The sequence below is a fragment of the bacterium genome (assembly GCA_026708015.1).
GTDB lineage: Bacteria > Actinomycetota > Acidimicrobiia > Acidimicrobiales > Bin134 > Poriferisocius.
This window is the reverse complement of the sequence record JAPOVT010000061.1, coordinates 1-57,671: the sequence shown is the minus strand read 5'-3', so window position 1 is coordinate 57,671 and position 57,671 is coordinate 1. Positions and strand designations below refer to the sequence as shown.

At 64.0% G+C, this 57,671-nt stretch carries 54 protein-coding genes (1 of these 54 running past the window's edge); 22 read left to right on the top strand and 32 right to left on the bottom strand.

What is annotated here, in order from left to right; genetic code table 11:
* Nucleotides 1–860 carry the 3' portion of a TIGR03564 family F420-dependent LLM class oxidoreductase gene (locus OXG30_15995; GenBank protein MCY4136392.1) on the top strand. It extends 94 nt beyond the left edge of the window, so 860 of the gene's 954 nt are visible here — the last part of the coding sequence; the start codon falls outside the window, past its left edge; the stop codon is at nt 858–860.
* A 12-nt stretch (nt 861–872) separates the two neighbouring features.
* Here the strand turns inward: OXG30_15995 and OXG30_15990 are convergent, their stop codons facing one another.
* The 3 genes from OXG30_15990 to OXG30_15980 form a co-directional block, all read right to left on the bottom strand.
* Nucleotides 873–2,162, bottom strand: coding sequence for an amidohydrolase family protein (locus OXG30_15990; GenBank protein ID MCY4136391.1), 1,290 nt, complete (start codon nt 2,160–2,162; stop codon nt 873–875).
* Between the two features lie 77 nt (nt 2,163–2,239).
* The gene (locus OXG30_15985) at nt 2,240–2,653 is read right to left on the bottom strand and encodes a PIN domain-containing protein (protein MCY4136390.1); all 414 of its coding nucleotides are present in this window, start codon (nt 2,651–2,653) and stop codon (nt 2,240–2,242) included.
* The gene (locus OXG30_15980) at nt 2,644–2,838 is read right to left on the bottom strand and encodes a hypothetical protein (GenBank protein ID MCY4136389.1); all 195 of its coding nucleotides are present in this window, start codon (nt 2,836–2,838) and stop codon (nt 2,644–2,646) included. The genes OXG30_15985 and OXG30_15980 overlap by 10 nt, the downstream gene beginning before the upstream one ends.
* A 248-nt stretch (nt 2,839–3,086) precedes the next feature.
* On the opposite strand from OXG30_15980, the gene OXG30_15975 reads away from it, so the two are divergent.
* The 3 genes from OXG30_15975 (at nt 3,087) to OXG30_15965 (ending at nt 5,630) form a co-directional block, all read left to right on the top strand.
* Complete coding sequence (locus tag OXG30_15975; protein ID MCY4136388.1) at nt 3,087–3,797, top strand: hypothetical protein; 711 nt, start codon at nt 3,087–3,089, stop codon at nt 3,795–3,797.
* A 128-nt stretch (nt 3,798–3,925) separates the two neighbouring features.
* A complete protein-coding gene (locus OXG30_15970; protein MCY4136387.1) occupies nt 3,926–4,630 on the top strand; it encodes a hypothetical protein in 705 nt (234 codons plus the stop codon).
* A 388-nt stretch (nt 4,631–5,018) separates the two neighbouring features.
* Nucleotides 5,019–5,630 (top strand): hypothetical protein, encoded by a 612-nt coding sequence (locus OXG30_15965; GenBank protein MCY4136386.1) that lies wholly within the window; start codon nt 5,019–5,021, stop codon nt 5,628–5,630.
* 307 nt (nt 5,631–5,937) lie between these two features.
* Here the strand turns inward: OXG30_15965 and OXG30_15960 are convergent, their stop codons facing one another.
* Genes OXG30_15960 through OXG30_15950 form a run of 3 tightly spaced genes read right to left on the bottom strand, consistent with a single transcriptional unit; the run spans nt 5,938 to nt 9,392 of the window.
* Nucleotides 5,938–6,927 carry an oxidoreductase gene (locus tag OXG30_15960; protein MCY4136385.1) on the bottom strand — a complete coding sequence of 330 codons (990 nt, stop codon included), beginning with the start codon at nt 6,925–6,927 and terminating at the stop codon, nt 5,938–5,940.
* 33 nt (nt 6,928–6,960) lie between these two features.
* Nucleotides 6,961–8,178 carry a CoA transferase gene (locus OXG30_15955; GenBank protein MCY4136384.1) on the bottom strand — a complete coding sequence of 406 codons (1,218 nt, stop codon included), beginning with the start codon at nt 8,176–8,178 and terminating at the stop codon, nt 6,961–6,963.
* Complete coding sequence (locus tag OXG30_15950) at nt 8,175–9,392, bottom strand: ATP-binding protein (protein ID MCY4136383.1); 1,218 nt, start codon at nt 9,390–9,392, stop codon at nt 8,175–8,177. Before OXG30_15950 ends, OXG30_15955 begins: the two co-directional genes overlap by 4 nt.
* A gap of 283 nt (nt 9,393–9,675) precedes the next feature.
* Between OXG30_15950 and OXG30_15945 the strand changes: the two genes are divergently transcribed.
* Complete coding sequence (locus OXG30_15945; protein ID MCY4136382.1) at nt 9,676–10,842, top strand: thiolase family protein; 1,167 nt, start codon at nt 9,676–9,678, stop codon at nt 10,840–10,842.
* Complete coding sequence (locus OXG30_15940) at nt 10,839–11,261, top strand: OB-fold domain-containing protein (protein MCY4136381.1); 423 nt, start codon at nt 10,839–10,841, stop codon at nt 11,259–11,261. Before OXG30_15945 ends, OXG30_15940 begins: the two co-directional genes overlap by 4 nt.
* Here OXG30_15940 and OXG30_15935 read toward each other — a convergent pair.
* On the bottom strand, nt 11,258–12,160 hold the full coding sequence (locus tag OXG30_15935; protein ID MCY4136380.1) for a cation diffusion facilitator family transporter: 903 nt from the start codon (nt 12,158–12,160) through the stop codon (nt 11,258–11,260). The two genes, OXG30_15940 and OXG30_15935, sit on opposite strands and share 4 nt — an antisense overlap.
* Before the next feature lie 41 nt (nt 12,161–12,201).
* Between OXG30_15935 and OXG30_15930 the strand changes: the two genes are divergently transcribed.
* The 5 genes from OXG30_15930 (at nt 12,202) to OXG30_15910 (ending at nt 17,229) form a co-directional block, all read left to right on the top strand.
* Complete coding sequence (locus OXG30_15930) at nt 12,202–12,975, top strand: enoyl-CoA hydratase (protein ID MCY4136379.1); 774 nt, start codon at nt 12,202–12,204, stop codon at nt 12,973–12,975.
* A 10-nt stretch (nt 12,976–12,985) separates the two neighbouring features.
* A complete protein-coding gene (locus tag OXG30_15925; protein ID MCY4136378.1) occupies nt 12,986–13,444 on the top strand; it encodes a MaoC family dehydratase in 459 nt (152 codons plus the stop codon).
* 89 nt (nt 13,445–13,533) lie between these two features.
* Entirely contained in the window at nt 13,534–15,090 is a 1,557-nt protein-coding gene (locus tag OXG30_15920; protein ID MCY4136377.1) for an Eco57I restriction-modification methylase domain-containing protein, read from the top strand.
* Nucleotides 15,091–15,810: 720 nt separating this feature from the next.
* On the top strand, nt 15,811–16,752 hold the full coding sequence (map, locus tag OXG30_15915; protein MCY4136376.1) for a type I methionyl aminopeptidase: 942 nt from the start codon (nt 15,811–15,813) through the stop codon (nt 16,750–16,752).
* A 48-nt stretch (nt 16,753–16,800) separates the two neighbouring features.
* Nucleotides 16,801–17,229: a nuclear transport factor 2 family protein gene (locus OXG30_15910; GenBank protein ID MCY4136375.1), complete on the top strand. Its 429-nt coding sequence runs from the start codon at nt 16,801–16,803 to the stop codon at nt 17,227–17,229.
* On the opposite strand, the gene OXG30_15905 is transcribed toward OXG30_15910, so the two are convergent.
* From OXG30_15905 to OXG30_15895, 3 genes are read right to left on the bottom strand one after another with little or no spacing between them, the layout of a single operon-like run.
* Entirely contained in the window at nt 17,230–18,054 is an 825-nt protein-coding gene (locus OXG30_15905) for a DegV family EDD domain-containing protein (GenBank protein ID MCY4136374.1), read from the bottom strand. It lies immediately after the preceding gene.
* Nucleotides 18,051–19,313 (bottom strand): MFS transporter, encoded by a 1,263-nt coding sequence (locus tag OXG30_15900; GenBank protein ID MCY4136373.1) that lies wholly within the window; start codon nt 19,311–19,313, stop codon nt 18,051–18,053. The genes OXG30_15905 and OXG30_15900 overlap by 4 nt, the downstream gene beginning before the upstream one ends.
* A gap of 37 nt (nt 19,314–19,350) precedes the next feature.
* Nucleotides 19,351–19,977, bottom strand: a complete 627-nt coding sequence (locus tag OXG30_15895; protein ID MCY4136372.1) for a glycerol-3-phosphate acyltransferase — start codon at nt 19,975–19,977, stop codon at nt 19,351–19,353.
* Nucleotides 19,978–20,081: 104 nt separating this feature from the next.
* Between OXG30_15895 and OXG30_15890 the strand changes: the two genes are divergently transcribed.
* Complete coding sequence (locus tag OXG30_15890) at nt 20,082–20,744, top strand: histidine phosphatase family protein (GenBank protein MCY4136371.1); 663 nt, start codon at nt 20,082–20,084, stop codon at nt 20,742–20,744.
* A 36-nt stretch (nt 20,745–20,780) separates the two neighbouring features.
* On the opposite strand, the gene selD is transcribed toward OXG30_15890, so the two are convergent.
* The gene (gene selD / locus OXG30_15885) at nt 20,781–21,842 is read right to left on the bottom strand and encodes a selenide, water dikinase SelD (GenBank protein ID MCY4136370.1); all 1,062 of its coding nucleotides are present in this window, start codon (nt 21,840–21,842) and stop codon (nt 20,781–20,783) included.
* 51 nt (nt 21,843–21,893) lie between these two features.
* Between selD and OXG30_15880 the strand changes: the two genes are divergently transcribed.
* Nucleotides 21,894–22,391, top strand: coding sequence for a nuclear transport factor 2 family protein (locus OXG30_15880; GenBank protein ID MCY4136369.1), 498 nt, complete (start codon nt 21,894–21,896; stop codon nt 22,389–22,391).
* The gene (locus OXG30_15875; protein ID MCY4136368.1) at nt 22,388–22,951 is read left to right on the top strand and encodes a hypothetical protein; all 564 of its coding nucleotides are present in this window, start codon (nt 22,388–22,390) and stop codon (nt 22,949–22,951) included. Before OXG30_15880 ends, OXG30_15875 begins: the two co-directional genes overlap by 4 nt.
* A 10-nt stretch (nt 22,952–22,961) precedes the next feature.
* Here the strand turns inward: OXG30_15875 and OXG30_15870 are convergent, their stop codons facing one another.
* The 11 genes from OXG30_15870 to OXG30_15820 form a co-directional block, all read right to left on the bottom strand.
* A complete protein-coding gene (locus tag OXG30_15870) occupies nt 22,962–25,187 on the bottom strand; it encodes an ATP-binding protein (protein ID MCY4136367.1) in 2,226 nt (741 codons plus the stop codon).
* Entirely contained in the window at nt 25,184–26,473 is a 1,290-nt protein-coding gene (locus OXG30_15865; GenBank protein ID MCY4136366.1) for an ABC transporter substrate-binding protein, read from the bottom strand. Before OXG30_15865 ends, OXG30_15870 begins: the two co-directional genes overlap by 4 nt.
* Complete coding sequence (locus OXG30_15860; protein MCY4136365.1) at nt 26,470–26,838, bottom strand: ATP-binding protein; 369 nt, start codon at nt 26,836–26,838, stop codon at nt 26,470–26,472. Before OXG30_15860 ends, OXG30_15865 begins: the two co-directional genes overlap by 4 nt.
* Nucleotides 26,839–26,943: 105 nt before the next feature.
* Entirely contained in the window at nt 26,944–28,098 is a 1,155-nt protein-coding gene (locus tag OXG30_15855; GenBank protein ID MCY4136364.1) for a SpoIIE family protein phosphatase, read from the bottom strand.
* Nucleotides 28,099–28,102: 4 nt separating this feature from the next.
* Nucleotides 28,103–28,432, bottom strand: coding sequence for an STAS domain-containing protein (locus tag OXG30_15850; GenBank protein MCY4136363.1), 330 nt, complete (start codon nt 28,430–28,432; stop codon nt 28,103–28,105).
* Nucleotides 28,433–28,565: 133 nt separating this feature from the next.
* On the bottom strand, nt 28,566–29,744 hold the full coding sequence (locus OXG30_15845) for a lipid-transfer protein (GenBank protein ID MCY4136362.1): 1,179 nt from the start codon (nt 29,742–29,744) through the stop codon (nt 28,566–28,568).
* A gap of 9 nt (nt 29,745–29,753) precedes the next feature.
* Complete coding sequence (locus tag OXG30_15840; GenBank protein ID MCY4136361.1) at nt 29,754–31,163, bottom strand: OB-fold domain-containing protein; 1,410 nt, start codon at nt 31,161–31,163, stop codon at nt 29,754–29,756.
* Between the two features lie 27 nt (nt 31,164–31,190).
* The gene (mutM, locus tag OXG30_15835) at nt 31,191–31,991 is read right to left on the bottom strand and encodes a bifunctional DNA-formamidopyrimidine glycosylase/DNA-(apurinic or apyrimidinic site) lyase (protein ID MCY4136360.1); all 801 of its coding nucleotides are present in this window, start codon (nt 31,989–31,991) and stop codon (nt 31,191–31,193) included.
* Between the two features lie 4 nt (nt 31,992–31,995).
* On the bottom strand, nt 31,996–32,799 hold the full coding sequence (locus OXG30_15830) for an NTP transferase domain-containing protein (protein MCY4136359.1): 804 nt from the start codon (nt 32,797–32,799) through the stop codon (nt 31,996–31,998).
* A 14-nt stretch (nt 32,800–32,813) separates the two neighbouring features.
* Entirely contained in the window at nt 32,814–36,191 is a 3,378-nt protein-coding gene (locus OXG30_15825; protein MCY4136358.1) for a UvrD-helicase domain-containing protein, read from the bottom strand.
* 2 nt (nt 36,192–36,193) lie between these two features.
* Nucleotides 36,194–39,388: a PD-(D/E)XK nuclease family protein gene (locus tag OXG30_15820; protein MCY4136357.1), complete on the bottom strand. Its 3,195-nt coding sequence runs from the start codon at nt 39,386–39,388 to the stop codon at nt 36,194–36,196.
* A 196-nt stretch (nt 39,389–39,584) separates the two neighbouring features.
* On the opposite strand from OXG30_15820, the gene OXG30_15815 reads away from it, so the two are divergent.
* The gene (locus OXG30_15815) at nt 39,585–40,106 is read left to right on the top strand and encodes a hypothetical protein (protein ID MCY4136356.1); all 522 of its coding nucleotides are present in this window, start codon (nt 39,585–39,587) and stop codon (nt 40,104–40,106) included.
* A gap of 120 nt (nt 40,107–40,226) precedes the next feature.
* Here OXG30_15815 and OXG30_15810 read toward each other — a convergent pair whose 3' ends face one another.
* Entirely contained in the window at nt 40,227–40,751 is a 525-nt protein-coding gene (locus tag OXG30_15810) for a methyltransferase domain-containing protein (protein ID MCY4136355.1), read from the bottom strand.
* 60 nt (nt 40,752–40,811) lie between these two features.
* On the opposite strand from OXG30_15810, the gene OXG30_15805 reads away from it, so the two are divergent.
* Complete coding sequence (locus OXG30_15805; GenBank protein MCY4136354.1) at nt 40,812–42,026, top strand: phosphotransferase family protein; 1,215 nt, start codon at nt 40,812–40,814, stop codon at nt 42,024–42,026.
* Here OXG30_15805 and OXG30_15800 read toward each other — a convergent pair.
* From OXG30_15800 to OXG30_15780, 5 genes are all read right to left on the bottom strand, one after another.
* Complete coding sequence (locus OXG30_15800; GenBank protein ID MCY4136353.1) at nt 42,023–42,934, bottom strand: PD-(D/E)XK nuclease family protein; 912 nt, start codon at nt 42,932–42,934, stop codon at nt 42,023–42,025. The two genes, OXG30_15805 and OXG30_15800, sit on opposite strands and share 4 nt — an antisense overlap.
* A gap of 29 nt (nt 42,935–42,963) precedes the next feature.
* A complete protein-coding gene (locus OXG30_15795) occupies nt 42,964–45,057 on the bottom strand; it encodes an ATP-binding protein (GenBank protein ID MCY4136352.1) in 2,094 nt (697 codons plus the stop codon).
* Entirely contained in the window at nt 45,051–47,438 is a 2,388-nt protein-coding gene (locus OXG30_15790) for a DNA topoisomerase 4 subunit A (protein MCY4136351.1), read from the bottom strand. Before OXG30_15790 ends, OXG30_15795 begins: the two co-directional genes overlap by 7 nt.
* A 134-nt stretch (nt 47,439–47,572) precedes the next feature.
* On the bottom strand, nt 47,573–48,343 hold the full coding sequence (locus tag OXG30_15785) for a glycosyltransferase family 2 protein (protein ID MCY4136350.1): 771 nt from the start codon (nt 48,341–48,343) through the stop codon (nt 47,573–47,575).
* On the bottom strand, nt 48,340–49,272 hold the full coding sequence (locus OXG30_15780) for an SDR family NAD(P)-dependent oxidoreductase (GenBank protein MCY4136349.1): 933 nt from the start codon (nt 49,270–49,272) through the stop codon (nt 48,340–48,342). The genes OXG30_15785 and OXG30_15780 overlap by 4 nt, the downstream gene beginning before the upstream one ends.
* 92 nt (nt 49,273–49,364) lie before the next feature.
* Here OXG30_15780 and OXG30_15775 point away from each other — a divergent pair, with 92 nt between their 5' ends.
* Nucleotides 49,365–49,598: an antitoxin gene (locus OXG30_15775; GenBank protein MCY4136348.1), complete on the top strand. Its 234-nt coding sequence runs from the start codon at nt 49,365–49,367 to the stop codon at nt 49,596–49,598.
* Nucleotides 49,595–50,011 carry a type II toxin-antitoxin system VapC family toxin gene (locus OXG30_15770; GenBank protein MCY4136347.1) on the top strand — a complete coding sequence of 139 codons (417 nt, stop codon included), beginning with the start codon at nt 49,595–49,597 and terminating at the stop codon, nt 50,009–50,011. The genes OXG30_15775 and OXG30_15770 overlap by 4 nt, the downstream gene beginning before the upstream one ends.
* Before the next feature lie 89 nt (nt 50,012–50,100).
* Here OXG30_15770 and OXG30_15765 read toward each other — a convergent pair whose 3' ends face one another.
* The 3 genes from OXG30_15765 to OXG30_15755 all read right to left on the bottom strand — a co-directional run bounded on the left by OXG30_15765 (nt 50,101) and on the right by OXG30_15755 (nt 51,341).
* Entirely contained in the window at nt 50,101–50,520 is a 420-nt protein-coding gene (locus OXG30_15765; GenBank protein MCY4136346.1) for a PIN domain-containing protein, read from the bottom strand.
* A gap of 3 nt (nt 50,521–50,523) precedes the next feature.
* A complete protein-coding gene (locus tag OXG30_15760) occupies nt 50,524–50,772 on the bottom strand; it encodes a hypothetical protein (GenBank protein ID MCY4136345.1) in 249 nt (82 codons plus the stop codon).
* Between the two features lie 80 nt (nt 50,773–50,852).
* Nucleotides 50,853–51,341 carry a nuclear transport factor 2 family protein gene (locus OXG30_15755; GenBank protein ID MCY4136344.1) on the bottom strand — a complete coding sequence of 163 codons (489 nt, stop codon included), beginning with the start codon at nt 51,339–51,341 and terminating at the stop codon, nt 50,853–50,855.
* Nucleotides 51,342–51,395: 54 nt separating this feature from the next.
* On the opposite strand from OXG30_15755, the gene OXG30_15750 reads away from it, so the two are divergent.
* Nucleotides 51,396–52,964, top strand: coding sequence for a long-chain-fatty-acid--CoA ligase (locus tag OXG30_15750; GenBank protein MCY4136343.1), 1,569 nt, complete (start codon nt 51,396–51,398; stop codon nt 52,962–52,964).
* Nucleotides 52,965–53,028: 64 nt separating this feature from the next.
* Nucleotides 53,029–53,712 carry a TIGR00266 family protein gene (locus OXG30_15745; protein ID MCY4136342.1) on the top strand — a complete coding sequence of 228 codons (684 nt, stop codon included), beginning with the start codon at nt 53,029–53,031 and terminating at the stop codon, nt 53,710–53,712.
* A 44-nt stretch (nt 53,713–53,756) separates the two neighbouring features.
* Here OXG30_15745 and OXG30_15740 read toward each other — a convergent pair whose 3' ends face one another.
* On the bottom strand, nt 53,757–54,698 hold the full coding sequence (locus OXG30_15740; GenBank protein MCY4136341.1) for a ferrochelatase: 942 nt from the start codon (nt 54,696–54,698) through the stop codon (nt 53,757–53,759).
* 178 nt (nt 54,699–54,876) lie between these two features.
* Here OXG30_15740 and OXG30_15735 point away from each other — a divergent pair, with 178 nt between their 5' ends.
* Nucleotides 54,877–55,734 (top strand): transglycosylase family protein, encoded by an 858-nt coding sequence (locus tag OXG30_15735; GenBank protein ID MCY4136340.1) that lies wholly within the window; start codon nt 54,877–54,879, stop codon nt 55,732–55,734.
* Nucleotides 55,735–55,937: 203 nt separating this feature from the next.
* On the top strand, nt 55,938–57,671 hold a 1,734-nt coding region (locus OXG30_15730; GenBank protein MCY4136339.1), incomplete at its 3' end, for a hypothetical protein.

The window sequence follows — 57,671 nt, the reverse complement described above, 5'->3', positions numbered from 1 at the left end:
GGTTCGCGTCGGTGTGGATTCCGCAGATACCCGACGAGTTCGACGCCATGACGGCGGCTGCGTTGATCGGGTCGGCCACCTCGACGGTGGAAGTGGGAACTGCGGTGGTGGTGGCCCAAACCCGTCACCCCATCGCGCTGTGCCAGCAGGTGCTCTCGGTGCAGCTGGCTTGTGAGGGCCGATTCGTTTTGGGATTGGGCCCGTCGCACCACTGGATCGTGGAGGACATGCTGGGGTTGTCCTATGACCGGCCGGCGGCGCAGATCCGGTCGTATCTCGACGTGTTGGACCAAGCGCTGGGCGGCCCCGGCCCTGTTCGGGTGCAAAACGAGCACTTCCAGATCGACAACCCACTCGATATCACCGACCAGCCCGCCACCCCTATCTTGCTAGCTGCGCTGGGACCGGTCATGCTGCGGCTGGCCGGCACCCGCGCCGACGGCACCACGCTGTGGCTGGCCGACGAGCGGGCCATCGGCGAGTTCATCGCCCCCCGTATCAACCAGGCTGCGGCCGAGGCCGGTCGACCACCCCCTCGGATTGTGGCCGGGGTGCCGGTGTGCTTGTGCGGCCTGGGAGAGGTGGACGCGGCCAAAGACCGGGCCGAGCGACTGCTGGCCGAGGCCGAGGTGTCCCCCAACTATCAGCGGCTGTTGGATCGGGGCGACGCCGAGGGGGTGTCGGACATCATGGCTGTCGGCGACGAAGCCGCGGTTCTGACCCGGTTGCGCTCTTTCGCCGACGCCGGGGTCACCGACCTGTCGGTACGGGTTCTGCCGGTAGGAGATGGCCGCGACGAGCTCATCGCCTCCAGCCAGCGCACCCGGGAGTTCCTGGCCTCGTTGGCCCCGGGGATCTAGCGGTAACTCAGGTTAAGCCGCGGGCTGGATCTGGTTGAGGGGGTTCATGCCCGGGCAGCCCTTGGCCCGCTCCGGTATGTCGGAGTAGTCGATGGGAGTGGCCACCTCGGCCTTGGTGGGGCAGAACTGCTCGGCCAGCGGGGCCAGCGCCTCCAAGTCGAACCCGTACACCTCAGCAGCGTTGGTGGTGAGGATTTGAGTGGTTTCCTCCTCTGTGAGGTTGGCGAAGGTGAGCCGCAGGTGCTCTTGGGTATGGGGATGCGACCCCTCGATATGGGGGTAGTCGGAACCCCACATGACCCGGTCGGTGCCGACGGTTCGTGTTAGCAGAGCCTCCGACGGCCGCAGGAACGACGCCCCGATGTAGCACTGGCGGGCGAAGTACTCGTTGGGGGTGAGCGACATATCGGCCACTGCCTGGCTGCCGAACACGGTCTCCGATCCGTACTTGGAATAGCGCATCCGGTGGAAGAAGCTCTCCAGCTTCTCCAGTGTGTCGGGTACCCACGCGGTTCCGGTTTCGGTGGTCACGTACTTCAGCGTGGGATAGCGCTCGAACACGCCTGAGAACATGAGGTGCCACAATGCCCGCTGAGTCCACCAGGTGGCCTCCAGCACGAACATGGCCAGCGACGAGGGGAAATGGTTGCCGTAGTTGGGCGACCCGCCGCCGGCGTGATGGTTCAGCGGTAGGCCAGCGGCCGCGGTGGCAGCCCAGATGGGCTCGTATGACTTGGAGTACAGCGGCTCAAACGGCGAGTCGGGGGGAGCGCCAGGGATCAGCACGCCGCCCTGCAACCCATTCTCGGCAGCCCACTCGATCTCTTTGACCGATCCTTCTACGTCGCCCAAGAACACCTGGGCGATTCCCGCCCGGCGCTCGGGGGCCTGGCTCACGAAATCGGCCACCCACCGGTTGTGGGCCCGCAGCCCGGCCCAGCGGTGCTCGAAGTTGTCGGAGTAGGGCGGGGCTTCGAATGCGGTGGCGGCGGGCGGGGCAAACGGGGGCTGAGTGTTGGGGAACAGAACCTCGGCGATGAAGCCGTCGGCCTCCTGCTCGGCCAGGCGATCAGATGACGACCAGTTGCGATGGCCCCACACTTCGGGATCGCCGTCCACTCCAACCTCCATGGGCGAGCGCTCCATGTCGGCGAACATGGCCTTGCGCCGCTCGTTGTGCCCGTCCATGAAGCCAGCCCACTCGTCGAACTCCGCGTGATAGCGCGACTCCAGATACGGCCGGTAGCCCCTCAAGTCGGCCCCGCAATGCGTGTCGGCACTAATGACAATGTGATGTTCCATCGGCCTCCCCCGTTATGGAGCGATCCAGTTGATGCCAGTCATCTTAGGTTTGGGCGGGCGATCCCTTCCTAGCACAACTAGTCCACCGACCCCCGCGGGACCACCCATTCGCACCTTTGGCCGGTTGCGGTAGCAATGAAGTCTAAATCGGAGTCGTAGTGAAGCAGGGTGAGTTGCTCTAGTTCGGCAGCGGCCGCGATGAGTAGGTCGGGAACCTTGCGCCCCCGTAAGCCTTCCTCGGCCAATAGGCGCTGGGTCTGGCGTGCTCGACGCATATGCTCGGCGGTCGTCTCCACGAGCCGCAATTCTGAGAGGCTGCTGGCGAGCCGGTCCCACTCGTCGGCGTTTCGGGCGGAGAATCCGATTTCCAGATCAGTTATGCCAGACCGGGCCGCATGACCGGCAACAGCCAGCGGTTCTACTACCTCTCGGATAGAGGGTTGAGACAGTCGTGTCAGAACGCTGGTATCGAAAAGGTGGGTCAGCGCCACGCGTGCTCACGGTCCTCAAGTTTGGAATCAGCAAGCGTGTCGAGTGCTTTGGCGACTCGCGGGGCGCGGGGAAAGGCTGCGGCCTCTAGTGCAGCATTGACTGTTGCCTTGATGGTGTCGGTTCCCAACTCTGCACGAGCCGCGGAGAGAGCCTTCTCGTCAATATCGATCAAGTGTTTTCCCACGAAGAGCAGTATATACAAATTCATAAGCGTATATACCACTGCCTCAATGGATGACGTGTCCGCTCATTCAAACAAGGGGGGTGCGATGGGCGTAGGTCACCGCTGGCTAACGGTTGACGTCGATGACGACTCGACCGCGGATTTCGCCAGCCTAGGATGGTTCTGTTAGCGGCTCCCTTGTCGAGCAGTGAATGCGGAAGATCAGCCATGATGGCCGAGGTGACTTACACATCTCCTACATTGGACTAGTGGATTCCAGCAATACGGCGTGGGGGTCGATCAGGTCTTTCGCTGTGCGGACTGCCCATCTCTTGGAGTGCGTGTCAGAAGCCCACAGCTTGGGCCACGGGCCGGGCCGGTTTCGAAAGCCCTGGAGGATCGAGTTTCAGCGCAAGGCCCGTACCGTCTACGCGGAGAGCCTGAGCTCCGGCTATTTGAGGGGAGTTGCCGATGCCAGCAGGCATTGTGCTGGGCTGATGGACAACACGGCGCCAGGTGAAGAGTTGACTGACGACTGGAAGATCTTCGCCGAATTCTTGAGGACGACAGGCGAAGCACTGCATGAGGTGCCCCAGGTGGCATCTGTTGCTTCTACGACTGGGATAGAGCAGATCAGTTCGGTGCCTCCTGCTGTGTTGCGGTATGAGCTCTTTGCCGAGTTACTGCATCCAGCGGGGGTCGATCGGCTACGTAGGGCAGTGGATGCGGTGGCACGTGGCTGCGAGTTGTACTTGGATGGGGTACCGACTTCCATAGAAATCGAGTGGATCATCTCGGTGGCCTTCCAGGAACCGATTTCGGAACTCGCTAATCGCAACCAGACGTCAGTAAGGGGTATGTACCGGCTCTTGGAAGCCTTGTGGGCCCGCCTTGGTGTTCGCAACCAGATCCAGGGGGTCGCGTTGGCGGTGCAGCAGGGTTGGATCACTCCGTCGAAGTTCTTCGGCGAAGAGCATTAGGAAGCCAACTCAAACTGGCAGCAAACGAAAACGACCATTGCCGATGCCCTGGAGCTTGTTGGTCCTGCTGGGACAAGCGTCGCCACGACCCTTTCATGTGTTTAGTCCCTAGAGCGTAGGCTCCAAGCGTGGATGTCAGCGACAGTCAGTTGCGGGTGGTTCTCAGGCACGCCAATCCAATTGAGCAATATGCACGTAGGATCGCCGAGGCTCACACCTTGGGCTATGGCCCCGGTGAGCATGTCGACATCTGGGGTGTTGAGTTTCAGTGTATGGCTCTAGAAGTGTGGAAGGAGACCCTGCCGCCGCTGTTCCTGCGGCAAGTGGCATCCTCCTACAAACACTGTGCTTGGTTGATGGAATCTGCTTTGCCCGATGACTGGGTGGCTGAGGATTGGGAAGCAACCCTAAGGCATCTGAGTACGGTCGCAGCCGCGGTGGACACAGACCCAGACTGCATAGGGCGGGAAGTGCCTCTTGATGCTTCCGACATCGGACACATACCCGAAGTGATCCGCTACGACAGACTTGCTGAGCTGATGCACCCCAGTGCGGTGGACAGGTTGCGTTCCGCGGCAGCAGCAGTGGTTCGATTTTGCCGGTTCAACTCGTCGATAGCGCCGAACGAGACGGAGTTGGCCTGCTTGCAGGGCTTGGCCAATGGTGAGAAGCGCTCCGACATGGCCAAGCGCCTCGGATACTCCGAGCGCCAACTCAGGCGCATACTCGCCAATCTGTGGGCAAAGCTAGGTGTAGCCAATGACATGCAGGGCTTGGCCATTTCCGTCGTCCACGGTTGGGTGACCCTGCCGAGCAACAAGGCCACTCGATAGCGCTAGATGTGTGTCTTGGCCCTTTGGCGCACCCTCTGAACAGACCGTGCTCCCAGCGACTGGGTTCGGTTCGCTACCAAGGCACCCCATCTGAACGACTCGGGTTCCGAAGTCGGCGTGGCGAGCGGGCGGACTGCTTGTGACGCCAGCTTGGACATTTGCGCTTCTGACCATTCGTGGAACTCGCCGAGCCATCTTCAGTGATGTCAAAAGAGGACATTAACTTGTCCGGTATTGACATTGAATTTCATGGCAGGCGGGTAGGAATGCACGTATGCTCATGTTCAGACAGGTCAACCAAATTGATGTGTCCGAACAAATGACCAATTGTAAATTCATGAAAGGAGAGATTCTAAACCAGTGATTCTAGACAGAATGAGGTAGAATAATGAAACTCCAGAACCTAATCCATTTGCTGTTCGCAGCACTAATTTCTGTGGTGGTTGTCGCTGCTGGCAATGCGTCTGCTCAGGAACATCCGCCAGAAGCGGCTCAAATTCAAACTGCTGGCCCTGGCGATGACGAGATCATTGTTGAGACTTATGGCGGCAATGGTGAATTGGTTTCTACTGAGACTCACCTGATCAGTTATGATGGGTCCGTAGCGTTTGCTCAGGGAAACGGAGGTTCATCATCGGCTAGCGGTTGTCGAAAGGTAACCGTCCGAAACGAAAAAGAAACTCTGTTTGGGTTTACAGCATATTGGTTCAATACGTGGACTCAATGGTGCTGGAATCGAGCGAATCGAACAATCGACAATGTCAGGACTGGCTGGTATTTGGAAGATGTTGATCAATTTCAGGTGTGGCAGGGATTGATTGTTGACTCAAGATATTACTTTTACTGGCAATCTGGATATTCTACCAGCGGCTACTACCACGAGAAGCAAGGTCACTTCAAGAATTGCTTCACTGATACCTACTGTATTGCGGATAGCTACCCCAGAAATCAACTTTGGTCACACTCCGATGGTACATGGCGTTGGCGCACAAGCGACTGACTGAAAATGATTTTCGATTCCTACCTCCGATTTGTAGTCGTCGCAATTGTTACCGCTTTCCTGGTAGCGCTTCTGGCGGCAATAGTGGCAATAGTCGTGGTCAAAGATGATTACGATTGCCCACCCGATGTTTCTCGAGGGCCTTCGGCAGCAATCATCGTTGATTATCAATTAACGCCGAGATAGCGGATTACCAAAGGGAGGGCCAGATCCATCGGTGGAGTTCGTCCACTGATGGATCTGGCGCAGTTTTGCGATACGAGTTTCTCACGTCTATAGGGAGCGACCATACCCGGGAACCTGACAGTTAGCTGTTCACGTCGATGACGACTCGGCCGCGGATTTCGCCGGCGAGGATCTGGGCGGCGGCGGCGGGGACGTCGGACAGGCCGATGGTGTCGGTCATGGCGTCGAGCTTGGCGGTGTCGAGGTCTTGGGCCAGGCGGTTCCAAGCCTGGGCTCGGCGCTCGGCGGGCTCGTAGACACAGTTGACGCCGGCCAGGGTCACGGCCCGGAGGATGAACGGGGCTACCGAGCTGGGGAAGTCCATGCCCTGGGCCAGGCCGCAGGCGGCCACGCATCCGTGGGGCTGGGTCTGGGAGACGATGTTGGCCAGAGTATGGCTGCCCACCGTGTCGATGCCCCCGGCGAAGCGGGTCTTTCCCAGGGGCCGGGCCGGACCAGAGAGCTCGTCGCGGTGAATGAGCTCGGACGCTCCCAGTTCGCGCAGGTAGTCGCCCTCGGTTTCGATGCGACCGCTGGAGGCCACCACCTGGTAGCCCAGCTTGGCCAGCACGGCCACCGCCACGCTGCCCACCCCTCCGGCGGCGCCGGTCACGATCACCGGTCCCATATCAGGGGTGATGTCGTGCTCCTCGAGGGCCAGCACGCACAGCATGGCGGTGTAGCCCGCGGTGCCCAGCGCCATGGCCTGATGGGGGGTGTAGGCATCGGGCAGGGGAGTGAGCCAGCCGCCGTCCATGGCCGCCTTGGTGGCCATGCCTCCCCAATGCGATTCCCCGACGTCCCAGCCGTTCACGATCACCTTGTCGCCCGGCGACCATGCCGGGTCGTCGCTGCGGGACACCGTGCCAGCCAGGTCGATGCCGGGGATCATGGGCCAGGTGCGCACGATGGGGGCACCGTTGACGATGGCCAGGCCGTCCTTGTAGTTGAGGGTGGAGTAGTCCACGTCCACGATCACCGGTCGCTCGGGCAGGTCGGCTTCGTCCAGCTCGGTAATGGAGTGGGAATGATTGCCGTCGTCGTCTTGGCTGAGCAGGAGGGCTCTGAACATCCCGCCAGCCTGCCTCAGGGGTCGCTGCCCCGCCTACCCGAGGACTCCCATCGCATTGAGGCGGTCTATCTCATCCTCCGAGAATCCGGCGATGTCTTGGAGGACGGAACGGGTGCTGGTGCCGAGGGTTTCGGCGGGGGTTTGACCGGTGTTGGCTCGGGAGAACTTCACCGGGAACGCGGGGGCCAGCCAGCGGGAGGGCTCGTCAGCGTGGGGATGTTGCAGGGGGACCAGCGCATGGCGGTGTTTGATTTGGGGGTCCTCTGCGGCGGCGTAGGCGGATGCCACCGCGCCGGCGGGTACTCGGATTTTGTGCAGTCGGGCCATCAGTTCCTCGGTCGATTGCTGCGCCATCCACTGGGCCACTTCCTCGCAGATCTCGGCCCGGTTGGCCGCCCTTACGGGGATGTCGGGGCCAAGCTCCCATAGGTCGGGGCGGCCCATCTCCTCAGTGAGACGCTTGAATTGGGCGTCGGACGTGATGGCCAGAGTTATCCAGCCGTCCTGAGATTCAAAGGTGTCCAGGATGCCCCTCGGGTCGCCGTTGCCTATGCGGTCGGGCATGCCCCGTTCGCGGTAGAGGTCCAGAGGCTCGTCCCAGATCATGGTGACCAGGCTGTCGAGCATGGCCACGTCGATGTACTGACCCCGGCCGTCGATGTCACGTTGGCGAAGCGCAGCCACCACCCCGAGGGCGCAGAGGGCGGCCGGGAATTGGTCTCCGACGGTGGCGCCGGCCTTGGTGGGTGGGCCATCGGGGAAGCCCGACTTGGCCATCAGCCCCGATCGGCCCTGGATGATGAGGTCCATGGAGGCCAGATCGGCATCCGGACCATCTGGCCCATAGCCGGTGATGGAGGCATGGATCAGCCGAGGGTTCAGCTCGGCCAGCGTCTCGTAGTCCAGCCCCAGCGAAGCCATGACCCCCGGCCGAAAGTTGTCCACCAACACGTCAACATTGGCCGCCAGCCGCCGAAAGGCGTCCGCCCCCTCAGGCCGACCTAGGTCGAGAACCACGCTGCGCTTACCCCGCCCTTTGCGCAGATAGCTGATCCCGATGTCGTCGGGCCCCATAACGTCCGACTGCTCGCCATCAGCCCCCACCCACGGCGGAATTCGCCAAGTCACGTCCCCACCCGGCGGATCCACCCGAATGACCTCCGCCCCCAGCGAAGCCAAGAACCAAGTGCAAACCGGCCCCGAAACCACCCTGGTTAGGTCTACGACCCGAATGCCATCCAACGGCTTCATTTCTCTTCACCTACGGTCTGCCACAAGCGATCCACCGGAATGGTCATCAGACGGTCATCTGGCCGCGATGGGTATTTGCCCAAGTGGAGCAAGACACCGGCAATGAGGCGATCTCCGAGTGCATCCCGAAGTGTTCGCAGCCCGCGCAGATGCCTACTGCTGGCGGGGCCGGCCTTGACTTCGAAGGCAACCACCATGCCGTCTCGGCGCTCGACCACGAGATCCACCTCCACGCCGTCATGGGTACGCCAGTGGCCGATCTCGGCTATACCGTCCATCCACGATGCTTGTTTGATGATCTCACCCACCACAAAGGTTTCCAGAAGGTGGCCGAACTGCTCCTGTGAGGTGGGATCGAGCCTTTGCAGCCTGTCGGGGGACAGTCTCATCAGGTGGGCGGCGAGCCCAGGATCGACCGCATGCAGCTTTGGTCGCGCCGCGGCCCGAGTCCGCAGTGTGGTTCCCCATGCGGGGAGCCGGTGTACCAGGAACACCGCTTCCAAGAGCTTGGTGTAGCTCTCCGCGGTGCTGGAGTTGAGGCCAATGTCCTGTCCTGCCTTGGTGATGTTGAGTACTTGCGCTGTCTGGGACATCAGCCGCTCAAGAAGTCGGGGAAGCACTTCACGCTGGCGGATTTTCGCCAGTTCTCGGACATCGCGCTCCAGTGCGAGCGCGACATAGTTGCCGTACCAACGGCTGCGGGCGGCAGGCGGTCGCTTCAGTGCCAAGGGAAAGCCGCCGCCGACGATTCGCTGAATGTAGTCATCGCGAGTGGTTGTGGACTGGTTGCCGGTGACTGTGCTGGCAGGGTCGCTGAACAACTTCTCCAACAGGTTCTCGTGATGGTTGCCAATCTCTCCTTGGGAGAACGGGTATACGGTCAAGCGGTACAGCCTGCCGGTGAGTGCCTCGGCCATCCGTGGCAGGGCATCGTGGCGGGTGGAGCCGGTGATCACAAACTGGCCGGAAGATCCGTCACGGTTCAACTCTGCTTTTATGGCACTGAGCAGCGCTGGAACGCGCTGGTATTCGTCTATGAACACCGGTCGTGGTTCTTTGACGAAGAGGGAGGGGTCGTCGGCGACGTTGTCCCTGGTGTCTGGGTCGTCGAGGTCGATTATCTCGCGGCCCGCGGCTGACGCTAGCGAGCGCAGGAGTGTGGATTTTCCCACTGACCGAGGCCCCTGAAGGGCCATCACGGGTATCTCGTTCATCTGCTGGACGACGACATCCTCAATGCGGCGGCTGATCAACTCCTGAATGGCAGCAAAGTACCACTTCAGATGGGTTTTTGGGAAACTAGAGACATCTATCTCGGAAAACTCGAGGGCATTTTCCCGGAAAACCCGAGAGGTCCATCTCGGAAAACTCGAGGATATTATCTCGGCAAATCCGAGGTACTTTTTCTGGGGAATCTGAGGAGGTTTCTTGGGAAGCCTGGGGGAAGGCGGCGGTCGTGTCGCCGAGGGCGTGCAGGGGCGACTAGACATTGAGGCCGTGGCCAAACATCCATTTCACGACGTCGCCATCGTCGGCATCGCCAACTCCGAACAAGCCCGCATCCTCGAAGGCCACGACTCCACCACCATCACCTTCCAAGCTGTCCACCGGGTGCTGGCCGACACCGGCCTGAGCCCATCAGACATCGACGGCGTCGCCGCCGGCCCATTCAGCGGCCCGCTCACCTACTACATGCGCAACGGCCCAGCCTGGCGGAACCACATGGCCCCTTCCATCCCCATAATCCTGGACGCGGCCTCGGCCATCGCCACCGGCCAGTGCCACACCGTGCTGGTGGCCCACGGATCGGCAGGCATCTACACCGAGCGGGCTTCCACCGCCCCGTGGACCCGGCCAGCCAACGAGTTCGTGGTTGCTTACGGCATGTTCACCGCGGCGGAGTTCGCCCTCATTGCCCAGCGCCACATGCACATGCACGGCACCACGCCAGAGCAGTTGGCGACGGTGGCGGCCACCATCCGCAACAACGGCCACGCCCACCCCGATGCGGTGTACCACGGCCGGGGGCCGTTCACCCCCGACGACATCCTGGCGTCGCGCATGGTGGCCGACCCCTTCCACCTGCTCGACTGCGCGATGACTTCCGAGGGGGCGTGCGCGCTGATCCTCACCACTCGGGAACGGGCCCAAGACCTGCCCACCAAGCCGGTGTACATCTTGGGCGGGGCCTGCGACAGCTTCGGCCCCTCCTACCAGCACCCCCCGGCGTGGGATTTGGCCGGCCCCTCTGGCAGGAACAACGGCTATACCGGCCGGTGGGCGGCCCAGAAGTCGTTCGCCATGGCCGAGCTCGGTCCCACCGACGTGGACGTGTGCGAGTTCTACGACCCGTTCTCGTTCGAGATCATCCGCCAGTTTGAGGCCTACGGGTTCTGCGAAGAGGGCGAAGGCGGCGACTTCATCATGGACGGCCGCATCGGCCCCGGCGGCCAGTACCCGGTGACCACCGACGGGGGCACCATGTCGTTCAGCCACGGCGGAGCCGCGGTGCAGCAGCTCCAGCGGGTCATCCGAGGGGTGGAACAGCTGCGGGGCACCTGTGTGACATCCCAAGTACCCGACGCCCAAGTGGCCATGTGCTCCAACGGCGGCGCCGGTGCCCTGTTCACCGATGTCATGCTGCTGGGAACGGAAACCCCATGAGCGAGCTACTGCAACCCCAGTCGCCGGGAATCCCCCTGCCGGTGCCCACCCTGTATTCCCAGCCCTATTGGGACGGATGCCAGGTGGGCGAGCTGCGCTATCAGCGGTGCCGAGACTGCGGGGCCATCACTATGGACCCGGCCCCGGCCTGCTCGGCTTGCTTCTCGACCAACCTCGATTGGGAGGTCAGCACCGGGCAAGGCGAGGTGTACTCCTGGACCACTGTTTGGCGCCCCCAAACCCCGGCGTTCACCGTGCCCTACGTGGCGGTGATCGTGACCCTGGACGAGGGGTTCTGGCTGCTGGCCAACCTGATCAACTGCCCCGTCGACGCTGTCCACGTCGGGATGCGGGTCAAGACCACCTTCGTGGAGCTGAGCGAAGAGATCACCCTGCCCTACTTTGAGCCTGTCGATTAGCTAGAAGGCTCCAGGTAAACGTGGGTGGCGGCGGGGACGACGGCGCGCAGGCGAGCTTCCACCGCGGCTATGGCCGCGGGCATCTGATCGCCCGATAGGTGGTCGGCGAAGTCCACTTCGGCAGCTACCAGCAGCTCCTCGGGGCCGAGGTGTTGGGTGCGGATGTCCACTACGCGGTCGATTTCCGGCGAATCGTCCAGTACCTCCCGCAGCCGCTTTCGGTCTTCCTCGGTGGCGCTCTCGCCGATGAGCAGGCTCTTCATCTCGATGGCCAACACGATGGCGATGATCCCCAACAGCACGCCGATCACCAGGGTGCCCACCCCGTCCCAGCGAGGCTCGCCGGTGACCTCGGCCAGCACCACGGCAATCAGTGCGAACACCAAGCCGAACATGGCCCCGAGATCCTCGAGCAGCACCACCGGCAACTCCGGAGTGCGGGATCGCCGGATGAACGTGCCCCACGAGAGCTTGCCCCGCACCTTGTTGGACTCCACGATGGCGGTGCGAAACGACAAGGACTCAACCACGATGCCGAAGATCAGAATGCCGATGGCCACCCAGAGCGATTCCAGTTCATGGGGGTGGCGCACTTTCTCGATGCCCTCGTTGATGGCGAACAGCGCGCCCAGGGTGAACAAGATGATGGACACCACGAACGACCAGAAGTACCGCTCCCGGCCGTAGCCGAACGGGTGGCGCGGAGTGGGATCCCGCTTGGACAGGCGCCCGCCCAGCAACAACAGCGCCTGGTTGCCGGTATCGGCGCAGGAGTGGACCCCCTCGGCCAGCATGGAGGCTGAGCGGGTGACGGCGAAGCCCACGAACTTGGCAATGGCGATGGCCAGGTTGGCGAAGAGCGCCGCCAATACTGCTTTGGTCCCACCTCCTGCGGCCATGCCCAATGGGTAGCACACCGCAGGCGGGTATTCTCAGTTGCGTGTTCAGCATCGAAATTGAGGGGCCGGTGGCCCGGGTCACTCTGGCCAACCCGCAGCGGCGCAACGCGCTCAGCCTGGAGCTGATGCAGCGCCTTACCCATGCGCTGCACGAGTTGGGAGAAAAGACCGACGTCGGGGCGATCGTGATCGCCGCCGAGGGGCCGGCATTCTCTGCTGGCCACGACCTGTCGGAGATGGTCGACCGGGACGCCCAGTTCTACGACGACCTGTTCGAGGCATGCACGCACCTGATGGACGCTGTCCACGCCGTGCCCCAGCCGGTGATCGCCGAAGTAGACGGAGTGGCCACCGCCGCGGGCTGCCAGCTGGTGGCGGCCTGCGATCTGGCGGTGGCCTCCTCTGAGTCGACGTTCGCCACTCCCGGAGTGCGCATCGGCCTGTTCTGTTCCACCCCGATGGTGCCCATTTCCCGGGCAGTTGGGCGCAAGCGGGCCATGGAGATGCTGCTCACCGGCGAGCCCATCGACGCGGCCACCGCCGCCGAGTGGGGCTTGGTGAATCGGGTGGTGCCTCCCGACAAGTTGCGGGCCGAGGTCGACAAGCTGGCCGCCCAGATCACCCAGTTCAGCGACGAAACCATCGCCATCGGCAAGCAGGCCTTCTACCGCCAGCTTGACTGCGGCGAGCCCGAGGCTTACGACCTAACCCGGGAGGTAATGGCGGCCAACGCCGCCACCGACGACGCCCAAGAAGGCATGGACGCGTTTCTGACCAAGCGCTCCCCATCGTGGTCGGGCCGCCAAGGGAGCTAACTTCCCGCCTATGGGAACTGCCTTTGCCACTGTCGATGATCTACCTGCTGCCGTTGGCCAGCACTTGGGGTGGAGCGACTGGATGGAGATCACCCAAGAGCGGGTAAACCAGTTCGCCGACGCCACTGGAGACCACCAGTGGATCCACATCGACCCCGAGCGGGCCGCGACTGAGAGCCCCTACGGGGCCACCATCGCCCACGGTTACCTCACGCTGTCGCTGACCAACATGTTCCTGCCCAGCCTGATCACCGTGGAGCAGATCTCCATGGGCATCAACTACGGCGTCAACAAGGTGAGGTTCCCCGCACCCGTCCCAGTGGGGTCACGCGTTCGGGTGGGTGCCGAGCTCAGCTCGGTCGACGAGATCAACGGCGGCGTGCAAGCCGTAATCACCATCACCGTCGAAGTCGAGGGCAGTCCGAAACCAGCCTGCGTGGTGGAGAGCCTCACCCGCTACATGCGCTGAGCCCGACGCCAACCTCGAGCGTCGTTTCGCCAGAACACCGCGTTGTTCCGCGAATCGAATTGTCGCTGGTGGTGGGTAGTTTCGCCGTAATGTTGACTGGTATCGAAACGGTCTGGGACGAATTGGAGGACATCCGACGAGCTGCTGTTGCTGAGGTCCATCCGGAGTACCGCAAGGACCTTGGTCAGGTGCTCACACCCGTTCCTGTTGCCCGGTTGCTAGCGGAGATGTTCTCCGATTGGCGTGGCGATGTGGAGTTGGTTGATGCGGGTGCAGGTGCAGGCACCCTCGGTGCGGTCGCTGCGCTCATTGCGCTTTCTAGTGGTGGGCGTCCGGCATCGATGCGCGTCCTAGCCTGGGAAGTGGATCCAGAGCTTGCCATTAAGTCAAAGCAGGCACTCGCCGTTGTATCAGAGCGGTATGACGAAGAGGGCATACCATTTGAGTTCGAAGTCCTAGATGAGGACTTTCTTCAGAGGGCCGCGCAGAAGTCTGCTGGGTTGTCATCTCATGGGGCAACAGCCACTCATGCGATTCTCAACCCCCCCTACGCCAAGCTCTCTTCGTCCTCCAACGAGCGAGCGTTGGCCGAACGGCTAGGAGCGCCGGTTCCGAACCTCTATGCCGCATTCATGCTTGCTGCTTCTGCTTTGCTCAAGGTTGGCGGTGAGATGGTTGCGATTACCCCGCGAAGCTTTTGCAACGGCCCCTATTTCAAGAGGTTCCGGAGGGCCTTGCTTGGCCAGAACGGATTGTCTTCGATCCGGGTTTTCGAGAGCAGGATGTGTGCATTTGCAGATCAGGACGTACTTCAGGAGAACGCCATCACTCATTTGGTAAGAGGCGGAGCACAGCCAGAGATGGTCCGAGTGCAAGTAGGGGACCCTGGTGGACCTGTGACTGAAAGAGCCGTCCCTTCTGAGGAGGTTGTATTTCCGGGAGATCGTGATGTCGTCATACATGTCGCCGAATCTGAGGTCGCAGCCGGTGCGGCAGCCCTCATGCACGAACTTCCCGCGACGCTTGAGACTATTGGGGTCGATGCGTCTACAGGTCCGGTGGTGGATTTTCGGGCGCGCCGGTGGCTGCGAGCCGAAGACAGGCCTGGATCAGTCCCATTGCTGTACCCATCATCGGTGGACACTAGGGGTATTTCTTGGCCGGGCTCAGGCAACAAGCCAATCGCCATTGACGACGTGGAGGAGACTGCATCTCTCTTGACGCCGCGAGGAAACTACGTACTCGTCAAGCGTTTTAGCAGCAAGGAAGAACGCCGTCGGATTGTTGCTGGCCCCCTGTTGGCTGATGCGTTTCCGGAGTGTTCAAGATTCGGGATCGAGAATCATGTCAACTATCTGCACTGCCAGGGAAGGCCTCTTGGACGCCAGCTAGCAATTGGGCTGGCTGCCTTCCTCAATCACGAGCTGGTTGACGTCTATTTCCGGTCGTTCAGTGGGCATACCCAGGTCAATGCAACCGACCTACGCCGTCTCCGCATTCCCGACCGGGCCACTCTTGAGGAGTTCGGCTCGGCGCCATGCCCTCACGAAGCCTGCCACGAGTGGATTCGCAACTATGCCGCCGCTGTTGGCGTCAGCGGTAAAAAGGAGGTTGACCGTGTTGGCCAAACCTCTCCCGCACGCTAGCCATTTCCCCGGATCGCCAGTGTTCCTCAAGCTCGTCGAATGGCCTGAATCGATCGGTCAAGTAGTAGGCAGCGGTCTTGGTTTCCCGTGGGCGTGTCTGGCTGGTCTTGTAGCTCTCGCTGAAGCTGAACGGGTCAATCCACCAAAGACCGACTGCTTCGAACCGAGTCGTGGGTGGCTCGGCTCGGTCGATGACCTGGGCGTGGAAGAGGTAGACAACAATTCCATCGGAGGTCGCAACTTCGCTGATGTCGTCGCAGTCGCCATGGTCGAGTTGGAACGTAGCCATCTTGGCCCCAACGGGAGCCCATCCTCCGAGATGACTGCGACCCGTCTTAAGTTCGATACAAGACCGTTGCATCGAACACCGGTGGCTCCCCCCGAAAGGCACTAACCGTCCATCCAGCCACACACGACTCACATAGATGAAACGAACAGAGCCGTACGTCCCACGCTGCGCGCCCCTCCCGAACGCATACGTACGGAGCCAGGGGGTCGTCAGCGAGCGCTAGCCCAACTACCTCAAGGGCCTCTTCGATCCTGTCAAGGCTCTTGTCACCGACTCCCGGTATCGAACCCAACTCACGCCGATTCCAGCACGCTAGCTCTTCAACGGTATTGATCCCCGCCTCCACTAGCCGCTCCGCTAGCGCCTTTCTGAGCCCAAGGTCATGTAGGACTGCCAAGGTCCAATCGTTGCACAACTAACATTAGTCGGCGATGGCAAAGCGCAAGCGGTCGCGAGTGGCGACGTTGGAGCGGGTGCCGGTTTCTGACCCGCCAGTGAGACCGGGGCTCATCGGTCCCCGCCGTCGGGTGCCCAGCCACATCGAGCGTCCTCCGTATGCCCGTTCGGGGGAGCCCGGTCACCCGAATTCCTCGGCGGTGCGCAGCGCTGCCGAGATCGACGCGATGCGCAAGGCCGGACAAATGGCCGCGGAAGTGCTGCTCTTTGCCGGAGAATTGGTGGCACCTGGGGTGACCACCGACAGCATCGACTCCCAAGTCCACGAGGAGATCGTGCGCCGGGGAGCCTATCCCAGCCCCCTCAACTACCGGGGCTATCCCAAGTCGGTGTGTACGTCGATCAACGAGGTCATCTGCCACGGCATCCCCGATAGCCGGGCGCTGGCCGACGGCGACATCGTCAACATCGATGTCACCGTGTTCCTCGACGGTGTCCACGGTGACACCTCGGTGACATTCGAGGTCGGCGAGGTGGACGACCACTCCCGCTTGCTGGTTCGGGAGACCCGGGACGCCATGTACCTGGGCATCGGCGCGGTTCGGAACGGAGCGGCGGTGAACGCCATCGGCCGGGCCATCGAAACCCATGCCCGAGCCCATCGGCTTGGGGTAGTGCGAGAGTTCATCGGCCACGGAGTGGGCACCGAGTTTCACTCCGGGTTGCAGATCCCCCACTACTACGAACGCAGTCACAACACACCGCTGGAAACCGGAATGACGTTCACCATCGAGCCGATGCTCACGCTGGGTTCCCCCGATCTCTACCTGTGGGACGACCAGTGGACCGCGGTTACTGCCGACCAGCGACGCAGCGCCCAGTTCGAGCACACCTTGCTCTGCACTGAAAGCGGTGCCGAGATACTCACCCGCACACCCTCCGGAGAGGGCGCCGCCGAGGTGTACGCCAAAGATTGATCAACCCCGGTATTCGCTGAGCGGGCTTGTTCTTGCCAAGATTGGGCCATGGCACTTCCCGTTGAAGACATCCTGGCCATCCAGAAGCTGGCCGCCGACTACAACCACCTGATCGACAGCGGTTCTGCTGAGGCATGGGCCCAGCTATTCGTACCCGACGGCATACTGGAATTCGGCATGCCCGAAGGGGTGAAGGGACACGAGGACTTGGCCGCGTTCGCGGCGACGATCAATCCGGCTACCCGCCATGTGATCAGCAATCTGTCCATCGACGGGGAAGGCGAGGAAGCGGTGGCTTCGGTGTACTTGGAGGTGTACTACACCGCTCCTCCCGGCCAGCCGCGAGAGCTGGCCATCACCGGCGTGTACCGCGACCAGCTGCGCAAAGAGGATGGGCGGTGGCGCTACGTGTCCCGCCAGATGGTGCCCGACTTGGGCGAATGGGCGCCCGCCCCTGAAACCGTACCTGGGCTCTGATTAGTCCCAATACCAGGCCAGGCCGCGAACTCCTGTCCCGGAGTTGATCATCATTGCTTGGCCGAATTGGCTGATGAAGGCGTCGGTAGGAGACACCTCGGCATTGACGGCGTCGAGCAGATCAATGGCCCGTTCGGGAACCTCGGCGTGGAGGCTGACCAGATGTAGTTGGGCATCGCCGTCAGAAGGCCGGGTCCGCCGCCAAAGGCCCAGGATGCGCTGGTGGGCGGCCTCGTCGCTGAGCGCGGGGCGAAGGCGTCCAATGGCCCCATCCTGAATGTCGAACATGGGGCGCAGCCCGATCAGGTTCCCAGCTCGGCCGGCCAGGCCGGGCACGCGGCCGCTGCGGATCAGCTGGTCGAGGTTGGCCAGCGCCCCCACAAGCTTTACCTGCCTAGCCACAGTCTTAGCCCTGGCCACAACCTCGTCCAGCGTCGCACCGGCCCGGGCAGCTCGGGCCGCAGCCACCGTCACCAGTCCTTGGCCACCGGCTGCGGTTCGGCTGTCCACCACAGCCACCGGCCCAGCCGCGCTCTTGGAGGCCAGAACCGCTGATTGATTGGTGATGCTCAGGGTGGACGTCACCGTCACAACCACGACACCGTCGCCCTGGTCTTGACCGGCGATCGCCTGAACGAACGCGCCCGGCGACGGGCCCGATGACGAGTGGGTCTTGGCGGCCAGGATCTCCGCAGTATCGATCTCACCGTCGGCCACTGTTCGGCCGTCCACGGTGATCATGAGCGGGACCACTGCGATGTCCCAGGCTGCCCGCACCTCCTCTGGGAGCGCCGCGGTGCTGTCGGTGACGATGCCGACGGTCACTCGCGGGCCTTTTCGACATCGACGTCGAGAATCGGCCGGACGGTGGCGGCCGAGGCCAGCACCAGCAGGCCCGATGCCAGCAGAACCGACCGGGTGCCGGGCAGTCCGGCCCCGTTCAGCCCGTCGCCGATGGCTCCCGCCCCCAGCGCGGCCGCTCCCAGCCCGATGCGGATCACCACGTGGAAGGCCGAGAAGGCCAGCACCCGTTCCTCTTCTCGGGGAATCTGGGCTTGGAGCGCGCTCATCCCCGACGTCAGGGCCACGGTGGCCCCGGCCCCGAACCCGGCAGCGCCGAGGAAGGTCAGCCACACCGTCGGACTCTGGCTCATCAGCGCCACCAACGCCCCCATAGCCAGCGCTCCCCTTCGGGTGAGGACCAGCAAATCCACATGGCGAGACCTATGGGTGAGCGCGAGGCCAATACCCGCTCCAGCGCCGAACAACACGATGAGCACGCCATATTCGATGTCGGACGCCTCCAACTCCTCTTGCACCAGCTTGATGCCCAGCGAGAACAGGGCTCCCAGCCCAACGGCGGCGGCAGCGGTGGCGGGTAAAACCCTGCGCACCAGCGGCACCGACCAGGCATCGCGCAGCCGACTGGGGGAAATGGATATTTCGCTGTCAGAGATAGCGGCGCGGTCCGGGGTTGCCTGAGGGGAGGGTTCCCGACTTTGAAGTCCACCTAAGGCTCGGGCGATGAAAAAGGCGGAAATACCGAAGGTGAGCGCGTCGATCCAGAAGACGAGGGCGTAGGGATGCGATCCCAGCCAGCCATCGTCGAGTGGAAGCGCGGCGAACGCGGCGAACAGGCCCGCGCCAATCGGGATGTTGCCGTACGACGATCCCATCATGGCGGCATTGGCCAGCGGCAGGTCGGACTCGTCCACCAGATCGGGGACGGAGGAGTCTCGAGAGGCCAAAAACACCACGCTGGGGGCCTCCAGTGCGAACGCCCACAAGTACACCCACCACAGCTCTTGCACAAAGGGGACCACCGCGATCATCCCGGCTCGCAGCAGATCCATGGTGATCATGGTCCGCCGCCGATCCCATCGGTTCACCAGCTTGGCGGCCAGCGTCCCGCCCAGGGCCGCGGGAATGAGCCGGAAGGCGAGAATGCCGCCCACCGCGGCGGCGGAGTCGCTCAAATGGTCTACCAGCGCCATGAGGGCGAAGGTGCCCATCCAGTCGCCGAGCGCGGACGCACCCTGTCCGACGAGAAGACGACGAAAGCCGACCTGGGTGCGAAGGCTCAAGGTTCTCGGGTCAGTAGACCGGCGAGGACTACAAGAATCAAGGGTTGCTGGGGGTAGCTCCGACCCAGCTGTCGTTGTCGAAGACCAGTCGATGGGCGGCGGCCTTCAGGCGATTGGGGGCTGGCAGCGGCTTATTTCCCAGAACGCGCTTAATCAATATGGGGATGATGATCACGGTGGTGGCGATGGCGGCTTGGCCGTCGGCCACCAGGAGCATGAATGGGGGCAGAGCGGGCATGGTGATGAACACCACCAGCCCGGTATGACGCAAGATGCGGCCCAGGGCTAGCCCGCCGAGCAAGAACAGGGCCGCGGGCCAGGCGATTACCGCGAACGCCCCCAATGCCGGTGAGAGCCCTCGGCCGCCTGCACCATTGAGGAACATCGACCAGTTATGGCCGATCACCGACACGGCACCAGCGAACGCCATCAGCAGCCAGCGGTCACCGGCCAAGAACGGTCCAAGTGCCCCCTTGCCCACATCGCAGAGGCCTCCCACGACCAAGGGGATGAAGCCGGCAACCCGGTACAGGCCGGTTCCCGAGACTGTTCCGGTGCCCACTTGGCGAAGGTCGGTTCGGGCCAGCGAATGGGCAATCATGTAGGAGAAGGGAACCGCGCCGGCCGCAAAGGCCACGATGAGCACCATCGTCCCCCACATCATCGATAGAGATTCTGCCCCAATTTGGGGCTGCTTTGCCACCGGTTGATGAAGATGAATTGCTGGAGGTCCGTCATGAGACTTCGGCGTGGCAAGATGGGGCCGAAATGAGCTCCGGCCAACGAACCCGCTTGCTGTTGATCCGCCACGGTGAATCGGAGGTAACCGTTAAGCAGATCATCGGCGGAGACCTGGCTTGCACGGGTTTGTCGCCGCTGGGCCGTCGTCAGGCTGAAGCGCTCGGCGAGCGTTATATGCAGGGCAATGAGCCCAAAGTGGATGCGCTGTGGTCCAGCACCCTGCCTCGGGCGATAGAAACCGCCGAGCTGCTGTCCCCCTCATTGGGCGGCTTGAAGGTACACACCCATCCCGACCTCGTAGAACGCCGCCCGGGCGAGGCCGACGGGGTGGGCTACAAGGAGTTCGGCAATCTGTTCGAGTGGACCGGCGATTTCCACCCCCACTTGCCCTTGGCGCCCGGCGGGGAGAGCCTGGCCGGTTTCTCCTACCGCACCGGCCAAGCGCTATATGAGCTGGTTGAGGGCTATCCCGGTACCACCATGATGGTGGTGTGCCACGGCGGAGTCATCGATATCGCCATGCGGCTGTTTATGGGCCTGGGGATGAATGTGCAGTTCGTCCTATGGACCCTCAACACTTCCATCACCGAGTTTGTGACCACCGACGAGCCCGGCGTGTGGCGGCTGGTGCGATACAACGACGCCGCCCACCTGGACGGACTGCCACCCCGCACCGAGCCGGCCGAGTAGCCCGACAGCAACCGTTGGCTCGGGCTAACTGGCCAGTCATCCCACCACGACTGCTCCGGGATCGCTTGCGGAGACCTCGCCGATCACAGCGGCAGCGTGGCCTGCGGCTATCAGTCGGGCTACCGCTTCGGCGGCCGCGGCCGGTGGACAGCAAAACAGCAGGCCGCCGGAGGTCTGGGCATCGGCCAGCATGGTCAAGATCCGCTGGTTGTCTGATCCTCGCACCCACGGACGCACGTGGTCGAGGTTGCGAGCCGTTCCACCGGGGGCAAACCCTTGATCCAGCATCTCCCAGACGTCGGGGAGCAGCGGCACCTCTTCTGTTCGGATCACTGCACCAACACCGCTGGCGGTAGCCAGCTTCTGGAGGTGGCCGAGCAAGCCGAAGCCGGTGATGTCGGTGGCCGCCGTGGCCTTGGCCTCGAGGGCAGTCGAGGCGGCCTCGTCGTTCAGTCGAGTCATCTCGGCCACTCCCGCGGCGTAGGCTTCCGCCAGCCACCCGCCGGGTTCGATCGCCTCGGGCCCAGAGCGCTTGACCGCGGTGGCCAAGAGTCCAGTGCCTAGCGGCTTGGTCAGCACCAGCGACTGTCCCGGCTGGGCGCCGGCGTTGGTCAGCAAGCTCTCCTCATCGGCTTCCCCGGTGACGGCTTGGCCGTACATCGGCTCGGGTCCGTCCACCGTGTGGCCCCCGACCACTGCCCAGCCGCCGTCGGCGGCCGCCGCGGCCCCGCCCGCCAGCACATCGGTGAGAACCTCCAGCGGAAGATCCCCATGGGGCCATGCCACCAGGTTCAGTCCGAACCGGGGGGTGCCGCCCATGGCGTAGACATCCGAGGCCGCGTTTGTGGCCGCGATGCGCCCCCAAGTGTGAGGGTCGTCCACCACCGGCGCGAAGAAATCGGCGGTCGAGATCAGGGCGCGGCCTTCCCCGATGCGCCACACTGCGGCGTCATCACCGGTCTCTGTGCCCACGATCAAGTCCTCGTGGGTCGGGGTTGGCAGTGTGCGCACGACCTGCGCCAACTCGGACGGTCCGAGCTTGCCGGCTCAACCGGCGCCGTGGCTGTAGGCCGTGAGCCTCCCTGTCTTCGGGTTCACGTCTCCGACGCTACCGGGCCGTCGCTGGTTGAGGTGGGTTAGCTTTGCGGCGTGACTTCACACGAGCAAGCAGTGCGATCGATCAAGGCGCTTATGTACGTCTATGCCGAATGCGTGGACTTGGCCCGCTTCGACGAGCTTGGCGAGCTCTTCGCCCACGGAGTGCTCACCTCCACCAGCTCGGCTGATCCCGACGACGGCATGTCGGGCGATGACGTCGCCGCGTTCTACGCGGCCACCAACAAAGTCCACGGCGACGGCACACTGCGCACCCGGCATGTGGCTAGCAACGTGATCGTCGATGTTGCCGATGACGGGCAGACAGCCGCCGCCCGCTCGTACTTCGCCGTCCACCAGGGCACAGATACACTGGCCCTTCAGCCCATCGTGGCGGGCCGCTACGAAGATGACTTCTCCCTGGTCGATGGACAGTGGCGTTTCGCCCGCCGGATGGTGGTTGTCGACCAGATTGGCGACATGCGAGAGCACCTCACCTTCGACCTGTCCGAAGGAGACGTGCGCTATACCGACCATGTTGAGTCCGGATGAGCGACCCGCCGACACGCCGGGCGCCGCCGGGCTGGTATGCCGAACAGGGACAGCGCGGCTACCGATTCTGGGACGGGGAATCGTGGACTGATCCACCAGGAGTACCGGTTGGGATCCTGGGCGGGGGGAACGGCAGGCGGACTTCTCCGGGTCAGATGAGAGCGGGGCTTGCCTTTGTGGGCGCGGCGATGGCTCTGCTGATCGCCGGGCTGCTGTTGCCGTGGTCTGATTCCGGATCGCAGACGCGGGGAGTGCTAGACGGCGACATTCCGTGGTTGGTGGGCCTAGGCAGCGTGGCCGATACCTGGTTGCTGGTTCTGTTGGCCGCGGTGATGCTGTGGACCGTGCTGGTTGCAGTGCTGGCCGGCAATACCCAGATGATGTGGCTACCGGCCTTGGTGGTGGGATTGGCCGTCATGGGTTTCTGCCTTGCAGAGGGGCTGGCCATTGATGACGACTTGGACGCTGAGGGCGGCAGGGTTGGTGCGGGCCTTTTTGTAGCCTATGCCGGAGGCGCATCGGCTGCCATAGGCGGTGCGCTGCTCAGACCTGCCCGATAAAAGTGTTCAGCTAAGCGTCGTCTGCGTCGATGCCAGCGCCGTCTCCGACTAGAGGGGTGGTCTTGGCCTGGGTCAGCGGCAGTTCCACCACCATCTCGGTGAATTCGCCCGGCTCGGAGTTGACAGTGATGGTGCCGCCGTGCTCCCGGATGATGTCGTTGGACAGCGCCAGGCCCAGGCCGGTGCCTTCGTTGGTGGGCTTGGTGGTGAAGAACGGATCGAAGATCTTGGCGGCCACGTCTGGAGGAATACCGCTGCCGTTGTCCCGGACGCTGAGGATGGCGCTTTCGTCGGTGCGTCGGCTCTTCAACACCACGGTAGGGGTGTAGTCGCCCACTGTTCCGGCGTCGATCAATTCCTTTTGCTTCTTGTTGGTGGCGTAGCCGGCGTTGGCCACAAAGTTCAAGAACACTCTTCCGAGATCTTGGGGGACAACCTCCAACTGCCCCATGTCCGGGTCGAACTCTTCCTCCAACAAGACTTGGAACTCGGGATCCTGGGCTCGGGCGCTGTGGTAGGCCAGCAGTGAATGCTCGTGGATGAGATCGTTGATGTCGGTCATCTGGGTCTCGCCTCCACCCCGGCCCATCAACAGCATGTCCTGAACTATTCGATTGGCCCTCTTTCCGTGGGATTGGATGCGCTCTAGGTTGTCGTTGAGATCTTGGTTGATTTCCTCGATGAGGTCTTTGTCCTCATCGGAGAGATTGTCGATTATGTCCTCGTAGATCTCGGCCATCTCTTCCAGCAGCTCAGCCGAAGCTGCGGAGAAGTTGTTGATGAAATTGAGCGGATTGCGGATCTCGTGGGCTACGCCGGCGGTGACCTCGCCCAGCGCGGCCAACTTCTCCCGGGCCACGATCTGATCTTGGGCCTGGCTCAGCTCTTCCAGCACCTCTTGCAGCTCGTCGTTGCGCTCGCTCAACTCCTGGGCCAACTGCTCCACCAGGTTCAGCCGCTGGATTTCCAGCGCGTGGCGACGGAACACTTCTAAGGCTGACGCCATCTCGGCGATCTCGTCGCGGCCGCTGACCTCAATCTCCTCTTCCAAGTCGCCCTTGGCCAGGGTCCGCATGCGACCGGAGAGCCGTCCGATCCGGCGCAAGAGGACCCGCCCGACGAAGAGCCAGCTGATCAGCCCCGCTCCAATGACGCCGATGACGCTGATTATCACCAAGAGGATGCGGGCCGTGTTGATGGTTTGCGCTGAATTTTCAGTGGCCTGGTCGGCCCCAGCCTGGGCTGTTTGGACGATGGCGTGGACCTCGTCGAGGAGATCCACGGCCAGCGCCTGGTTCTCGGCCAGCAGCCTGTCTTGGCGCGCAATGATCTCCAAGCGGTCTACCGATACCTGAAATGCACTCTCGTCGTCCTTCCCCAGAGCCAAGAGATCATTGACTGCCGGCTCCAGCCCCGGAACCATTTCCGATTCGGCAATGGCGGAGAGGCTGATCTGGATTCGGTCATCAACCGACTCGAAGCTCTCAGTCAGCGGCTCGACAAAGGCAACCTCAGAGGCGATAAGGGCGCTGCCCATGAGTTCGGAGGCTTGGGCGACGTCGGCCTGGAGGGCATTGAGATGTCGGTAAAGGAGCAACTCGCCTCCCGATGTGCGGGTCATAGGGTCAATCGGGTCGGATACCCGATCTCGATAGCCAGTGACCTGGAAGAACAGCTGGTCGTCGATGGCGGGGAGGATGATGCTGTTGGCGGCATCGGACAGAGTTGGAATCTCGACCTGAAGCTGCTCGATCTTTCGGGTCAGGCTGTAGAAGTGGGGCATATCGGCCGTGATGGTGGTGATGTTCTTCTCCAACTCATCGGCGGCCGCGGAGATTTCCTGAACGTGGATATCAGCCGGATTTGCTTGGGCGAGCGGTCTGAAATGGTCGTTGAATTCCCGCTGGGCGGTGGCTACCTCGGCAGAAATGGTGGTGAATTGGTTAGAAGGTGCGGTGGTGAGCCGAGGGGCGGCTGCAACGAGGGCGTTGCTGAACTCAGCCAGCCCGAACGCACCGGCCAGCTCGGGCACGCTCTCCTCGCTCACCCGTCTTTGGCTGTCGTCCACATTGGAGAAGGAGATCCAACTCACAACGCTGGCCACAATGGTGAGCACCACCGTTCCAAAGATCCCGGCGTACAGCTGGGTGGAGATCCGGCGATGGACCGCGGGCCGCTGGGCGCCAGTCGTGCTGGCGGTGGGTTCGAGGCCCTGCGGGGTGGCTGACTCGGTCACGAGCTGGCGTCTCCCATCGAGGCCTCCGACCGGTAATTGCCGTTGGCATCGATCACGGTCAAAAAGACGGCGTCAGAGCCTTGATTGTCCACGGCACGGTTGTCTTCAGCACCGAAGTCCAGGACGAACCCGTCGACGTCGAACTGGCCGGCACCCAAGATGTTTTCCAAGAAGCAGCCGCGGTTGAGAATGACACCGCATGCCTCCAAACCGGAGATGGCCAAACGGCCGGCGATGTAGCCCTCCAAGGACACGAACCCCGGTTCAGCCGTTGGGTCGTATGCCTCCAAGGCCGCGGTATAGGAGGCCACTACGGGAATCGACAGGTCGGTGGGAAAGGGAATCACCTGGGTGACGTACACGCCCTCGCCGCCCGATCCCAACTCATCGGCCAGCGCGTTGCTTCCCACAAAGGAAACCGTCATGAAGATGGGATCGAAGTCGATGTGGCGGGCCCAGGAGATGAGGGCGGCGACCGGCTGATAGGCGCCGATCAGGATCACGGCTTCGGGGTTGCCCAGCCTCAGGTCGAGCAGCCCCGACTTCACCGCAGTGGTGTTGCGGGGATACACACCGGTGGCCACCAGGCTCATCCCCCGGCGTTCTAGCGCGGCCAGCGCTCCGTTGTAACCGGCCCGTCCGAAGGAGTCGTCTTGGAACATGACCGCGATTCGGGTGACGCCCAAGTCCGTGGTGAGCCGCTCGACCATTTCCTCGGTCTCCTGGGCGTAAGAGGCCCGGAGGTTGATGATGTTGTCCCAATGGTCGTCTCTGAGGAAGCCGGCCCCAGTGAACGGAGCGACATAGGGGATGCCCGCTTCGGCTGCCACTGGAGTGGCCGAACGCGATGTGGGCGTGCCCACCGCGCCGATGAGCGAGAAGACCTGCTCCTCGTTGATCAATGCCTGGGTGTTGGTGATGGCTGCCTCGGGTTCGTAGGCGTCGTCTCGAGTCACGAGCTCCAATATTCGCCCGTGTACGCCGCCGTTTCGGTTGGCCTCTGCGAACGCCGCCATGATGCCCAGGTTCATGTTGATGCCCAGCTCTTGGGCGGGACCGCTGAACGCCGCCGACTGTCCGAACACCACCCGGCCGTCGAACACCCCCGGCACTCCTGTGCTTGCCGCGCCATTTTGGGCTGGTCCAGCAGTCGGGGTGGCGGTTGGCTGGAGCTGTGCGGGATCGGTGGCATTGGATCCGCAGCCTGACAGCACTGCGGCGAGTACAACGGTTGCCAGGCCGGCGAACCGCACTTTGCGCAGGATTCTCAGTGCCGAATCCCTCACGACTCGGGGCGTACGACGAGCTTTAGGTGGTTGCGGTCGTTTTCCCGGCGATACTCCAGATCCTCGCCCATAGTTCGAACGAGATAGACCCCCAACCCACCGATGGGGCGCTCGTTCAGGGGAAGGGTGACATCGGGTTCGGGGGCGTCGGTAAGCGGGTTGAAGGGCGATCCGTCATCGACGAGGCGGATCGTTAGGGCGTGTTCCTTGGATTCCAATTCGAGGTCGATTTCTGTGAGACCGCTCGTGTCGCCGTGGGTCAAGGTGTTGAGCACCAACTCTTCCAGAATCAAGTTGGCATGCATGGTCAGGGTTATCGGCCAATCATCTGCCTCGGCCATCTCATTCAACAGGTCTTCGATCATCGGCAAAACGTCGGAGGGGTGGCCTTGCTTCGGAGGGTGGGATAGATGCAGCGATCGTTGCATTTCAGCGGCTTCGTGTGGCGGTCTGAAAGCGGGTAGTGACAATCATGAGGGGCGCCGCAGGGTGAGACAGGTGATGTCGTCAGACTGAGGGGCATCACCAGCGAAGTTCCGCACGTACTCGAAGACCGTCTCGTTGGCCGCGGTGGCGTTTTCGGGCGGTTTGCCTTCGAACACCTCCGTCAACCGTCCCAAGCCAAATTGCTGGTTGTCGGCGTTCATGGCCTCGGTCACGCCGTCGGTGAACAGCACCACGGTGTCGCCTGGTTCCAATGTGACCGACTCCTGGGTGTAGACGACATCGGCGGCGATGCCCAGCGCGATTCCCTTGGTGAGCGGCAATTCGGTAACTGCGCCGTCTGCGCTTACCAGCATCGGGGGATCGTGGCCGGCGATGGAGTAGGTGAGCAATCCGGTTTCCGGATTGAACAGGGCGTAGATCAGCGTGACGAACATGAAGGTGGGGTTGTCTTGCTGGAGCTGGTTGTTTACTTCGGCGAGCACCATCCGCGGCTCGCGAACGCCGATGGCGGCCCCCTTGAGCGCAGTCCGGCTTGACATCATGAACATCGACGCAGGGATGCCCTTGTCGGACACATCGGCTACAACGAGCCCAACCTCGTTGTCGAGCTTGAAGTAGTCGTAGAAGTCGCCGCCCACGTTGCGGGCCGGTTCCATGTTGGCCGATACCTCGCATCCATCTGTCTCCGGGGGAATAGCAGGCAGGATGGACTGCTGGAGTTGGCTGGCGATGCTCAGCTCATTTTGAAGGGCCACGAGCTGGTCGCGCGATGCCAGCGCTTCCCGCCATTCGGCCAAATGATCCAAGGTGCGGGCGATGGTGATCTTCAGGTCGTCGAAGTCGATGGGCTTGGTGACGAAGTCGAACGCTCCCCGGTTCATGGCGGTGCGGATGTTGTCCATGTCGCCGTAGGCCGAGACGATCACCGCCCGGAGATTGGGGTCGACGTCGGGAAGCTGCTGGAGCAGGGTGAGGCCGTCCATCTTGGGCATGTTGATATCGGACAGGACCATGTCGATGGTCGGATCGGCGTTGAGCTTTTCCAGGGCATCCACTCCGTCGCAAGCGAATACGAACTCGTACTCCTTGGAACGGATTTGCCGCCGCATCCGCTGAAGGACCAGAGGTTCAAGATCCGGTTCGTCGTCGACGACCAGGATCTTGTAGGTGTCGGTCAAGGGTTTACCCCTGTTTGGCGTCGTCTACCGATGGAAAAACGTTGATGATCTGATCAAAGCCACTGATACGGAACACGTCGCCTACCGCTTCGGTCAATGAGCAGATGCTGAAGGACTTGTTCTGCTTGTCGAGGTTCTGAGCTGCCATGAGCAGCACACGGAGGCCCGCGCTGCTGATGTACTCAAGGCCGCCAAGATCCAGGATGATCCGCTGGTCGCCAGGATCGAACATTCCTTGCAGGGACTCCAGAAAATCCGACGCATTGGATCCGTCTACCCGGCCTGAAGCGGTGACGACCAGCGTGTCGCCGGAGCGGTCGTGGCTGAATTCCATAGTTGGGCCTCTCTAGTTGGGTTCTGTCTCGGATCATTCTGTCAGCCGGAATCATACACATTCCAATGGGCTGAGGGATCGGGAGATGCCGATTCAGTTGCAGTCAGCACTGAGTGCCGGGCGGGTCGGGGAGTCAGCGGGGCTGGGAGAGGATGAGCGCACTGGTGGGTACCGCAGTTCCCGCGGTAGCCAGCACGTTTTCCACGTTGTCGATCTGGTTCACCGAGGTGCCCCGAATCTGTCGTACCCCCTCGGCAATGCCGTTGAGGCCGTGGATGTAGGCCTCGCCGAGCTGGCCCCCGTTGGTGTTGATGGGCAGTCGCCCGTCTCGCTCGAGGTGGCCGTCGCGGATGAAGTCCTTGGCCTCGCCCCGATCGCAGAATCCGAACTCTTCGAGCTGGGGGAGCACCAGCGGGGTGAAGTGGTCGTAGATGATGGCGGTCTGGATGTCGCCAGCCGACAGCCCGCTCGACTGATAGAGCTGGCGAGCGCACAACTCCATCTCGGGTATGCCGGTGATGCTGTCCCGGTAGTAGCTCTTCATCATGTGCTGGTCTTCGGCGACGCCCTGGGCGGCTGAGGCGATAACTGCTGGCTTCTGCTGGAGGTCTTTGGCTCGCTCGGCGGTGGTCACCAGCAAGGCCTGGGCCCCGTCGGTTTCCTGGCAGCAGTCCAGCAGGCGCAGCGGTTCCACGATCCAACGGCTGTTCTGGTGGTCTTCCAGGGTGATGGGCCGCTGGAAGAAGTGGGCGTAGGGGTTGGTGGCCGCGAAAGTCCGGTCGACCACCGACACCCGACCGAAGTCCTCGGTGGTGGCGCCGTACTCGTGCATGTAGCGGGTGGCGAACATGGCCACCCAGGAGGCCGGGGTGACCAGCCCGAAGGGCGAGCTCCACGAGAAGCTGACTTCTGACGCTTCGGCGCCGGCCGGCCGGTCCTGCACCCCGGCACCGAAGCGGTGCCAGGAGCGCTCGTTGAAAGCCCGATAGCACAGCACATAGTCGGCCGCACCGGAGTAGAGGGCCTGGCAGGCCACTGCGATCACCCCGCAGGCCGCTCCGCCGCCGTGGTGGACCATGGAGAAGTGGGTCAGCTCTTCGATGCCCAGGTTTCGGGCCACCTCGATTTCGGGGTTCTGCTCGGCTGAGTAGGTCACGAAGCCGTTGACTTTTTCAGGTGGCAGCCCGGCGTCCTCGCAGGCGGCCAGGCAGGCTTCCACCGCCTGGTCCATCGGGGTGCGGCCCGAGTCCTTGGTGAACGGGGTGGCACCGATTCCGGCAACGGCGCATTCGTAGGCGTATTTCAGGCTCATCGCGTCCTCCTACGCTCTGGGCAGGGCCAGGTCGGCGGTTCCGGTCACATGGGGACCCCGGCTGTTCTGGCCCCGAAATGACACCTCGGCGATGGCCTCGCCGTCGGCCTCCCGCTTGGCGGTGACCGATCCCGACATGGTCATGCAGTCGTAGGGGTAGTTGGGGGCGCCGAGGCGGATCTTCAGGTTCTTGAAAACGGCGTCCGGTCCGGCCCAGTCGCTGATGTAGCGGGCCGAGAGGCCGCTGGACGTGAGGATGTTCATGAAGATGTCCTCGGAGCCCTTCTTGAGGGCCATGTCCCGGTCGTGATGGACATCTTGGTAGTCGCGTGAGGCGATGGCAGTGGAAACGATCAGCGTGGGGGTGAGGGGAATCGGGCACAGCGGCAGTTCGTCGCCCACGCTCACCTCGTCGAAGGTCAGCGTGGTTGCGCTTCGGGCCACCCGGGCGGGTCGGAATACCGGAATGCTCACATCATCGTGGGTCTGCATGTGCCAGGCCTGAAGCGGCATGCCCACCTTGAGCTGATCGGCGTCGCAGTCGGTGATGTTGGTGACGAGGCGGACACCCTCTTCCAGCTCCACCAGCCCGATGTTCAGCGGGTAGTCGAAGGAGGGCACCCGAGGGTGATGGGCCACCACGTATGAGTACAGCGTGCCCTTCCCGGATGCAGTGGTGTAATCCATGTCGGTGGCGCCGCAGGCCGGGCAGCGGTTGCCGGGCGGGTGTTGGAGGCGCCCGCACTTGAGGCACTGCTGAATGCGCAGCTCCCCGACTCGGCTGCCCTGCCAGAAGAAGTCGGTGTCCTGGTTGCGGCTGGGGCGAGGGCGGGGCGGACGCTCGGTGCCGGAGTTGCCGTCGCCCCCGGAATTGGCGGTTCGCCCGGTGCCGGGGCGGAATTTGAGGATGCGGAAGAACATGGAGCCGACGTGGTTGCCGTGCTGGTCGTGGTATTCGGTCTCGGTGGTGACGAAATGGCCGATGCCTAGAGCGGTCTGCTTCTCATCGGACACGTCTACCAGCTTGACGACGCCGGTGAGATGGTCGCCCAACTTGAGATAGCGGTGATAGACGTGTTCGCAGTTGGTGGCCACCACTCCGACATAGCCGGCTTCGTCCAGCATGGCGTACACCCCGGAAGCAGGATCTTTGGGGTCGTTGACCCGGGGGATCAGGCCGATCATGGTCCAGGCGTTGAGCATGGACGCAGGGGCGACGATCTCACCATGAGGACCTTGGCTGGCGGTGTCGGGGTCGGTGTAGAGGGGGTTGGCGTCCTCCATGGCATCGCACCAGTGGCGGATCATGGGCTGGTTGACCGGGTCCCGAGCGATAGTCGGAGTGCCGGTATTCCCGACCTCCTTTCGGAGCTTGGCGACGAACGCTTCCTTCTGCTCGTCGGTCATCTCATCGCTCATGTGCTTTCCCTTCGACCGCAGCGGACGTTATCGCGCCTGGCATTTAGGGCAGAAAGTGAGGGTGCGGGCGTCGTAGGTGCGGTGTTGGAGTGGAGAGGCGCAGCGCAGGCAGGGATGGCCGGAGCGGCCGTAGCAGGCCAGCGCGTTCTGGTGGCTGCCCTCACCCCCATCGGCGTTGCGGTAGTCCCGCAGGGTGGTGCCACCGTTGGCCAGCCCGGCTCTGAGCACCTCCACGAGCGCGGCGTGGAGGCTGGTGGCGGCCGATCGGCTGATCTGACGCTTGGCCGGATGGATGCCGGCCATCCACAACGCCTCGGTTCCGTAGATGTTGCCGACACCGGCCACTGGGCGTTGGCTGAGGAGCTGGGTGGGGATTCGGCGGCGGCTGTTGCGGAGGGCGCGGTAGAAGCCATCTGGGGTGAATTCGGGGCTCAGGGCGTCGGGGCCTTGGGCGGCCAGCGTGGGAATCGTGTCGTATTGGCCGGCGGGTACGCAGCGGATTCGGCCGAAACGGCGGACGTCCCGGTAGGCCAGGTATTCGCTGTCGTCGAGTTGCCACCAGGCCCGGATGTAGGGGTCGTCGGGGGTGTCGGGGGTTATGGTTAGGGAGCCGGTCATGCCCAAGTGAATGATGAGCTCCCGACCGTCGTCCAGGCTTGTAATGAGGTATTTGCCTTTGCGGCTGAGAGTCTGGATCGTGGTGCCAATGGCTTCTTTGGCAGGGGTAAATTTCTCTGATTCGTGGGAGTGGGCGTCCTGGACGCGGCGGCCTTGAAGTCGGGGTGCCAGTTGGCGGCGGATGGTTTCGACTTCGGGCAGTTCGGGCATTTCGTCAGCGGGACCTGAGGGCGGTGCGGGCGATTTCGAGGTCGTCGGGGTTGGTGACCCCGATCCAGGTTTCGTCGGTGGTGACTACACGGACGGTGAGAGCGCCTTTCTCCATTTCTTCTGCGACGGCGTGGGGGAGGAGGTATTCGGCCGAGGGGTTGTCGCCGTGTTCGTCGAGGAATCGACCGAAGCCCTCCCGCAACACGTCCAAGAACATCGGGGAGAACGCCCATAGGTTCATGGACACGATGGTGCCTTCGGAGAAGGCGTTGTCGGCACGGGAGATGCCTTCTTGTTCGACGATGCCGACAAGGCGGTCGCCCTCAACCTGGCACACGCCGCGGGTCACGGTGCCCTCGGCTGGCAAGGTGTGGTTTAGGTGGTAGCCGCACAGCCAGGCCTGGTTGTCGGCCATCCCCTCCATGGCGTGGGCGAGGGCGGCATATGCAGTAGGGCCGTAGTAGTCGTCGGCGTTGCACACCATGAACGGACCGGATACCGCTTCGGCGGCCGATAGCACGGCATGGGCGGTGCCCCACGGTTTGGGGCGGGACGGGCCGTGCGCGTCTTGGCGCACATAGGCCACATCGAGACTGTCGGGCAGCCCACCACGAATCTCGAAGTGCCGTTGGACGTCGGCTTCGATATCGCTGCGCACGATGAGGACAACCCGATTGGCCCCCGCGGCCCGGGCGTCGGCGATGGCGAAGTCCAAGAACGCCTCCCCGTTGGGCCCCACCTGGGCCAGTTGCTTGGTGCCGCCGAATCGCAACCCCAGCCCCGCAGCCATCACCACCAACGTGAACATCGCTCCTCTTCCTATCAGGCCGCAGTGTCGGCCAGCCTCCGGTGGACTTCATCTTGGGCTGCGGCGAGCCTGTCGCCAGCGATGACAACCTCTGTCGCCTCCTGGCCTTGGCGGGCGAACACCAGCACGCAGCGGTTCACCTCTTCGCCCACTGCCTGTTCCACCGCAAGGGAATAGGCCGCCACTTGGAGCTCGTAGCGGTCCACTTTGGCTTCTAGGACATCGTCATCGTGAATGTCGTCGGTCTTGTAGTCCACCACCACCAGGCCCTCTGGAGCCCGGTACAGCAGGTCGATATATCCCTCCACCACGGTGTCATCCACCGGGGCGGCCACAAAGATCTCTTTCCAATGATCGTTGGCGGCCGCTTCTTGCACGGTGTCGGATTCCAAGGTCGATTGGGCTAGGGCGCGGACGGTTCTGGTGTGCTGCGAGATGCCCTCGGCCTCCGCTTGGGCCGCAGCCACCGGGCCGAAGCTGTCGGGATCGACGTCCAAGTCCACCGTTTGCAGCACACCGTGGACCGCGCTGCCAATCTGGGTGCCAGCCCGGCCTTTGCGCGACGGCGACCGTCCGTCGTCCCCGTCAGTTGGTCCGTCCTTGACTAGGCCGGGGAGTTGATCAACATCCTCATCTTCGGTCTCTATCCAGGCGATTCTTGAGACGCTCATGGTTGACGGCCTTTTCGCGTTGGCCATGAATGCTCCGCGCTCGCTCTTCCAGTCTGTGAACGTTGCCATGACCGGTAGGTCAGACCCCTCAGAGGTCGTTGGCTCGGGTGCCTCATCTGCTTCGGGCAGCCCGTCTTCCTCGGGCGGGGAAACCGCCTCGGGCAGCCATCCTGCTTCAGGTAGCCAGGCGGCGTTGTCCGCCACCATCTCGGCCATCGACGGCATTGCCTTGCTGCCCTCGCTTCGTTCTATGCGATGGGCCGACACCACCAGGTGGTCCATCGCTCGGGTGAGGGCCACGTAGAGCAGGCGTACCCTTTCGGCGTACTCCATTTCCTCCTCATGGTCTTGATGGTCGGCGAACGACTTGGTCCGCAAGAGGTTGTTGAAACGCACGCCGAAGCCACCTTCAGCAGGCCACATCACCTGGGCCGACATGGGGCGGCTCCGGGCGTAGGTTCCCGACAGGATGACGATGGGGAACTCCCGGCCCTTGGCGGCGTGAATGGTGGTAATGCGCACCGCGTCGTCGTCGGTTTCCGACAAGATGACGTCGGATTCTCTGGTCCGCTCTCCGATCTTTCGCTCCACCCAGGCGACGAATTCCCGCAATCCCCGTCCGCCGGACTCTTCGAATTGGCGAGCCTGGTCGATAACCACGTTGAGGCTGCGCCACACATCCCGGTCACGGTGGTGGCCGAAGCAGCTCGACTCCATCAGCCGTCGCTGCCGCACGATGCGCTCGAGAACCTGGCTGGGATTCAGCCAGCGAGCTTCGGTGTGCAGTTTGGCCAGCCATGACATGGCCTCGCCCACTGGGTGACCGCTGGGGAGCTGTTGGGGCGTATCCGCTGTGTAGTTCCACTGGCCCCTATAGGCCACCTTGTAGGTGAAGAGGTCATCGTCGCCGCAACCGAAGGCAGGGGATCGCAGGGCATTCAGCAGGGCGACCTGGTCGGTGGGATCGGCCAGCGCTCTCACCGTTGCCATCACCTCCCGGATGATCTGGCTGGTCCATATCAGTGAGCCCGCTTCGATCCGGTAGGGAATGCCATGGCCCTCCAATGCCTGTTCAAGCTGGGGGAGTGAGGTGCGGGTGGGCAGGAGGATGCAGATGTCCTCCAGCCGGGCCGGCCGCCAGCGTTGGCGCTTCTCCTCGTCCATACCGTCCCCCACCGACCAGCCTTTGCCGACCGCGGTCAAGATAGCCTGGGCTACCTCTTGGGCCTCGACCACGCGCAGGCCGCGGGTGCTGGCTGTTCTGGGATGCTCCCGGTTGAGCACCGCCACCGCAGGCCCGTTCGGGGGTTGCTTCCGAACAGGCTCGAGAGCCTGATAGTTGGGCTGGACGTGCTGCTCTGAGGGGCTGGGTGGGGCCATGAACTCCTCGAACAGGGCATTGATCCAATCCAGGACGGGCTTGACTGACCGGAAATTGCGGGTGAGCGACTTTCGATCCGCGGTTTGGGCTTGTCCTGCTTGTGTGTACAGGGCGATATCGGCTCGGCGGAACCTATAGATCGACTGTTTGGGATCGCCCACAAAGAAGAGCCGCCCCGCCTCGTCCTGCAACTCGGACCAGTGTTGGTGGTCGCCAGACGGCGTGGCGATGAGCTTGGCCACCTCAATCTGGATGGGGTCGGTGTCTTGGAACTCGTCGAGCAGCAGTCGCTGATAGCGCCCGGCCAGCGCCTGTCTGACCTCTTGACCGTACTGAGGGTGTCGCAGTAAATTCCGGGCCAGAACCAGTAGGTCGTGATACTCCAACACCCCCAGGCGACGGCGGTCTTCGGCGGCTTCGAGGGTGAATGCCGCCAGCACCAGGGTCAGCCGCTCGATCAGCACATCGGCCACATGCGCTCGGAGGTCCTTGATGGCGTTGCCTAGCTCTCGCAGTTGGGTGGCCACTACTGGCAATGAAGGGTCGCCGCTCTCCTCATCGGGCCAGTTGCCCTTTTGACCCGCCTTGGTGAAGCTCAGCCCGGGAACAAACAGCAAACGCAAGATCTGGTCGGGGTCTCCCGCCGCCCCCCGCAGCAATTCGGCCCGCTCGGCGATGGCGTCGAGCTTGGGCAGCATTCGGTCGGTGGGGTCTGTGCAATACATCGACAGGGTGGCCACCTCGCCGAACCAGATGGGGAATCCGCTGACGTCGGGAAGGCCAATCGGGCCGGTGGGAGGCGGTTGTTTCCCCATTTCTCGTGCGGCCAGGTCCCAGTTGTTGTCGAGGATTCGAGCCAGATCCCGAAGATGTCCCATGTTGAGGCCCAAGATTCGGGCCAGAAGCAAGGCGTGCTCCTGCTCGGAGCTGTGCAGCAACCAGCTCTGGAACTCCACCCACCGGTCTTCGAACGCCTCGGTTGGGCTCACCTCGAGGCGAGGAGGCAATCCGGCCTCGATGGCGTGCTGAGACAAGATGCGCAGCGCGAACCCATGGAGGGTGGTGATGGCCGCGCCGTCAAGCTGGTCGAGGGCCTCGGTGTGGGCGCCCGACTCGGAGAGCTTCTCGCGCAGGCGATTCTTCAGCTCAGCGGCGGCCTTCTCGGTGAACGTGATGGCCGCGATGTTCTCCATGGCCACTCCGGTGTTGAGTAGGGAGAGCACTCTGGCGACCAGCGCGGTGGTCTTGCCCGATCCGGCCCCGGCCTCCACAAATAGGGTCGAGTCGAGTTCGGCCTCGATGGCATCCCGGTCGGCTTGGTCGTTCTTGGTGGGTGCCATGATCAATTCGCCTCGAACTCGAATCCATGGGGCGCCTCGGCCAGGTGCCGATAGCTGGCTAGATCGCCTCGATCCTGCATGTTCTCCCAGGCCCGGCGGCGCTCTTGGGTGCCGAGCCGGTCGGTGTTGCAGTAGTCGCAGTACTGGCTGTACGGCCCCTCGGTGCGGTCTGGCTGGGGTCGGTCGCAGAACACGCCGTCCTCGATGCCGTCGGCGATGGTGTCCACCACCGTGCGGAAACGGTCCATCACCCGGGGGCTCAGCCGGTAGCCGTAGGCCTTGAACTGCTGGTCGCTGGTGACAAACCAATACTGGGACGTAACTGGGGCATCGGGGTCGTCGATGTGGGCCTGGGCTGCCAGCCCGTACACCGGAAGCTGGAGCCGGGTGCCTCGCAGGACGGGGTCAAAGTTCCGGCTGTTTCCGTCCAAGTCTTTGTAGGGGTCGGCTCTGCCGGTCTTGTAGTCGGTAACCACCAGCGTGTTGCTCCCACCTTGGTCCACCCGGTCGGCTCGACCTCGGAACCGCACTGTCCGACCGCTGGGTAGCGGGACGGCCACCGCCTCCAATTCGCCGTCGGGCATTCCGAAGGCCAACTCGCTGGCCGCGGCGGTCACACCACGCAGGCGGCGCTGGTCATCGTCTTCCGACAAGAAGCGCTCCAAATCGGTCATGATCCGGCGCCGGTCGTGGTGCCAGAACACCGGGGTGCCGGTCAGCCCTTGCGCTTCAGCCTGGTCGCACAACTCCGTTCCTATCTCGAGGAGACGCTGGCGCTGCTCTTCGCTCCACCGCTGGCCTGGGGCCGGCACCTGGCCGTTCTCGATCTGCTCGCCCACAAATATGTCCAGGGCGTCGTGAATCAGCGAGCCCCTTTCCAACGCGGAGATCTGAAGCAACTCTTCGGGCTGTTCGAACGTCTGCACCCGCAAGACGTGCTGGAAGAAGTAGCGCATCGGGCAGTCGGCCCAGGTTTCCAGCCTGGTGGGCGATACCACGTCTTCGGTCAGGTCGGCGACTTTGAGGCCGGACAGATTGCCGTCGAAGCGGGTGAAATGGTCTGAGGCCCGGGCGACCACCAACTCGGCCCCTCGGGCCAGAACCAGGTCGTCGTCGGGCAGTACGCCAACGGATCGACCCGGCTGACCAACGGCCTTCAGCCGGAACTCTTGAGCAGTGGCCGGGAAATCGGCGTGGAGCACCCTGCCCGACAGGGAGGGGACGTGCTCAAACCAGCTGGCGGTTTCATCGTCGGCCAGGCTCTCCAGATTGGTGCTGTCCATAGCGCGCCCTGCCTGTGCTGTGGCGGTGTCCAGCAGCCAGCGGGACGGGTGCTGCTCACACGCCCGCCGAGCGTCGCCTCGGGCGTACACCAGGGTGCCGATCTCGGCTGAGGCCAGCGCGGCCAGAAGATGGCGATGCTGATCGTCCATCCGGTCGGAGAGCAGGGCGAGATCATCGCTGGCGGCCTTGCGCTCCCGGTCGGGCAGCAGCGGATCGTCGGAGGGGCTGTGGGGGAATGTCCCTTCGGCCATGTTGATCACGATCACTCGATCCAGCTCCATCCCCAGCGAGGCGCCGATCTCCTCGGTGAGCACCCCATGGCCGACTCGGCCAACACGACCGGTGGGTGTACCTAACTCCGAGACCAGGGTGTGCCGGAACGTGGCCGATCGGGGACGGCGGTCAATCTCGTCCAGATTGGCCAAGCGGTCGAGGATCCCTTCGATTTTGCTGGCGGCGTCCTGCTCGGATTCGGGCCAGGGCTGTCGGGCTTCCTTGTCACCCAGATAGGTGTTGATCAGCCCCTTGATCCATCCACACCAGTCTCTCCAGGTGGTCGGTTCCGGCTCAGGAGACAAGTCGTCGATGAGCCGGACCATGAACCGGGCCAGAGACTCGGCATGGCCGGCCTCTCGCCTACGCCTCTCAACCCGTGCGTCCACTCTGTCGGGATCGCGCTGTTCTTGCTGGGCGACCTTTTGCTGCTCGTCGGCGTATCGGTTGAGCCGCATCTCCCACTGCTCGGCACCCCGAGCCACTCCGGCCTGGCGCGACACCCGCTCCCACGCCATCACCAGATCGGTGGCCAGCGAGGGCTGCTCTTCTGTGGCCTGTTTGCGAGGCACGGTTGTCGATGCCACCGACAGCAGGGCGAACACCTCGTCTCGGCGGAAGTCGCGGCTTTCCAGGTTCAGCAGGGCAATGAGCCCTCGGCCGGCCAGCGAGTCGGCCAGGGTGCGCCCGCTCGGGCCGTTGTATTCGATGCCAGCGGCATCGAATTGGTCGTGAAGCTGGCGGATCACAGGTTCGCCGCCGCCGCACAGCACGGCGATCCGGCTCAGGGGGATGCCGTCTCGGGCCGCATGCACCACCTCTCGTACCGCAACCCGGACTTCTTCGTCGGCGCTCGCCGTGCTGATGATCCGCTGGCCGTGCGGCGGACTGATCTCGGGCCCAGAACCGAGACTGGCCCCCATGGAGTCGACCGACTTTGCCACCGCGCCATCGGCCCTCTCATTTCCGGTGAGCCCGGCGATCACTGCCACCGGGGTCGCCTCAGACAAAGCGGCGATCATCAGCCCCTGTGATCGAGTAATCCGCTGGGGCAGATGAATGATCACCGGTCCGAACTCTTGGAGGATGTCGCTGAAAGATCCCGACTCCAGGGCGTTGACGGCCAGATCGCTCAGATCGTGGCCGTCGTACCACTTCGACTTCAGCTCGTCTCTGACCTGGTGGCAGATGCGGACCACATCATCGGCTCGGCGACCTTGCGACGCCAGCGTGTCGAGCTGATCTTCGGACAGCTCCCGCAGGTCGCGGTAAGACCGCGCCAAGGCCTGTTCGGTGGCGGGGTGGCGGGCTGATCTGCGGAACAGGCCGGGGTCGGTGTTCAACACGCTGCGCACGGTGGCGCTGAGCACCGGACCAGAAAGCGGTTTGCGCTCAAACTCCATCGCCATCTGCCGTCCGGCCAAGCGTTCGGCCAGGTCGAAGAGCTTGAGGAAATTTACCGCAGCAATCCCCCGGCCCGTGGCCCCCAAAGCCCTTCGAACTGCCAACCCAGCGATATTGGTGGGAACCACGACCGTGACCGGTGCCAGCGGGTCGCCGTTTTTGACCGCGGTGATCTGCTCGCCCAACCGCTCAGTGGCGGGCGGCCCATACGGGGTGCAGATCACTTCGATGCCCACGGCCAAGACTCTAGAGACCCCCAGTGACTGTTCCTCAGGTCTGGTGCTTCAACGGGCGTCGATTTCCTGTCGGGGGTCGACCTCGACCACCCGAAATGGCGGTTGTCGGGTCTCGTGGCTGCGGGTAGGGTGCAGACACCACGTGTGGGCGGTGTGTCGGTCCTCCTTTGAGATTTCTTGATGGGAGAGGCTGGGTATGCTTGTGGATGAAGCGAGGCGTTTGGCGTTGCTGAGCCGTTTGAGCGAGGTGCTGGGTGAGGAGGAGGCGAGAACGTTGATCGAGTGTCTGCCTCCTGTGCGCTGGGAACATCTCGCCACCAAAGACGACGTGAGGGCGAGCGAAGAACGGATTCGCACCGAGATGAACGGCAAATTCGCCCTGGTCGACGCAGAATTTGCCAGGGTTCACACCCGCATCGACGGACTAGAGCACAAGATGGACGCCGGATTCGAGAGCCTGCGAGGCGAGTTGGCGGAGATCCGAGGCGAGGTCGCGGAGGTCCGAGGCGAGGTCGCGGAGGTCCGAGGCGAGGTCGCGGAGGTCCGAGGCGAGGTCGCGGAGGTCCGAGGCGAGGTCGCGGAGGTCCGAGGCGAGGTCGCGGAGGTCCGAGGCGAGGTCGCGTTTCAGATGGCCAAGCTGACCCGGACGATGGTGTTCATCATGTCGGGGTTCATGTTGACGATCTGGGGCACGATGTTTGGCATCGGGCTGACGTAGCTGCCCTTCGGGTGAGTAGCGGGCTCCATCCGCTGCCGGTCAGATGGCTTCGGCGTACACGGCGTAGAGGGGGTCGCCGGGTGTGCCCGGGGGGATGCACTGCTTGATCACCGGCTCGGCCTATCCGTCGGCGGCTTCGAAATAGCGGCGGACGACTTCTAGGTGTCCTTCGTCGTCGGCGTATAGCCAGCCTCGAATGGCTTTGGTGGGGAAGCACCGATTGGAGAACGTGACCACAAACAGGCCGCCGGGGCTCAGCACGCGGGACACGTCGGTGAACACCTCCACTGGTCTGGTGAGGTAGTCAACCGAGACGCAGCAGGTGACGGCGTCGAAGGAGTCGTCGTCGAAGGGGAGTCGCGGGGTGTCGTTGAGGTCGTGAATGAGCCATTCGTGGGCCAGGGGGTTGGCAGCCAGTTCGACCTCGTTCATTCCCAGGGCCACCAGCCGGTCTGGGGGGTGGGTGAAGTGTGAGATCCACGACGACATCAGATCGAGTACTTCTCCGGTGAGGCCCAACTCTCGGTACAGGGCACCGACGGCGGCGGTGGCTTGGTCGTCTATGTGGGTGACCAGGCGGGGTGGTGAGTAGAAGAGGTGGTCGGGGCTGGGATCAGCCCGATCGAAGAAGCCCGGTGGGAACACGAGGTGCTGAGCGTAGACGCACAATGAGCGACAGGTGATGGAGGGGCTTAGCCTGGTCGGGTGAGCGAGTTGGATCGTGAGCTGCTGGCGTGGGTGAAAGAGTGCTGCGGCCAGGCGGTTGTTGATGCGGTTCGCATTCCGGGGGGTGCTTCCCGCCAGGCGTGGGTGGTGACGCTGGATGGAGGGGAGCAGATGTTCTTGCGTATGGACGCCGGAACATCGGCGCTCTCCTCGGTGGGCTACGACCTAGGTCGCGAGGCCGAGGTGTATCGGTGGCTGACCGACAAGCCGGTACGGGCCGCTGGATTCCGAGGGGTCAGCCCCGATGGGCGGGCGCTGCTGTTGGACTTTGTAGAGGGAACGCCGGGTCCGCTGGACGATTCTGCTCTGGCCAAGGACTTCATGGAGCAGGTCAACGCCCTCCATGCTCTTGACCCACCGGCCGATCTGGCCCATGACGACCTGGCCCTAGGCGAAATGAAATTGTGGACTCGGCTCTATCGGGATCATTGCCCTGAGCCCGATCCGCTTATCGATCTGGGTTTGCGCCAACTGGCCGGGATGGCACCCCCACCCCCTGAGCGAGCAGTGCTGGTCCACGGTGATCTGGGGCCGGGCAATGTGCTGCACGACGGTATACGGGTGACGGGGCTGTGCGACTGGGAACTGGCCCATGTGGGCGATCCCATGGAGGATTTGGCCTGGATCACGGTGCGGGCCATGCTCACCCCGTTTGTAGACATCAACACTGCGTTCGGGTGGTACGACGGTCCGCTGGACGCCGGGCGGGTGCGCTACTGGCAGCTGGCTTGCCAGGTCCGCAACCTCATCGGCTTGGGGGTGACCGGTGCGGCCGGGGGGGACATGGGCATGGGCATGCTGTTCTCCACCCTCCACCGTCGGGTGACCGCCGAGCTGTTGTGTGAAGCCCTCGGCGTAGCGGTGGAGCCAATCGAAGTACCTGAGCCCTCCGATACTGAGGTCAGCGCGGTCTACGAGGCCGTGCTCGACGATCTGCGCACGGTGGTCACCCCTGCTTTGGAGGGGTACGCCGCGGCCCGGGCCAAGTCGGTGGCCCGGCTGGTGCGATACCTGGACATGGTGGACCGCATTGGCTCAACCCTCGCTGACCAAGACCGAGCCGACCGGGGTCGCTTCGAGATGGGTGACGACCGCGAAGCCGCCCACTACTGGGCCCGAGTCACCCTGCGCCAGGAGGCGCTCATGCGGCCGGCTATGGGCCGACTGGCCGGAACGCGCCTGCCCCGGGTCTAGTCGTCTGTAGTTGCGGCTTGGGCGATCCGCTCCAGAGCGGGGGCATCGGACCGCAACTTGCCGATCTTGTCGCGGCGGAGCACTTCCTCGGTCCCCTCAGGGCATTGGACCACGAACGGGCACCAACCGCACAACGGACCGACTGAGGCTTCGAACTCCTGGGAGATGCAGCTTTCCATGATGGCCAGCCACGTGGTTCGCAGCTCGTCCACCGCCTCGGCCAGGCTCTCGTTGGTGATCTCCACCTCCACCACTTTCTGGCCCAGATACAGCAGCTGCGCCTTGGCCGGCTTGCGGCCTTCCAGTTCGGTGAGCGCCGCCGCGTACAGCAGCATCTGGGTGGCGTAGTTGGAGGAGAACCGCTCCGACGGTGCCTTGCCCGACTTGTAGTCGGTAACCACCAAGCCGTCGTCGGTCTCATCAACTCGGTCGATGATGCCTCGGAACGGAACCCCGTTGATCTCGACCCTCACGTCCTGCTCGGTGGCGGCGACCCGCACCTTGCCGGGGTCTTCCAGCTCCCACAGTCCCCCGATCGCCTTCCAGCCGTTCCATCGAAAGTTCCGGCTGGCATTGTCGTCCAGATCCAGGGATCGGTAGTCACGGCTGTTCTCCATGGCGGGCCAGGCCTCGCGAGCCAACTCCTTGGCTCGGTCCACGGTCCGGTTCTCCACCGGTTCTTGCATCAGCTTTTCCAGCACCATGTGGGCGAAGGTGCCGGTGACCGCGGCCTCTCCTGGCGGGTCGGGCAGGCGGTCGACGTAGCGGAACTTCCAGCGCCGGGCGCACTCTCGATACGACGAGGCGCTGGAGGGCGACAGGTGTTTAGGCATGTAGCGCTCAGGAATCTCCATGAGCTTGTCGCTTGCCGGTTCGGCGGTCTGTTCGACGGGTTCGGTCACTGTCATGTCTGTCTATCCGATTTCTTTTCTGGCCGTCAGTAGTCGAGGGCGTCGCGGTCGACCAGCTCGCTGTGGGCAATGAGGAAGTCCTTGCGGCGACCCACATCGGCGCCCATCAGGGTCTCGAACATCTCCTCGGCCTTTTTCGCATCGTCGAGGGTGAGCTGCCGAAGTGTGCGGGTTTCGGGGTCGAGGGCGCATTCGGCCAACTCGTCGGTATCCATCTCGCCCAGACCCTTGAACCGGGACCACCGGATGTTCTCGGCTTTTCGGTTGCCCTTGGCCAGTTCGGCGGTGATCTGGTCTCGTTCGGCGTCCGACCACGCCCGGTGGGTCTGATCGCCCACCTTGGCGGTGTACAGCGGGGGCTGGGCGGCATAGACCCGGCCCGCCTCCAGCATTGGGTGCATGAAGCGGTGGATGAGGGTGAGCAGCAGGCACCGGATGTGGCTGCCGTCCACATCGGCATCGCACAAGATCACGATGCGCCCATACCGAGCCTTGGCCATGTCGAAGTCGTCTCCGGAGCCGGCCCCAATTGCGGTGAACAGGGCCTGGGCCTCGGCGTTGTCCAACACCTGCTTCACCGACGACTTGGCGGCGTTCACCACCTTGCCCCGCAACGGCAGGATAGCCATGTTCTCGGCGTTGCGCCCCGCCTTGGCCGGGCCGGCGGCCGAGTCGCCCTCCACCAGGATCAGCTCGGACTCCGGGCCGTGTACCCGGCAGTCGGCCAGCTTGTCGGGCATTCCGGTGGAGCCCAGCGACGCGGCCCGGCGCTTGTTCTCCAGGGTCTGGCGAGCCGACACCCGGCTCACCACCGCGTCGGCAATCTTCGATTGCAAGGCGCTGACATGGCTCTTCGGGCCGGTTTGGAACCAGCTCTCCAAGCCATCCTTGAGAACGTTGTAGACGATGGACTGCACCGGCGGGGTGCCCAGTTCCTGCTTGGTCTGGCCCCGGAATTGCGGCTCGGGCAGGGTGACTTTGACTGCGGCAACCAAGCCCTCCTGCACGTCCTCTCGTTGGGCTCGGTCGTTGCCCTGCTTGGCCAGGCGGGCCAGCTTCTTGGAATCGGCCAGCAGGCTGTCGTTGATCGCCCGCGTCAGGGCCCGCTCGAAGCCGGCCAGGTGGGTGCCTCCGTGGGGGGTTGGAATGGTGTTGACGAACGTGGCCACCTTGGTGTCGTAGTCCTTGACCCAGCGCATGGCGATGTCCACTTGGCACAGCCGGGTGACCAATTCCATGGCGCCGTCCACGGGGACCTTCTCCTCGAACTCCTCGGCTCCGGGAATGGAGATGACCTCGGTGACGGCCTCAGACGCCGACAGGTGGGCCACCAGATCGGCCAGGCCCCCATGGGAGATCAGGTCCACCGGCTCGTTGTTGTGGCCTCGGCGCTTATCTTCCAGCTTGATCCTGAGTCCGGGCACCAAGAAGCAGGCCTGCTGGGCCCGCTGGCGGATGGCTTCAAACTCCACTGCCGCGTCGGGGTCGAACATGTCCCGATCGGGCCAGAACCGGATACGAGTGCCGGTTTTGCGGGTGGAGCGGATCCGGCGGAGCTTGTGGCCCTTGACGAACTTGTCGCCGTCGAACTGCCCGGCCTTCTGTTTGACGAACCAAAGCTGCCTGGTGGCGCCGTCTCGGTCCACTTCGGCCCGTAGCCGAGTGGACAGGGCGTTGACCACCGATGCGCCCACCCCGTGCAGTCCGCCTGAGGCACCGTAGACCCCGCCGCCGAACTTCCCGCCGGAGTGCAATTCAGTGAGCACCACCTCCAGAGCCGACACCTTCTTGGTGGGATGGGGGTCGATCGGTATGCCCCGACCGTTGTCGCTCACCTCTATCGAACCGTCGGCATGCAGGATCACGTCGATGCGGGTGGCGAATCCGGCGCCCGCCTCGTCCACGCCGTTGTCGATCAGCTCCCACACCAAATGCATGAGGCCGTCGCTGCCGGTGCCCCCGATGTACATGCCGGGGCGCTTGCGGACCGCCTCCAACCCCTCGAGGGTGACGATGTCGGCCGCTTCGTAGCTGCCGTTGCCGTTGCCCCCGTTGGGAGGGGTGAACAAGTCGGAGTTCTTGCCCCGAGAGCGGGAGGAGGAACTGGTCTGGGTCACCATCGGGGCATCCCCACGCTCAGGACCACGGCGTGGCCGGCGTCGCCGTTTTCCAGTGGGAAGGGCACCGGGGCCTTGGCCGGCTTGCCGTTGTCGTCCACTTCGGCCAACAGGTCGGCCGGGGGCGTCACCATGGCCATAGCCAAGGGCACCTCTCCACCCAACTGGGTGCCCAAGCCGTCCCGACCGGTGGCCGGGATGTCTGTAACCGGTGTGATGTCCACCGAACCCTTTTCATCCACCATGATCACGGCCTCGTCACCGACCACTCCAGCGGCGGCGATGATCCGGTCGCCATTTTTGAGCTTCATACCCCGAACCCCCGATGCCCCGCGCCCTTGAACGGAGACCGATTGAATCGGGGCCCGCAGCGCACGACCGTGGAGGCTGACCAGCGCCATCTCGGCGGACTCCGGGGCACAGAACGCGGCCACCACCTTGTCGTTGGGCTTCAGCTTGATGACCTGCTTGGTCGCTCGGCCCTTGTCGGCCTCCGACAGGTCGACCCGCTTCACTGTGCCGCCGGTGGTGACCAGCGTCATCGGATCACTGCCGGGCAACACGAGGGTGAGCACGGCCTCGCTGCGGATTGTCCCGAACACCTCGGACGCCCCTGCACCTCTACTGCGGCCCGACACTTCGGGGATGGCCGAAACCGGCGAGGCGATCACTCGACCGGCCGAGGTGACGGCCAAGACCGTGCTTGCCGAATCGGCTTCCACTGATGCGGTCAGCACGTCGTGGCGCCCGAACTGGGATCGCCGGCGACCCCCTGCCGAAGCCCGGCCCACGATGCCGGTAGTAGACAGCGTGACCACGCACGGCCCTTCGGCCTTCGGCGTCAGCTCTACCACTGGGGTGGCCTCATACACCGGGGCGTCTCGGTGCGACACGATCTCGGTGCGGCGATCCTGTCCGAACCGCTCCACCAGCTCGTCCAGTTCCTTCAGCACCAGGGTGCGCTGGCGCTGCTCTGAGCCCAGCAGCTTCTCCAATTGGTCGATCAGGGCGACCAGCTCGTCGCGCTCGTCGACGATCTTCTGCTTCTCCAGCGCAGTCAGGCGCCGAAGCTGCATGTCCAGGATGTGGGCCGCCTGGACCTCAGTCAGATCCAGGGCGTCCTGCAATCGCTGCCGGGCCTCGGCAGCGTCGTCCGAGCTCCGGATGATGGCCACCACCTCGTCGATGTTGTCCAGGGCGGTGATCAACCCCTCCAGAATGTGGTGGCGGTCGCGGGCCCGGCCCAGGCGATGCCGAGTGCGCCGCACCACAACGTCGAGGCGGTGGTCGATGTAGTGGCGGCACAGGTCGTAGAGCCCCACGGTGGTGGGGACGCCGTTCACCAGCACCACGTTGTTGACTGCGAAGGTCTCCTCCAGCGGGGTGAGGCGGAACAGGTCGTAGTACAGCTTCTCGGGCTCCACATGGGGCTCGCACTCGATCAGGATGCGCAGCCCGTGATGGCGGTCGGACAGATTGCGGGCGTCGTGGATGCCGGGCAGCTTGCCGTCGACGATCAGGTCGTTTACGCGCTTGACCACCTTCTCGGGCCCGACCATGTAGGGGAGTTCGGTGACCTCGATTCCCCAGCGGCTGCGGGTCAGTTTGACCGGTGCCATTTTGGCCTGGATCCGGATTGATCCCCGCCCGCTCTCGTAGATCTGGCGCAGCCCGCCTTCCTCAGCGTCGATGGCCAAGCCCCCGGAGGGGAAATCGGGGCCGGGCAGGGCCTTGAGCAGCTCGTCGACGGTGGGCTTGGGCCGGCGCTTGGTCATCACCAGCCGGATGGCCTCGGCCACCTCCCGCAGGTTGTGGGGGGCCATGTTGGTGGCCATGCCCACGGCGATACCGGTGGTGCCGTTCACTAGAAGGTTGGGCAGCCGGCCCGGCAAGCACTCGGGCTCGGTGCTCTCGCCGTCGTAGGTCGACCGGTGGTCCACGGTGTCCTCGTCGATCTCGGCCAGCATCTCCATGGCGGCATTGGCCAGGCGGCACTCCGTGTAGCGGGGGGCGGCCGGGGGGTCGTCGAGGGTGCCGAAGTTGCCGTGGGGGTCCACCAGGGTGATGGGCCGGGAGAAATCCTGGGCCAGGCGCACGAGGGCGTCGTAGATGGCGGCATCGCCATGGGGGTGGTACTTGCCCATCGTGTCGCCCACCACGCGGGCGCTCTTGCGGTGGGGACCGTCGGAGCGGATACCCATGTTGAGCATGGAGTAGAGGATGCGGCGCTGCACCGGTTTCAGGCCGTCACGGACATCGGGGATGGCCCGGGAGGTGATGACCGACAGGGAGTAGGCCAGAAATGACTCCGACATCTCCTCGGCCACCGGGACAGGCACGATCTCACGGGCAAAATCGACATCCGTGTCGCGATCGTTCGACACGGTGCCGAGCGGTAACTGTGATTGTGGGGGCATGATTCCCTTAGCGGATTTTCGTAGGGGGAAGTGCGGGTTTTACCCCTGATTAGACGGTACCTGCCAACGGTGACAGTTGGGCGGAAATCGGCAGCTTACGGTCAGATTTCCGGAATGCGGGCGCGGCTGAGGCGCACGGTCTGGCCGAAGGATCGGACGGCGGCCCGAAGCGCCCGCCAACCCAGGATCGACACCACTCCGGTGGTGCGGTCTTGGTGGGGGACGGGCACCTCAGCCACGCGGGCACCTGATCTGGTCAGCATCCCCGACAGCACCACGTTGGGGGCGAAGGTGTCGTCGGGAATGGGGGTCAGCAGGGGAGCCAGCACCGTCGAGCGCATCAGCCGGTATGGGCAGTTCACGTCGGCCAGGCGGCAGCCGAAGGCGGCCCGGGCGGTGAACCGGGCGGCCCGGGTGATGGCCCGTCGGCCGGGCGACTGGTTCCGGCTGGTTCGGATGCCGATGACCGCATCCGTCTGGTGGCGGAGGTTCCACAGCTCACCAAACGAGCTTGCGGGCATCTCGTCGTCGGAATCGGTCTGGAATACCCAGTCAGCGGTGACCGTCCCTCGCCGGTAGCCCCGCAAGATGGTCGGCCCGTGGCCGCTGTTGGTCTTGGCGTCCACCACCAGCCGGGGGTGGCGCTCGGCCACCGCCCGCAGAATCTGCTCGCTGGCGTCGGTGGCGCCGTCCACGATGGCCACCAGCTCGTAGTCGATGCCCAGGCTGTCGAGCACCCCGAGCCAGCGCTCGGCTACCTGGCCGGCGATCTCCTCTTCGTTGTACACGGGCATGACTGTGCACAGCTCTAGCCGGCCGGACGCTTCTCGGCCCCCGGATGCTTTGCGGCCAGCGGCGGCTTCGTCGGTCACTCTTGGGCGCTCTGGGCCAGAAGCTGAGCCTCCTTGTCGGCCAGGATGGCGCCGCTCAGGTCGTAGCGGATGGCGGCGGTGTTGGGTTCCGGGCCGTCCCAGCTGGGCAGCAGGCCCCGTTCGTGGCAGAAGAATTGGGCCTCGATGTTGGTGCCGTTCAGCTCGGTGGCTTCGGGGTCGGTGGCCAGCCAGGCCACTACCGCGCCGATCACGTCGGCGGGCTGGCCGGTGTCCTCGAAGCCGAACTGGGCCATGTCTTGGGCGATGCGCTCGGTGGAGATGTAGCCAGGCTGCACGTTGAAGGTGTTGATGTTGTCTTTGCCGTGCTCCACGGCCAGGAATCCGGCCACCCGGTGGAAGGCGCCCTTGCTGATGCCGTAGCCCATGCCCCAGCCGCCGTCGCCCGCCGCCTCGGTGGGGTCGGCGTAGCCCGAGGCCGAGGTGATATTCACCAGGGTGCCGCTACCCCGCTCGACCATCTGGGGCAAAAACGCCTTGGTGAGCACCAGCGGTGCCAGGCAGTTGGCCTTCAGGTGGCAGTCGAGCAATTCGATGGGGGTGTCCAGCAGGCGGTCCATGTGGCCGGGGCCGATGTAGCGCCCGTTGTTCACCAGCACGTCCACCCGGCCCCAGTGCTCCAATGTGATAGCGGCCGCCGCCTCCAGGGAGTCGAAGTCGAGCAGATCGGCGGCCACGATCAGCGCATCGCCCCCCGCCTCGGTCACCAGCGCCGCGGTGGCCGACAGGCTGCCCGGCAGCGGCGAGGTGTCCGACCGCTGCACCGTGGAGGAGTGCTCCCGCTGCTCGCCCTCCTGCACCGTACGGGCCGACACCGCCACATCGAAGCCCGCCCGGGCCAAATGCACCGAGCACGCCTTGCCAATCCCCCGGCTCGCCCCGGTCACAAACGCCACTGGTCGATCATTCATGGCCCGTAGTCTGCCCGGTAGCGCTGCGGTGCGCTCGTCGGGCCAGAAAACAAGGTGCTTGTATTTCAGCGCTGTAGCGCTATTGTGTCGGCATGGCAACAATCCAGATCCGGGATGTTTCCGAGGAGGCTTATGAGACGATCCGACGGCGGTCCCGAGCGGCGGGCCAGTCGATCCAGGCCTATATGAAAAAGCAAGTCGAGCGGCTCGCCCGCGAACCGGACGAAGACGCCCACTTCGGCGAACTGGAGCGCTTCGCCCAGTCACACGGGACAGAACTCGATATCGACGTCTTGTTGGCAGACCTCGACAACAACCGCCGGTGAACTCGAATGCTGTGGTGGTGGACGCTTCGGCGCTGGTAGCGGCGGTGGCCGACATAGGACCCATCGGAGAACAAGCCCGAGCACAGTTGCGAGACCGCAGGCGGTCGGCGCCGTTTCTTATCGATGCCGAGGCGGGCAGCGCCCTGCGCTCGATGGCTTTGCGCGGCGACCTCGATGAACGCGCTGCTGAGTCGGCCCGGCTGCTCGCTGAGAGAACGATTCACCACCGCCACCCCCACCACGGGCCGCTAGCAGCCCGCGCCTGGCAGCTGCGCCACAACCTCACCTTCTACGATGCTCTTTACCTCGCCCTCGCCGAGAGCCTGAACAGCCCCCTTGTCACCGCCGATACCCGGATCGCCCGCGCCCAACCCGATCACCCCCTCATCCTCCCCGTCCACCACCCCAACTAGCCGGCGGCGGCTGCTACTGGCTGGCTATTAGATCCACTGTGATCTGTTGACCGGGCATCTCGGTATACATGGTGCGGGCCGGGCGGGGGTTAGGGGTGGACTGTGAATGCTTGGGATTTGTGGGGGCCGTAGCGGTGGATGCGGTAGTCGGCGTCGGCTGCGAGTGCCTGGGTGATGGCCAGGCGCTCCATGAGGGCCCAGCTTGTGCGGTCGGTGAGGGAGAACGACTGGTCGGGGTAGTCGTCCAGCATCGCCTGGGCAGCCTCGAAGTCGGCCGGCGTTGTGCATTCGATCCGGGCGACGCCCGATGCGATGGCGGTGACTACGCGGTTGGCGTTGGCGTGGTTGGTGCGGGCGGTCACCAGGTTCCACAACTCGGCTAAGACGAGGTCGCTGGTGACCAGGTCTCCGGCGCGTTCGGCGAGCAGCGACTGGGCGATGTCGCGGTGGGCGTCGCCGACGTCGGCTGCGGCGTACCAGATGCTCGTGTCTACGAAGACCGGGGCCACTGCTCAGAGGCCTTTGGCGGCAAACTGCTTGTCGATCGCCTCGCTGATCATGGCTTGTTTTCCGTCGGCGATCCTCGATCCTCCGCTGTCGAACAGCCCGAACAACAGCGACGGATCGGCTGCGGCGTCAGCCTCGGTTAGGTCGTTGGCCACGAGGCGGCGGATGTATGCCGACAGCGAGATGCCCTCATGGGCGGCCTTGCGCTTGGCCTCGGCGTGGTGGTGGTCGGGAAGGATGATCATCGTCCGCACAGGACCAATGTAGCATCACTGGCATGGCATATCCTATGTCATGCCAGGTCGCTGCTCTGGCTATAAGCGCCGTTAGGCGGTCACACGTGGCGGATGTCCACGTCGTGCCAATCGCTTTTCAGTTCGTCGGGTGGTGCGGGGAAGGCGCCGCGGGCCCACTGGGGTCGGGCGGTGCGGGCGGTGATGAGCCAGCGGTCGTCAAAACGGGCCACGTCGTCGCAGTAGTGCAGGCCCAAGATGAGGTCGCCTACATCTGAGTCCTCCGGGCGCATGTGGTAGGCCACCGCCCAGGTCTCAATGTGACCCTCGTCGGCGCCCTCTTCCAAGTCGATGTACTGGTTGCCCATGAAGTGGAGGGTGGCATCGAACTTGTGCAGCTCCTTCTCGGTCCAGTCAAGGTAGGGGTCAAGGTCTCCGGAGATGACCGTCCCGCTGATCTGGCAGTCGGGGTGGAAGGCGGAGCGCACCAGGTCGAAGTCGATGCGGTCGATTCCCCGGGCGTACCGCTGGGGAACCTCCTTGATCAGCTCCCGATCCTTCAGCCAACGCACTGTGGATTCGACGTCCATTTCGCCTCCTTCGACCCGCTCCGGCACACTCGGTCTCGCGCTACGGTTGCCCCCATGAAAGAGCTGATCTATCACCGGCAGTTCTACCCGGCAGTGGAGCGGTACGCCAACGAAGAGGCGATCGTCGACGGTGCCTACCGGGCCAGCTTCGCCACCCACGGCGAGCGGGTCACCCGGCTGGCCAATGCCATGGGCAGCGAGCTCGGTGTCAAGAAGGGCGACCGGGTGGCCATCATGGCCCTCAACAGCGCCTCCTACCTGGAGCTTTACCACGCCTGCTATCTGGGCGCCGGGGTGGTCAACCCGCTGAACCTGCGGCTGGCCGGCCCCGAGTTGGAGTACATCGTGAAGGACTCGGGCACCGAGGTGGCCTTTGTGGACGGCTTCTTTGCCGAGGCATTCGTCAAGGCCATGGAGGCCGCCGGCGACAGCCCCATCCGCACCGTGGTGCTCATCGGCTCCGGCGATGTGCCCCACGACGTGGCTTACGAGGATTTGGTGGCCGCGGGCGACACCGCTGCGCCGCCTGAGCCCGAAGAGGACGACCCGGTGGTGCTCATGTACACCGGCGGTACCACCGGCCTTCCCAAGGGGGTGCTGCTCCAGCAGCGGGCTGAGATGCTGAACGTGTACCACGTGGCCATCGGGCTGGGGGGCACGAGAGACGACGATGTGTTCTTGTGCCAGACGCCGCTGTTCCACGCCGCCTCTATGGCCAGCTTGCTGGTGATTCCGGCCTCCGGCTCCAAGATGGTGACCATCCCCGCCTTCGACCCCGCCGGGGTGATGAACCTGATTGAGGCCGAGGGCATCACCCAGACGGTGATGGTGCCCACCATGATCGGCATGTGCATCCAGCACCCCGAGTACCGGCCCGAGCGGCTGGCGTCGCTGCGAGAGCTGGTGTACGGCGCGTCGCCGATGCCCGAGGCCGTTTTGAGCCATCTGCTGGAGCACCTGCCGGATGTGAACCTGCTCCAGGGCTACGGCATGACCGAGTGCTCGTCGGTGCTCACGTTCCTGTCGGCTGAAGACCATGTGGCCGGCGGCCCCCAGCTGCGGTCGGTGGGCCGCCCGGTGTTCGGCGTGAACCTCTGCATCCAAGACGAGGACGGCAACATGTTGCCCGACGGCGAGATCGGCGAGGTGTGCGCCCGGGGCGGCAACTACATGAAGGAGTACTGGAACAAGCCCGATGCCACCGCCGAGGTGTTCCGGGACGGGTGGTACCACACCGGCGACGCCGGATACCTCGACGAGGAGGGCTACCTGTTCTTGGTCGACCGGGTGAAGGACATGATCGTGTCGGGCGGCGAGAACGTGTACTCATCCGAGGTGGAGAGCGCTATCTCCACCCATCCCGGCGTGGCCCAAGTGGCGGTGATCGGCATTCCCGATCCGGTTTGGGGTGAGGCGGTCCACGCCGTGGTGGTTCCCGCACCGGGCCAGGAGATCACCGAAGAGGAGGTCTGCGAGCACGCTCGCCAGATCATCGCCGGCTACAAAGTGCCCAAATCGGTGGAGTTCCGGGCTGAACCGCTACCCCTGTCGGGCGCCATGAAGGTGCTCAAGCGGGAGCTGCGGGCCCCCTACTGGGAAGGCCAGGACAAAAGCATCGGGTAAACAGCCCGTAAATCTTGGCCAGCCCGCCACCAATTCGCCGTAGGCGGTGGGTAGGCTGCCCGGCATGCAGGTAGATATACGTCATGCCCCCAGCTTTGCCGTCGCCCGGTGCGCCCTTGGCGGGGGTGAGCAGGTCAAAGTCGAGGCCGGAGCTATGTCGGCCCACTCCTCGGGGATGTCGCTGGAGGCCAAAGTAGAGGGCGGCATGCTCAAGGGGCTCAAGCGCAGCGTGCTGGGCGGCGAATCGCTGTTCGTGTCCACCTACACCGCTCCCGCGCAGGGCGGCTGGGTGGACGTGGCTGCCAAGCTGCCCGGCGATCTTCGGGTGATCGATCTGGACGGGTCGCAATCGTGGATCATCGAGCGGGGCAACTGGCTGGCCTCCGATGCCTCAGTGGAAATGGACACCAAGTGGGGCGGCTTCAAGTCGCTGGTCGGTGGCGAGGGCGGGTTCATGGCCCACGCCGAGGGCACTGGCAAGGTAGTGGTGGCCTCTTACGGGGCCATCGACGTGGTCTCGCTGGCCGTGGGTGAGACGGTGGTGGTGGACACCAGCCACATGCTGGCCTTCCCCGACACCGTGAGCTACGAGCTACGCCGAGCCGTGGAGGGCCGCTCAATCCAGTCGATGAAGTCGGGCGAGGGTTTCGTATTCCACTTCAGCGGTCCTGGCGACATCTTGACCCAGACCCGCAATCAGGCCCAGCTCATCGCCTGGATCAACACCGAGATCGGCTCTCGCGAATAGCAGATCCCGCCCATAGGGGCATTTGCGCCAGCGAATAGCGATCCCTACCGCAAACAGCAGTCCACCGGACAGGGCGCCGGCGGGGGAGCCAGCACCAAATCGGCGATCATCGTGACGAACGCTGGATGGGTGCCGACAGTGGGCACACGGGCTAACCGCAACCCCAGCATGTCGGCTCGCTGGCGGGCTTCAGTGTCGAGGTCGTAGACCACCTCCATATGGTCAGCCACGAAGCCGATGGGCACCACGATCACCGCGTCGGCCCCGGCATCGGCCAGTCGGTCCAGCTCATCGCCGATATCGGGCTCCAGCCACGGAACCTGGGGCGGGCCGCTGCGGCTTTGGTAGGCCAGCGACCACTCTTGCACTCCGGTGCGCCCCGCCACCCGGCGGCAGGCCTCGTTGAGCTGGGCCTCATAGGGGGCGGTGGCCGCCATGGACTGGGGAATGCTGTGGGCGGTGAACACCACCGGGGCGCTCGGCTCAGCTCGGCGGGCGGCGGCGAGGTTGTCGGCCATGGCCGACAGGAATCCCTCCTGATCCCAGAACGGGGGCACTTTGTGGACCATTGGCGCGTCAGGACCGACCGACGCCCGAGCCTGCTCGATGTCCTCGGCGTACTGGCGGCAGCCGGAGTAGGAGCCAAAAGCCGAGGTCACGAATCCCATTGCGGCGCCAATCCCGTCGTCGCGCATCTGGGCCATGGTGTCGGCCAGCATCGGCGACCAGTTCCGGTTGCCCCAGTACACCGGCAGACCCGCTCCCCGAGCACCCAGCTCGGCCGCCAGGGCGGCGACCAAGTCTCGATTGCACTGGTTGATGGGGCTGACCCCTCCGAACAGGTGATAATGCTCGGCGACGGCGGCCAGGCGCTCGTCTCCGATGCCCCGACCCCGGGTCACGTTGCGCAAGAACGGCATCACGTCGTCGGGGCCCTCTGGCCCGCCGAACGACACGATCAGGATCGCCTCTGGCTCTTGTCCCACCGGGAGTAGGGCAGGGTCGGTTGAAGGGATAGTGGGCATAGTCGGTAGATTTGTAACGGCCGGTAGGGGTTTTGCTGCCCTGAACGGCGTTGCGGTAAACCCGTTTCGAGGGTAGCCGAACTGGGGAGAGAGTTTGCGGGCTGAAGAACGCAGTCGCTTGACGGTTCTTTTCGTTGCAGTGGTCGTCACCATGGCGGCCGCTGGCGGCGTCGCCTTCGGACAGGCCGACGAGGACGGCGAAGCGGTCCAGCCGGTGGCCGTTGAGTCGGCCGTGCCGCCGTGGCGCGATCTGGAGCGGGCCCAGCACAACTTGGAGGTGGCCATCACCGCTCGTGACAGCCTGCAAAGGGCGCTCGACCGCACGGTCGATGAGCTGCACCGCGAACTCGCCCGGTTGGATCAGCTCAACAGCACCGACACCGGCAAGCAGCTGCTGAATGACGAGGCTGAGAGTCTCATCGTGCAGGAGTACATGGCGGGCGGCTATCTCGAAGACCTGGTCTTCGTTCTGGGCGTAACCGAGGCCACCGACGCCATTTGGCGAAATGCCCTGCTGTCGGAGGTGTCGGAGGTGTTCGAGGAAGCCCTGGAGGCAAGGGAGAACGTGCCGGGGGAGCGGGAGCGCACCGAGGCCCGCATCAGGCGGCTCGACGATGCCATTCCGTATCTGAGCAGCCGCCTCCGGGAAACCGCCCAGTCGATTGAGGCGGCTGAGTGGGTGGTGTACATCGCGGAGATCAACGACATGGCCGATCGAGAGCTGATCGAGAACGGGTTCATCGAACCCACCGAGCAGCACTGGTACAACCTGCGATTCTGCGAGTCCACCAACAACTACACCGCTGAAAGCTCAAACGGTCTGTTCTATGGCGCCTATCAGTTCGAGCCCCGGACGTGGCGAACAGTGGGCGGCACCGGGAACCCGGCCCACGCCCGGCCCGAAGAGCAGGATGCCCGCGCCCGCCTGCTCTACGCCCGCAGGGGGGACCAACCCTGGCCCCGGGCCTACTGCGGTCGGTGGTTGCCTCACAACTAGACGGTTAGTACGGTTAGTTCCGAGGGGTGGGCTCGGCTTGGTGTGTGTTAAGGGGGGCCAAGAGCTTTGATGATAAAATCGTCAGGTGATGGATTTGGGAACTGTCAGAGGTATGCGGCAAACGTCGGAGCGCTCCTGTTCGGCTGCGATGTTGCGGGGGGGGGGGGTCGGCGCTCAGGGCTGCGCGACGTTTGCTCGCTCCGGTGCTTGCGACGGCGTTGTCGGCCTCGCTGCTGGTGGTGGTCCCGGCGGGGGTGCGCAGCGCTGAGGCGCAGACTGTCGTCCACGGCCTGACCCTCAGCGTCTCTGCTCTGGATGTGTACGCGAACGAGGGCGCCGCGACGTACACCGTGCAGCTGAAGTCGGCGCCGTCGGGCAGCGTGACGGTGGCGGTGTCGTCAGGCGACACGACCCATGTCACGGTCGACACCGACCCTGACACTGACGGCGGCCAGAGCACGCTGACGTTCGCGCCCACTGGTTCCAATGCGTGGAATGTGGCGCAGACGGTGACGGTGACGTCTGCGTCGGGCGCGGCGGTGAGCGACACGGCTGTGATCGCGCACAGCATCCAGAACTCCGGGGACACGGCGAACTATCCCAACGGCGTCGTGTCGGGAGCGACGGTGACGGCGACGGTGGTGACGGACACCCGGCCGGTGGTCACCGTCCAGGGCCGAGATACGTTTACGGGCGTCCCGAAAGACCGGGTAGCCGAGGGCGAGACAATACACGGTGTCCAGCGGCTGGCGTCGTTCCACTTTAGCGTCACCGGCAGGACGTATATCTGGTTTCGGCTCTCGCAGGAGGGCGACTTCGGCGATTCCCGTGACATAAAGGTCTATGAGAACCGGTGGGCAATACCAGATGACCCTGGACGCATGCGCGTAAACGGCCACTCCAACGGCGTGCGGGTCATCAACGACAGTGTGGACGAGCCCAATGGCAAGGCGATCGCGACGATCCTGCCGCGGCCTGCTGATTACCGGATCGGCTCGCCGGGCCGCGCTGAGGTTCTGATACTGGACAATGATCCGACGGCGGTGACTTTGGCGCGCTCTTCGGGGTCTGCGGTGAACGAAGGCGCGGCGCACGCCTACACGATCACGCTGGGCCGCGGGCTGGTGGCCGGCGAGTCGCTGGCGGTGCCGCTGACCTTCAACAGCGGCACCGGCGCGGCGGTGCGCAACACAGACTTCACCTTGGCCTGCCCGTCGCCGCTGCCGACGGGGGTGACCTGCAACGACCTGAACACGGCCACCACGCCGACGGTCACCTTCACCGGCCCCAGCACGGGCCAGACCGCGACGTCGGTGACGCTGACGCTGACCGCCTCCGCTGACTTGGTTACCGGCGAGTCCGAGACGGTGGACATCGGCATGGGCACGATCACTACGACATCTGGCGTGCTGGACTCCGACAACAACGATGTGGGTCTGGGCGGCGGGGTGACGGCCACCGACGACGCGGCGGCGCTGAGCATCATCGACGTCACGCAGAGCGTGTCGCTGTCGGCGGCTTCCTTCAAGGCAGCCGAGGGCAGTCCCGCCGAGATCGGTGTGGTGCTGTCGGCGCCTTTGGTCTCCGCGACGACGATCACGGTGCAGGCCCAGGCGGGGTCGGGCACGGCGGACTCGCCGGCCGACTACGCGGGCGGGACCTACAGCGTGACGATCCCTGCGGGCCAGACTCGCGGCACGGTGTCGGTCCCGACCGTGGCGGACACTGTGCCCGATGACAGGGAGACGTTCGAGGTGACGCTGACGGCGGTGCCCGCGGGGCTGACCACAGCCGCGCCCACGTCGGCGACGGTGACGATAGCGGAGACGTCGCTGGCAGGCTTCTCGACGGCGTCGACGTCGGCGGCGGAGGGCTCGACGGCCACGGCGAGCGTGGAGCTGTCCACGGCCGCCACTCAGGCGTTCGCTTTGGAGTTC

Coding starts and splice junctions, on each gene's coding strand:
- OXG30_15990 (MCY4136391.1), bottom strand. CDS start 2,162: ATGGAACATCACATTGTCATTAGTGCCGACACGCATTGCGGGGCCGAC.
- OXG30_15965 (MCY4136386.1), top strand. CDS start 5,019: ATGAAACTCCAGAACCTAATCCATTTGCTGTTCGCAGCACTAATTTCT.
- OXG30_15960 (MCY4136385.1), bottom strand. CDS start 6,927: ATGTTCAGAGCCCTCCTGCTCAGCCAAGACGACGACGGCAATCATTCC.
- OXG30_15955 (MCY4136384.1), bottom strand. CDS start 8,178: ATGAAGCCGTTGGATGGCATTCGGGTCGTAGACCTAACCAGGGTGGTT.
- OXG30_15950 (MCY4136383.1), bottom strand. CDS start 9,392: ATGAACGAGATACCCGTGATGGCCCTTCAGGGGCCTCGGTCAGTGGGA.
- OXG30_15940 (MCY4136381.1), top strand. CDS start 10,839: ATGAGCGAGCTACTGCAACCCCAGTCGCCGGGAATCCCCCTGCCGGTG.
- OXG30_15935 (MCY4136380.1), bottom strand. CDS start 12,160: ATGGCCGCAGGAGGTGGGACCAAAGCAGTATTGGCGGCGCTCTTCGCC.
- OXG30_15925 (MCY4136378.1), top strand. CDS start 12,986: ATGGGAACTGCCTTTGCCACTGTCGATGATCTACCTGCTGCCGTTGGC.
- OXG30_15920 (MCY4136377.1), top strand. CDS start 13,534: ATGTTGACTGGTATCGAAACGGTCTGGGACGAATTGGAGGACATCCGA.
- map (MCY4136376.1), top strand. CDS start 15,811: ATGGCAAAGCGCAAGCGGTCGCGAGTGGCGACGTTGGAGCGGGTGCCG.
- OXG30_15910 (MCY4136375.1), top strand. CDS start 16,801: ATGGCACTTCCCGTTGAAGACATCCTGGCCATCCAGAAGCTGGCCGCC.
- OXG30_15895 (MCY4136372.1), bottom strand. CDS start 19,977: ATGATGTGGGGGACGATGGTGCTCATCGTGGCCTTTGCGGCCGGCGCG.
- OXG30_15890 (MCY4136371.1), top strand. CDS start 20,082: ATGAGCTCCGGCCAACGAACCCGCTTGCTGTTGATCCGCCACGGTGAA.
- OXG30_15875 (MCY4136368.1), top strand. CDS start 22,388: ATGAGCGACCCGCCGACACGCCGGGCGCCGCCGGGCTGGTATGCCGAA.
- OXG30_15860 (MCY4136365.1), bottom strand. CDS start 26,838: ATGATCGAAGACCTGTTGAATGAGATGGCCGAGGCAGATGATTGGCCG.
- OXG30_15850 (MCY4136363.1), bottom strand. CDS start 28,432: ATGGAATTCAGCCACGACCGCTCCGGCGACACGCTGGTCGTCACCGCT.
- OXG30_15845 (MCY4136362.1), bottom strand. CDS start 29,744: ATGAGCCTGAAATACGCCTACGAATGCGCCGTTGCCGGAATCGGTGCC.
- OXG30_15840 (MCY4136361.1), bottom strand. CDS start 31,163: ATGAGCGATGAGATGACCGACGAGCAGAAGGAAGCGTTCGTCGCCAAG.
- mutM (MCY4136360.1), bottom strand. CDS start 31,991: ATGCCCGAACTGCCCGAAGTCGAAACCATCCGCCGCCAACTGGCACCC.
- OXG30_15830 (MCY4136359.1), bottom strand. CDS start 32,799: ATGTTCACGTTGGTGGTGATGGCTGCGGGGCTGGGGTTGCGATTCGGC.
- OXG30_15825 (MCY4136358.1), bottom strand. CDS start 36,191: ATGGCACCCACCAAGAACGACCAAGCCGACCGGGATGCCATCGAGGCC.
- OXG30_15815 (MCY4136356.1), top strand. CDS start 39,585: ATGCTTGTGGATGAAGCGAGGCGTTTGGCGTTGCTGAGCCGTTTGAGC.
- OXG30_15800 (MCY4136353.1), bottom strand. CDS start 42,934: ATGACAGTGACCGAACCCGTCGAACAGACCGCCGAACCGGCAAGCGAC.
- OXG30_15795 (MCY4136352.1), bottom strand. CDS start 45,057: ATGGTGACCCAGACCAGTTCCTCCTCCCGCTCTCGGGGCAAGAACTCC.
- OXG30_15780 (MCY4136349.1), bottom strand. CDS start 49,272: ATGAATGATCGACCAGTGGCGTTTGTGACCGGGGCGAGCCGGGGGATT.
- OXG30_15775 (MCY4136348.1), top strand. CDS start 49,365: ATGGCAACAATCCAGATCCGGGATGTTTCCGAGGAGGCTTATGAGACG.
- OXG30_15755 (MCY4136344.1), bottom strand. CDS start 51,341: ATGGACGTCGAATCCACAGTGCGTTGGCTGAAGGATCGGGAGCTGATC.
- OXG30_15750 (MCY4136343.1), top strand. CDS start 51,396: ATGAAAGAGCTGATCTATCACCGGCAGTTCTACCCGGCAGTGGAGCGG.
- OXG30_15745 (MCY4136342.1), top strand. CDS start 53,029: ATGCAGGTAGATATACGTCATGCCCCCAGCTTTGCCGTCGCCCGGTGC.